The sequence below is a fragment of the Faecalispora jeddahensis genome, from assembly GCF_000577335.1.
Taxonomy (GTDB): domain Bacteria; phylum Bacillota; class Clostridia; order Oscillospirales; family Acutalibacteraceae; genus Faecalispora; species Faecalispora jeddahensis.
Genome location: NZ_CBYL010000031.1, coordinates 1 through 44,409, shown reverse-complemented (window position 1 = coordinate 44,409; position 44,409 = coordinate 1). Strand labels below are relative to the sequence as shown.

Here is a 44,409-nt window from a genome sequence, read left to right as displayed (position 1 = left end):
AAATAAAAAGGGTATGCGACAGCGCCGCATACCCTAAAAATCACGCTTATTTAAATAGAAAAGAACGTTATCGCTGCACCGCCGGCTCGGCCACACAGCGGCCATGATAAAACACGTACAGCACCAGCTCAATGCAGGATCGAATCGCAAAGAACAGTTCGGTTTCAAAGTCCTGCCCAAGCTCGTATTTTTGATGAACGCGATCGTGCATATGTTTATAAATTTCCTGTACTGTCAAGGGAACCTCTATTTCAGGCACATAATCAAGGCCTTTGAAATATTCCATATGATTGCCCATGTAGAACAACAGATCCTGCTCGTATTGAATATGCTCTGAAAGAGTGCCGTCAAATTCAGAGCTGTGCGCCAGGCAGAGGAAATCGGAATAGTAGTGGCACAAAACTCCCAGTTTTTTGGACAGCTGCCGATTCTTATCCTGCCATTCCAGGCGGCAGGTGCGGCCGATCTTTCTCTTGACCATATCCTTGCAATAGCGCATGCGATGCGGCCTGAGGAAAGAAAGAGAATGATCCGGGCTGGTATTTCCCTTTAGGAAGCTGGCTCTGTCCAGCCGAACACCATATTTTTCAGCTACATACTCATATACAACCAGTCCGATTAGCACATGATTCGGACTATTCATCCCGGGACTTCCACTCCTTTTTCAATAAATCAGGAACACTGTCATTCACTATACCACACTTTTTTCAAAAGTAAAATATTTTTTTCCGTATTCCAAAACTTACTTTATAAAATTTTGAATAAAAAGTTATTTTTTAGTTACGCAGTTCTTCGCTTGACTTCTTTTTCCCGCTCGATATAATGAAAATAGATATAGAATCAGGGGGATCGTCCATGCAAAAATCGCACATACTGCATAAAGAACACCTGCAAATGCTGCCAAGCTACCTTTTCTCTGTTTTAGGGGGGATCATCTGCGCCGCGAACCTGAATACCGTCATTGTTCCGCTCAAGCTGTACAACGGCGGGTTCATCGGCATCGCGCAGGTTCTCTCCGATCTTGCAATCAATGTTTTGCACCTGAATATTCCTCAAACCTTCAATCTGGCCGGCGTGATGATGCTGGTTCTGAACATTCCCCTTCTGCTGCTCGCCTACCGTGAAATCAGCCGTACATTTTTCCTGAAAACCGTACTGACCGTCGCAAGCCAGTCGATGGCGATGACGATCATTCCGGTTCCGAGTGCTCCGATCATTGACGATTACCTGACAGCCTGCGTCATCGGCGGACTGATCGCGGGTTCCGGCATCGGTCTGACCCTGCGCTCCGGCGGCTCCGGCGGCGGAACTGACATCATCGGCGTGTACTGCACCAAAAAATTCCCTGACATGAGCGTCGGCAAGCTTGGCATTTCTGTCAGCAGCATTGTATTTTTGTACTGCCTCTTCCGTTTTGACGTGGAAGTGGTGGTGTACTCTGTTATTTTCTCTGCCGCAACCTCTCTGGTGGTGGACAGAACCCATTATCAGAACATAAAATCGAGTGCTATGATCTTTACGAGGCATCCCGAGGTAGCCGATACCATCGTTCAGCTTCTGCACCGCGGCGTTACCTGCTGGCAGGGCTATGGCGCTTACACACACGAGCAGTCGTATATCTTTATGACGGTGGTTTCTAAATTTGAGATCAACCGCATGAAGCGGATTGTCCGGGATATCGACCCCCAGGCCTTTATCATCATCAACGACCGGTTGGATATCAGCGGCAATTTTGTCAAGCGATTGTAAAAAACCGAAAATGTTACGTTTGGTTGACAGATTTCCAGCTTTTGTTGGTAGAAAGCCTTTCCCGCATCCCTTATCATAAGTAAGTACAAGACTACTTAATAAACCAAAGGGGGCGGTAAAAGAATGTCTTTGGGAAAAAAACTTCTGGAATTGCGCAAAAAAGCGGGTCTGTCGCAGGAAGAGGCGGCAGATCAGCTGAATGTTTCCAGACAAACCGTGAGCAAATGGGAAACCGACCAGACAGTTCCCGATCTGACCAAGGCAAAGCTCCTCTGTGAGCTGTACCGTGTCAGCTATGATCAGCTGATCAGCGGAAACACAGTGGGCGGGGATTTGACCAGCATGGACAGCGCGGCGGACGAAATCGACTGGACCGCAGCCTGGAGCCAGAAATACCCCATTTTGGCCTCCTATCAGGGATTCAATGGGATCAGGGCTTACCGGGAACAGATTGCGGCTCTGTGCGGCCGCTGCCAAGAGCAGTTCGGCCTGAGCGAAATGGACACATTCCTGATTCTGAAGGATATTCTGTATCAGGAGTACAAAAGCCGGAACGGGAAAAAACCGGCCACATAAAAAAAGAGATTCTTCCTAAAGCCGGTGGAAATCACCGCTCCTTAGGGAGAATCTCTTTTTGTCTTTTACGCACAATCTGCCGCGGAGCACCGGCCCGAACGGGGGGCCGGGCACGGCAGCCCGGCGCTTTGTGTTACAGGGTGCCGAAAATCCGGTCGCCCGCGTCGCCAAGGCCGGGAACGATATATCCGGATTCATTCAGATGATCGTCAATATGTGCACAGTAAATCGGCACATCAGGGTGAGCCTTGCTCAGAGCCTCAACGCCCTCGGGCGCTGCGATGACGCACATGAATTTAATGCTCTTTGGATGGCTGCGCTTGATGATATTGATCGCATCCACAGCGGAACCGCCGGTAGCCAGCATCGGGTCGAGCACAATCACGTCGCGCTCATTGGTATCCTGCGGAAGCTTGCTGTAATATTCCACCGGCTGCAGGGTCTCGTGGTCGCGGTACAGACCGATATGACCTACCTTCGCGGCGGGTACCAGCTCAAGCACGGCGTCCACCATGCCAAGGCCCGCGCGCAGAATCGGCACGAATGCCAGCTTGCGGCCGGACAGCACCTTTGTGGTAGCCATTGCGACCGGCGTTTCCACCTGTGTTTCTTCCAGAGGAAGGTCTCGTGTGGCCTCGTAGCACATCAGCATGGCAATTTCGCCTACCAAGCTGCGGAACTCCTTAGAGCCTGTGTTCTTATCCCTCAAAAAAGTCAGCTTGTGCTGAATGAGGGGGTGTGTCATTTCAAAAACCTGATGTTCCATCCGTTTACTCCTTTACAGCTTTTCTCCGTCTTCAATTTCTTTGATCTGCGCAATTCTTCTTGCATGCCGTCCGCCGTCAAATGGGGTTTCGAGAAAAATCTTGGTCAGCTTGACCGCCATTTCCTCATCGATCACGCGGCCGCCCATGCACAGAATGTTGGCGTCATTATGCCGGCGGGTGGCCTCTGCACAGAACTCGTTTGTGCATACCGCCGCACGGATTCCCTTTACCTTATTGGCTGCGATCGAAATTCCAATTCCAGTGCCGCAGCACAGAATTCCCTTCTCTGCTCTTCCTTCGGCCACATCGTAAGCCACCTTAGAAGCAAACAGCGCATAATCTACCGATTCTTCACTGTAGCAGCCATAATCGTGATACGGAATGGAGTTTTTCTCCAAATAGGCTTTTACCGCTTCTTTCAGACAAAATCCGCCGTGATCCGCTCCCAGTACTACCATGCTTAGCCCTCCTTTTGATTTTCCTGCCGTTTTTTGAGTTCCCGCTCTGCCTGAGGCAGGCGCAGGTATACGGGCAGCAGCTCAGAAGCAGGTACTGCTTCGCCTCGCTGCCAGGCGCCAAAGGCTGCTTTTCCCACCCCGAACGCCCGCTGATACAGCGACGGTTCCGGCGGCAGAACAGCAGAAAGCTCCTGAAACCCGTTCGTATTATAGCACAGTTTTGCCCCATCTCCAACAAGAAATAAAGGCCGGCTATAATTTTTACATTCTTCGCTGAGCGCCTCCACCGAAATCGCGCGATCCGGCATCAGGCGCTCGAAACCATCCTGCCCCAAACGGAACACGGCGTTGTAAACCTGCCCGCGCCGTGCATCCATCACCGCGCAGACCGTGGCCCCCGGCAGGGCAAGATTATAGGCCATTGCCTCCAGAGTGGAAACGCCGACGCACGGCTTTCCCCCGGCCATCGCCATTCCCTTGATGCTGGCCACGCCGATGCGCACACCGGTGAACGAACCGGGCCCGGCCGCCGCCGCGAATAAATCAATGTCTTCGACAGAAATGCCCACACACTCCAGCACCTGCTGCACCATCGGCATCAGCGTCTGGCTGTGGGTAAGGCTGGTATGAATAAAAAATTCCCCCAGCAGGCGGTCATCCTCCAGCACCGCGGCGGAAGCCGCAACGGCGGTGGAATCTATGGCAAGTATTTTCATAGCTCTAATCCCTCGATTCGGAAAATGCGCTCCTGCTCCGTTTTCCCGGCGGACAGCTCGATGATGATCGCGTCGGGCGGGAGAGCGCCGATAATATTTTCACTCCACTCAATGACCAGAACCGCATCCGTATCCAGATAATCGAAAAAACCCGTGGATTCCAGATCCTCCCAGCTTTCTACCCGAAACATATCAAAGTGGTAGACAGTCAGACGGCCATGATATTCATTTACAATAGAAAAGGTGGGGCTGCTGATTCCGGAAGAAATTCCCAGGCCAGCCGCAAGGCCCCGCGTAAACGCTGTTTTTCCCATTCCCATACCGCCAAACAGCGCCAGTACCTCCCCGCCCCTGAGCTGCTGAGCGATGCGGCGGCCCAGCTCTTCCGTCTGCGCGGGTGAGTCTGTGACAATCTGCAAAATAGAATCCTCCTTAACGATTCCAAAGGGCCGGCTCCCAAAACAGCATGTCCTCATTACAATCATTTCGATTGAGAACGAGCCATTCTTTTATTTCCCCACCTGCAGCGAGGGAGAAAAGGCAACTTTTATATTATGCCTTCTTGAAAACGAATGAACAATAGTAAACCGCTGATTCGATTCCGGCGCTCTTTGCAAAGAACAATTGAAAGAATTATACCACATTCACGGGCCGGATAAAAGTATTTGCTTGAACTTTCGCCCGGTTCCGCCTATAATAGGACTCGAGGTGAAATTATGTCCAGAGCTCTTGACTCGTTCAAATTATATTTTCGACGAACAAACAAGCCCCTGTGGCTGTTTATGATAGCGATTTCCGTTTACGGACTTCTTCTGGTGGCCAGCGTGACCCGCGCGTTCAGCGTCAACTACTTTAAAACGCAGCTGATTGCCGTGATACTGGGGTATATTGCCGCCATTGTCCTGACCCGTCTGAACTACCGGGAAATTACGAATTACTGGTACCTTGTGGCGGGCTTTTGTATTTTTCTGATTATCTATACGCTGCTGTTCGGACAATCTGCCTCGGGCTCCTCCGGCGTTGACGCCAAGGCGTGGATCAAGCTGCCGGGCGGCACGACCTTTCAGCCGTCTGAGCTGGCGAAGATCGGTTTTATGATCACCTTCCCGAAGCATCTTTCCGTTTTGGAGGAACGCGGATTGCTGAGGAATCCTTTGTATGTGATCACTCTTGGTGTACATGCCCTGATCCCCATGCTGCTGACCCATATGCAGGGCGACGACGGAGCGGCGGTGATCTTCTTCTGCATGTTCCTTGCCATGTCTTTTGCGGCAGGCGTACAGCTACGCTACTTTGCGCTGGTGTTCGGCGCCATGCTGATCGGCGCTCCCCTTGCGTGGAAATACGTTCTGGCGGATTACCAGAAAACCCGTCTGATCAATATGATGAACCCCGAGGCTGACCCGCTGGGTGCGGGCCTGCAGCAGATTCAGGGCAGAATCTCCATCGGCTCTGGCCAGATGTTTGGCCGCGGGCTGTTTGAGGGCCCGCGCGTGGCACGCAACAGCGTCCCGATTCAGCAGAGCGACTTTATTTTCTCCGTCGCGGGCGAAGAGCTTGGATTCATCGGCACCTCGCTTGTGCTGATTTTGATTCTTGCGCTGCTGATTACCGTGCTGTACTGCGCCAGAAAGGCCAGCGATCCGATGGGGACCTATATGTGCTTCGGCTTTTTCGGCATGATCGCGTCACAGGCGATTTTCAATGTAGGCATGTGCCTGAGCCTGCTGCCCGTTATGGGCGTTACGCTTCCGTTCTTCAGCGCGGGCGGCTCTTCTACAGCGTGCTTTTACCTTGGCTTCGGTCTGGTGCAGAGCGTGTATATGTTCAAGCACGATACCGACAAGGTAAGATTAAGACTATGATAAATTATTAATAATTCATACAACAAGACCCGCATGATTTAACAATCATGCGGGTCTTGTTGTAAAATGAAAAGAATTTTCTTTAAATGTGCAGTCAACTCATTGCACCGATCCATCCGCCGATAAAATACAAAATATAGATATGAATGGGATAGAAGAGATAGAAAAAGTATTTATAACCTTTTCCCTTTTTACCATTATAGGCTAATAAAAACGGCAGGGCTCCTACCATCATCCATTGATATTCTGTAAAAAATGGATTCAGTTCAGAGGAATACCCGGTTGCAAGCCCGGAATGTCGCATACAAAAATCATACAGAGTGAGTTCGAAATCAGAAAGAGTAGTCGATAATGCAGTTTGTCCATTATTCCCCAGTATATATGCAAAATACTGTAATTTGATCAATACACGCGGGAGAAATTGCGTAACAGTCACTGCAAAATAGACTGCGCAAAAGGATAAATATCCCGTTGCCAGAGTTTTTTTATTGTCTTTCACAAGGTAAAGCAAGACCCCCAGCAGCAGAAAAACCCAACCTCCCTCCAAATAATAGACCGAACCAAGCAAGTTGGGGAGAAAACGCACAATCTCTTCTGATAAAGGACTGGGAGAAAGAAACTTTCCCAAAAGCTCCAGGAACAGATAAACGCTGGCCTGCCATACGCAATAAGCCGCGAGGTACTTCCTGCGATTCGAATTTTTCTTTTGGAAGGAATCGATTAGAAAGCAAAGTACACTGATACAAAACAATGTGCGAAAGATATTATTATCTATTCCTAATTTTACTGGGGAAAAATCAGAAAGAGTATATCCAATGCCAGAAACCCAGCGATTGAGCAGATCCATGAAAATACCCGCAAGGTACAGCCGGAGCATGTACTGCTTTTTGCTGTGGGTATGGGAAAAACCCTCTGTGGTACAGAAAATAAAAAGAGGCAGGGCAAGCCTCCCTGCCCAGCGCAGCACAATGGGCATGCCGGGAATAAACACACCGATATGGTCCAGAGCCATAAAAACGAGCGCAACTAGTTTGAGTGCCGTAGTTGACATATTTTATCTTCTCTCCTCTTCATATAAATTAAAAAAGAAAAAGGCACCCCTTAATTTATATTAAAGGATGCCTAGTATCCATGTTTTTAAAAATTTTCAAACTATCTTTGCAACATTAATAGATATACCCTTCAAAATCTTGACTTGAACCAGTAAATTCCAAATATATCTGACTACCTGTTGGCGACGTTCCCGTAACGGGGTAAGTAACATAAGCTCCAGGAGCAACCGTAAAATCTCGATAAACCGTAGAGGACGTTAAGCTAAGAACCCGCACTCTAAGATTATTATACGAATTATTTGTAACGCCCACATAATAACTGTATTTTCCGGTAAAGTAATAATTGGTATATAGTGTTTGATAATTGGATCGTCCGGCGAAATTATATTGCCCTTTTAATGCAACATTCCATTCCGCTGTTGGTTTCACAACTTCTTGCGGTGTAATCACAGAACCAGAACTTTGGGAACTTTCGCTTCCGATGTAAGGATGCACGCCGGAATAGTTTTCTGCTGTAGATGCAAAAACAGAACCGCTAACGCAACAGGCCATTACTCCCGCTAAGCATAGAGACAGAATTCTTTTTACGTTTTTTATTTGTTACACTCTATACTTAAAATATTTTGGTTAACATAATAATATATCCTTACAATAAATTTGTCAATATTTGGCGATAAAAAATTGCGTTATTTTACATTAAAACACACCAATATTATTCAGCATGCTGAATAATATTGGTGTGTAATTTAACAGAAATTATTATTTTGATGCGGAAAGGAACTCCAGCCCTTCCAGATCAAAGGAAGGGATATACGTTTTTTTCGCCGAGGAGCGCTCCTGCACAAAACCGTCCAGCCCGGATTCCATCAGATATTCCTCTACCTTATGGAATTCCCGCGCGGTGATGGGACGGTTGATTTCGGGGTACTGCTCCGCCTTTCCGCAGGGGATATACTGCGCCATCAGGCTGACCGGCACCCCCTCGGGCAAATGCTCCCTCAGCCAGTCGAGCACGGCGATGGATTCGCGCGTATGGCCCGGCAGAATCAAATGGCGCACCACAGTGCCGCGGACAAGCATTCCCTGTTCGTCGAACCGGGCCTCGCCGGTCTGACGCACCATTTCCAGAATCGCCTGCTTGGCGTATTCGGGGTAATCCGCCGCGCCGGAATATCGGGCAGCCGGTTCAGAGCCTACATATTTCAGATCGGGCAGATACACATCTACCAGGCCCTCCAGCAGCCTGAGCGTTTCAACGGTTTCATAGCCGCTGCTGTTGTATACCACCGGCACTGGAAGCTTTTTCAGCCTTAAAGCCTCGGCAATCGGCAGAGCAAACTGCGTGGGGCTGACCAGGTTGATATTGTGCGCCCCTTGCTCTACCAGGCTTTGGAACACCTCGGCAAGCTGGGCGACGGTCAGTTCTTTTCCCACCTGCCGCCGGGTGCTGATGTCGTAGTTCTGGCAAAAAACACAGCCCAGGGTACAGCCGGTAAAAAACACCGTACCTGAGCCGCGCGTTCCGCTGATGCAGGGTTCCTCCCAAAAGTGAAGCGCCGCGCGCGCCACCACGGGATGGCTCCCCATATGACAAAAGCCGCTGCCCTTTGACGGCTCCCTGCGAACCCCGCAGCCGCGGGGACACAGCATACAATGCTCAAGAGTCAAGGGACTGCGCCTCCTTCAGGCACATCATCGCCACCATACCGCCGCGTCTTTCGCCCATCAGACGATGAGAGAAAAACAGCTCCGGGTGGCATTTCGTGCAGACCTCGCCCACTGAGATATTTTCGTCCGGAATGCCGGCCAGCACCAGAATCCGCCGGTTGCACTCCCACAAATCCAGCAGATATTTCCCGTTCCCCTGCTCGGCAAACAGTTCTTCCGGCAGCAGGTCTGTGTGCTGCATCACCTGCTCCCGTACCGTTTCATCCACCTCATAGCAGCAGGGGCCGATGGACGGCCCGACCGCCGCCAGAATATCCTGCGTGCTGCAGCCGAACTGCCGGCACAGGGTTTCGGTCATTTTTTCACCAATGCGCTGTACGGTGCCGCGCCAGCCGGCATGGGCCAGAGCGATCACATTTTTCGTGGGATCGAAAAAATACAGCGGCACGCAGTCGGCATAGCTTGTGACGAGCGTGATGCCGGGAACATCGGTGTACAGGCCGTCCACACTTTCCATGTCGCGCGGCCTTGTGATGCCGATGCCCTTCTCCTGCTCCGTCACATAGCGCAGAACGGTATGATGATCCTGCGCGGAAGCAACCAGACCATCAAAGTCATACCCCACCGCGCGACAGATGCGCCGGTAGTTCTCGAGAATGTTTTCCCGCGAATCCCCTCTGCGGAAATTCAGGCTCTCAAACTCTCCCTCGCTGACTCCGCCGATCCGGGTGGAGAAGGAATGCAGCAGCTGCGGGTATTGCTCCAGCGCCGGAAAGGTCAGGTATTTCACTCCGTCTGTTTCGTGCAGTTCCATTTGATTCAGCATGCCGTGCTCCTCCTGTTGTATAGCACCGCCACCGTAAAAGTGGCTGATTTTCCCCCGCCTGCGGTGGGGGGAAATCATTGCATATGGCGTTTTCCAATGAATTGACTATACTCTTCAGGGTTCCTCCTGTATGTCCTGCAAATCCAGCGCCAAATCCGCCATGTCCTCTCCGCCTTCCGCAGTTTCTTCCTGCGACTCCTCCTGAAACGGAAGATTCTTTTTCTTGACGATCAGACCGTCGTACTTCAGCTTAAACTGTATGCGGCCGGTAAATCGGTAATCACAGTGCGGGCAGTAAAAATCCGCGCGGAAGCTCTTGTTGCGGACGATCCAATCGCTCAGCTGCTCTGCCTCAAGGCCGCAGCGGTCGCAGAGGATGGTCATATCAGCCCCGCGTACCATAGGGTGCTCCCAATCGGAGAGGATGACTGTTTTAAAGGTGAGCCGAGGGTAAAAATCCGGATCATCCGCATCCTGAATCATCGACTCGAACGCATCCTTTTGGTACAGTACCCGAAAGCATTCGAGCGAAAGGATACTGTCGTTCAGGGCGCGGTGATGCTCCGACTCTTCCTCATGGATTCCCAGCAGCTGCGCGCAGGTGGAAAGGCCCATCTGCATCGTGCCGATGCCCGGCAGCCGGGATTCGCAGTAGCGCTGCAGATCCACATATTTTGTTAAAAAAGGAATGTGACCGTCACCGCAGAAATAACGGCAGTTCTCAATCAAAGCCAATAGATCGGAGGTTCCCCACGTCATCAGCAGCGAGTCGCCCGCCCATTTTTTGAACCGGCTGACCGCCTGCATAAACAGCATGCCGTCCACCAGATCTTCATTGCTCAGGCGGGTCAGGGTGCGGATCTTCCCACTAATTTTCTTGCCCACCTGAGGGCGGACAAATGCATGAAAGGTATCCACAACCGTCAGGGTCTCATCCACCTTGACGGCTCCAAATTCGATGATTTCGTTGATATAGCCCTTCAGCCGGCGGCTATAAGTACCGTTCCATTCCAAATCCAGTATAATCAGCTTCATTGCTTCTCTGCGGGCGGATGTATCCATCAGTTCCCTGGCGCTTTCTTTATTTTTTTCTGTTGGACTGCTTCATGCGCTGCTCTTTGTTCAGAATCATCTTGCGCATACGGATCGATTTCGGCGTAACCTCCACCAGCTCGTCTTCCGCAATAAATTCCAAAGACTGCTCCAGACTGAGCACCGTGTGGGGCGTCAGCTTGAGCGCGTCGTCCGAACCGGAGGCACGGGTATTGGTCGCGTGCTTTTTCTTGCAGATGTTGACCGTGATATCCTCCTGCTTGGGGCTCGCGCCGACGATCATGCCCTCGTAAACCTCCACGCCGGGGCCGATGAACAGCTTGCCGCGGTCCTGCGCGTAAAACAGTCCGTAAGCGGTGGAGGGGCCGGTTTCGTGCGCAACCAGCGAGCCCTGGGCGCGCTGTACAATATCGCCGCGGTACGGCTCGTAGGAATCAAACACATGGTTCATGATGCCGTTGCCGTTTGTATCCGTTAAAAATTCCGAACGATAGCCCATCAGGCCGCGGGCGGGAATTTTAAATTCCATGTGGGTCACGCCGCTCTCACGGGTGCCCATGTTGACGATCTCCGCCTTGCGGGAGCCGAGCTTTTCCATGACGGCGCCCACGTACTGATCCGGCACCTCGATCATCAAAAGCTCGATGGGCTCACAGCGCTTGCCGCCGATCGTCTTGTAGATCACGCTCGGGCGGGAAACCTGAAACTCGTAGTTCTGGCGGCGCATGGTTTCGATCAGAATGGACAAATGCAGCTCGCCGCGCCCGGACACCTTGAACGTATCCGCGGAATCGGTTTCCTCCACGCGCAGCGCCACATTCGTTTCCACCTCTTTAAAAAGGCGGTCGCGCAGGTTGCGGGAGGTGACAAATTTGCCCTCCTTGCCCGCAAAGGGGCTGTTGTTGACCATGAACATCATCGAAACCGTCGGCTCGTCGATCTTGACGAACGGCAGCGGCTCCACGCAATCCGGCGCACAGGCCGTTTCGCCGATATTCAGGTCGGTAATGCCGGAAACGGCCACAATATCGCCCAGCGCCGCTTCGGTTACCTCCACTCTCCTGAGGCCCTCGAACTGGTAGAGCTTGACGATGCGGGCGTTGCGGTTGCCGTCCTCATGGCCGCACAGCACCACGCTCTGGCCGTCGCGGATTCTGCCGCGCTCCACGCGGCCGATGCCGATGCGCCCGACGTAATCATCGTAGTCGATGTTCGAGAACAGCACCTGCGCCGGTCCTTCCAGATCGCCCTGCGGGGCCGGTACAAACTTTAAAATGGATTCAAACAGGGGTATCATGTTCTCCCCCGGCTTGTCCGGGTCCAGAGTGGCGTAGCCGTCGCGGCCGGAGGCGTATACCACCGGGAATTCCAGCTGGCTTTCGTCTGCGCCGAGCTCAATGAACAGGTCGAGCACCTCGTCCACAACCTCCAGCGGGCGCGCGCCGGGGCGGTCAATTTTGTTGACGACGACCACCGGCTTTTTGCCAAGGCCGAGCGCCTTTTTCAGAACAAAACGGGTTTGGGGCATACAGCCCTCAAAGGCATCCACCAAAAGCAGAACGCCGTCCACCATCATCAGAATGCGCTCCACCTCGCCGCCGAAATCGGCATGGCCGGGGGTGTCTACAATATTGATCTTTGTTCCGTCATACATGACCGCAGTATTCTTAGAAAGAATCGTAATGCCGCGCTCACGCTCCAGGTCGTTCGAGTCCATCACTCGCTCGGCGACGGCCTCATTGACGCGGAAAATGCCGCTCTGACGCAGAAGCTGGTCGACCAGAGTGGTCTTGCCGTGGTCGACGTGCGCGATGATCGCGATGTTTCTTAAATCGTTTCTAATGTCCATCCAATTACCTCTTTTGAAAAATTCACAAACATTTCATAGTATAACATACTTTCCTGCTTTTTCATAGAAACTGCCGCATGTAAATCCTACAAAATTTGAGTAAAAAATCCCCCTTGAAACCCGACGCTTTGTATAGTGTATTTCCAAAACCGGCCCAATGGTAGCCAAAGAGAAAAATCGTGCTCAAAATCTCAAAAAACGAAGGGCTTTCTTCGGCAAGAATCCCTTTTCTTCCGCGAACCGACCCAAACATTCCCACCCTGTATAAAATATCGGAATATTTACTGAATTCACGGTTTTCTCTTTGAAAATAAATTTAAAATATAAACGGAAGCATTGTGTCGCCTTTTGGGCGGCGAGGGAATCAAAACTGGGAATGCCGTACCATTATTGCTTTTTACAGTCTCTTTTCCCCCGGAAAAAGCCCGGCGGTTCCAACGTTTTTTCGACGGGACGCGAGAAATTCGCTTGTTTTACATAATGAATAATGATACAATGAGTTGGAAGTTTCATGATAAAGGACTGAATCCCAATGCATCGACTGAAGCAATACCGGGGGGAGCTGATGCTCTCCCTTTGTGCCGTAATCTGGGGAACCGCCCTTGTGCCACAAAAGCTGGGCACGCTGTACCTTGGGCCCTTTTCCTTTGGCGCCGCCCGGTTTTTGACGGGAGCCGTCATCTTTTTCCCGCTGAGCCTGATTCTGAAGCGCGTCGGCCACGAGGGTCGAAACCCGTTTCTGCGAAAGGATCTCGTGATCGGCGGAGGACTTTGCGGAATCGCCATGTTTTTGGGCGCTTATTTTCAGCAGTTGGGGCTTGCCGATACCACTGTGGGGAAAACCGGGTTTATCACCGCGATGTACATTGTTATCATTCCTCTGATCGGCCTGTTCTTCCACCGCAAAACAGAACTGATGACCTGGGTGAGCATCGCGCTGGCCGCGGTGGGATTATACTTTTTGTGTATGTCTGAACATTTCAGCGTATCCAAGGGCGATTTTTATGTTTTCATCGGCTCTCTGTTCTGGGCCATACAAATCACCCTGGTGGATACCTACTCCAAGAAAACCAACAGTCTGGAGCTGGTTCCGGTGGAGTTTTTGGTTGCGGGCGTTTTGTCCCTTTTCTGCGCCTTCCAGATGGAATCGCCGAATCTTCAGTCGGTAACAGCAAGCATCGGCCCGATTTTGTACACGGGAATCATGGTTGTCGGCGTTGCATACACATTTCAGGCCCTTGGCCAAAAAACCGTTTCACCGACGATCGCAGGGCTGATTCTCAGCACGGAATCCCTTTTCGGCGTCATTTCCGGCGCTTTGATGTTCCAGGAGGTCATGAGCCTGCGGGAAATCTGCGGCTGTGTTCTGATGTTCAGCGCGCTGATGCTGACTCAGATCAAGCTGCCCGTTCCCCAAAAGCTTCTTCCAAAAGCTGCTCCGGCAGCTTCTGAATCTTCTTCCACACCCGGCAAGCAATTACAAACACCGGCTACGCAAAGCGTAAAATCCGAATGACGAAAAACGTTCGGGAATCGAATAGAGCAACAGCAGAGAAGGCCAATCGCATCGATTGGCCTTCTCTGCTATAAGGAATGCGAAATCATCAGCAATTATGATTCAGATGAAGAACAACGGCAAATTCAAAAGGATGTGTCTTATCTTAATATTGCTTTGCATCAGACCGTCAGATATAACGCCTTACCTTATTACAATACGCATCGTATTCCTTGCCATAAATCTCCCTGAGTGAGTTTTCCTCCCGGCAAACCTGACGATCGATCAGCCATACGCCTGCAACCAGATATGCGAAAAATATCCACGTAGGGAAAATCAAAAACACTCCGATCAAAATCATCATAAAAGCAACATAAAGTGGATTTCGGCTGATAGAAAAAGCTCCATTGGAAACAAGCGCGCCGGGTTTATCGAGATCGATACCAACACGGAAGCTTTTCCCGAACGAAATCACTCCCCAAAGAAACAGGACCGGCGCCAAAACACAAAGCGCTGCGCCAAGCCATGCGGCAATCTCATTGTGATCCAACACAGCACCCATTCGGGGCAAATCGAAACTGTTTGCAGCAATGAGATAAAAATACAGAAGAACAAAGGGAGGAATGAAGAAATCTTTTCGATCGATTTTACCGAAATGCACTGCCTTGATTCCTAACTTTTTCAATTGCCGGGAGCGAAACAAAACGCAAAAGATCAGTGCGATCAATGCAAAAATGATAAAATAGCCCTGCATACAATCACCCTCCGCCCTACTAAATGTATTCTAAATAGATAAGAGAAGAATACCATGTTCCAGTCATACAGTAAAGACGATTCTTATGGGTAGTTTGATAAAATTTGCAGAAAATGAAACAACCACGAAGCAATCCTGCTTCGTGGTTGTTTTGGAGCGGATGACGAGGCTCGAACTCGCTACCTCCACCTTGGCAAGGTGGCGCTCTACCAGATGAGCTACATCCGCAAACAAACTGCGAGAGTTATTATATGACAGAATTCGCCTTAAGTCAATACCTTTTTCCAAATTTTTTATTTTTATTTTCCGGCCCTTCCATTTGGCCTTTCTATTCCTTCCCTTGCCGAAATGTGGTATAATAATTTAATGCTAAACGGCCAAGTAAAGCTTTGGGCTGCCAGGAGAATATTCAGGCACCCATTTCGTGCTTTCGAGAATTTCGATCATATTTTCGTAAGCCTGCTTATTTTATGATATAATAACCTCACGATATAAACGAAAGCAAAGTTTTCGACGCCTGAGAGAGCATGGAATCACTAGCCTGACAATTCCGATCTTATGGCGTTCTTTGCAGACCGGCTTTTGATTCATGATATCACAAAAATATATTTTGCCGACATGATTCCTTTTTGAAACAGCTGAAAAGTATGTCATGTCTTTTTTTATTGATCCTGCCGGTAGGGCCGCGCAGTTCTGATTTGCCCGCCCATCCCGCGTGGGATCAATCGTACAAAGGAGTATACCATGGTTTTTTCTATTCATCCCGGTGCATGGAAATCGGTTTTTGCCGTTCCCAGCACATTAGTCGATTCCCATATTAAAATGGCCAGCCCGAATCAGCTGAAGGTTCTTCTGTGGGCACTTCGCCACGCGGAAGAATCCTTTACGCATGAGGCGATCGCTGCCGCACTGGGCATCACGGCCTCCGACGTGCAGGACGCAATGCAGTACTGGGTGCAGGTCGGCCTTGTAGCGGAGGAGGTTCCGGAACAGGCGGTACAGCCGGCTGACGCGGAACGCCCCCTGCAGCCGGAGTTTCCGCTGGCTGCTGCTCCCATCGCCGAAAGCCTTCCCCCTGTCCCGCCGCGCCGCATCCCCAAGCCGGACGGCCTGTTTATTGCGGAACGGATCAATCAGTCGGCAGAAATCCGCTTTTTGATGCAGGAGGCCCAGCAGCTTTTGGGGCGTCCCCTCTCCCCGGGGCTTTCTTCTACTCTGCTGGCGATTCACGATGACTACGGCCTGCCCGTGGACGTTACCCTGATGCTTCTGCAGTTTGTCAAGAGCAAGGGCAAGGACAACACCAGCTACATAGAGGCGGTGGCCCGCGACTGGGCGGAAGAGGGCATCTCCACACATCTGCAGGCGGAAGAAAAACTGCGCCGGCTGGACGAAATCAATAAGGCATGGAGAAAAATCGAACAGGCTCTGCGCCTCTCTCCCCGTGCCCCGAGCGCGCGGGAGGAACGGTATTCGGACCGCTGGCTGCTGGAATGGAAATTTTCACCCCAGATGGTGCGCGAGGCCTACGACCGCAGCGTAGACGCCATTGGAAAGCTGAGCCTGAGCTATATGAACAAGATTCTGGAGCGCTGGCAGCGAGAGGGCATCACAACACCCCAGCAGGCCGCGATGGAACAAAAAGAAAAAACTACCGTGCAAAAACAGTCAAAACTGCAGCAAACTACTTATGATATTGAGGAATACGAGCGCATGAGCGCTCAGGTTCCTGATTTATTGGGAAAGGAATGATGCGTCGATGGCCTATGGAAAGGATATTTACCAAGTCGCTCTTGGTATTCTGAACGACCGTCGTATGCGTGAAAACGAATCCGCGGACGAGCGCCGCAGGGCTTTTTACGCCATGTATCCCCGTGCGCACGAAATAGAGCGCCAGCTGGCCGCAACGGCCATCGGCGCGGCCAAGGCCGTGCTGAACGGCAGCGATACCGTAACGGAGCTGACCCGCCTGAAAGAGAAAAACCTCTCTTTACAGCAGGAGCTGAACCAGATGCTGCGCCAGGCAGGTTTGGAGCAGGACTACCTGAACCCCCACTATCAGTGCAAAAAATGCGGTGACACCGGGTATGTGGACGGCAGAATGTGCAGCTGCCTGCGCGATCTTCTGCGCAAAACCGCCTATCAGCGTCTGAATGAAATGACGCCGCTCTCCCTTTGCTCTTTTGAGGAATTTTCTTTGGAGCATTACCCTGAAGTGCCCCAGAACGAAGGGGAAATCGCGCCCAAAAAGCAGATGGAGAACATTTTTCATTTCTGCCGCACCTACGCGCGGGACTTTTCCCTGAAATCCCCCAGCCTGATCCTGCAGGGCGGAACCGGCCTTGGCAAAACCCATTTGTCCCTGGCCATCGCGCGCGAAGCTGTGGGAAAAGGCTTTGGAGTGATTTATCTCTCCGCGCAGAATATGGCTACCAGCCTGGAGAGGGAACGCTTTGGGCGCGCGGAAGAGGACGAGGATACCAACGCGCTGCTGCTCGGCTGCGATCTTTTGCTTCTCGATGACCTTGGGACCGAATTTTCCACCTCGTTCATCGACGCCGCCATATACAATATTGTCAATACGCGCCTGATGGCCGGGCGGCCCACGATCATCAGCACCAATCTTTCTTTGTACGAGCTGCAAAAGCGCTATTCCGAACGTTTTGTTTCCCGGATCATCGGGAGCTACGTGCGCCTGACGTTTCTGGGCAAGGATGTGCGCCAGCAAAAACGGATGAAGCGCGGCTGAAGAACGGAGCGGTAACGCTTTTTGGCTTACAAACATACAAACTTCATGGTATTCTAAAATCAGACTTACCAGTTTCAGATAGATGCAACGAACAGGAGATCGATACATGAATCAAAAACAAGAGGGCATATTAAAAGATTTATCCTGGAACAGCACAGCAGATCAAACAAAATCCGGATTTATCGCGGCATTGCAAGAAACGGATCATCAGTACCTACTGCAGCCAACCGATCATTTTGACAGCTGGGAAAACGCCTCGATTCTCTTTTTAATACTGAGTGATGAAGAAATCAAACCGTATCTGGCGGATTTGCTCAACTGGCTGCAGGATTTAAACTGGCCTGGGGCCGAACGAATTCTGGACCGTCTTCAGCGCATTTCCTCCGAATTGCTTGTAAAGCCGTTGGAGCTTGCCGCAAAATTGGCTGCTGAATCAAAGGATGAAACCTGGCTGAGCAATATTTCTATTCTGATTGCCAATCCCGGCATGAACAAATTATTGGATTCCGAAACGTTTACATTGCTCAAGCCATTTGCGGCGGATCAGTGGCAATGGGATTATGATAAGATTGCAGAACATTTTGATTTTGATTGACTTGCGCCGATAAACATAAGAAAACAACAAGGTTATGGAATACCTGTTTCCCAGTAGTCATTTTCACGGCAGGCCGGCACCTTGGGCAGTTTCTCTATAAAAATAAAAAATATAATGCAACACAGGAGAAGCTTATGAAATCAAACCGTAAGAAAACACTTCTGCTTTCCGTCATTGTTACGATACTCTTTATTTTCAGCGCAGTTCCGGCTTTTGCGGCGGAAGATGCGATTCCATCCATTCGTATCGACGCCGCTTTGCGGAGCGACGGTTCCGCAGCCATCACAGAGGTCTGGAACGTTCGCGGTGTGTACAGCGGCACGGAATATTACAAGGCCCTGAATCACATGGATGGCATGAGCGTTCATTCTCTTACTGTAAAGGACGAGTCTGGCACGCAATACGAAACACTGAGCACCTGGGATGCGGACCGTTCCAGAGAAGAAAAGGCCGGTACCTGCGGTATTCTGGAAACATCCGACGGCTATGAGCTTTGCTGGGGAATCGGCACATATGGCGATCATCAATACACCATCCAGTATGTTCTGGACGGGCTGGTAAAGGATTACGGTGACTATGCAGGATTCTATCATCAGTTTGTGTCGGATCTTTCCAGCGCTCCGGAATCGGTCTCAGTCAAAATCCGAATGGCAAACACTTCCCTGACGGAAAATAACGCCCGGATCTGGGGATACGGCTTCCCCGGTGAAGTGCAGATCGCCGACAGCGGAATTCTGACCGCTGATTCCTCCGAGTCTTTGGGCGGCGGAGATTATGTGAATCTGCTGTGCCGCTTTGAAAGGGAGTTGTTCCCGCAGGCCGCCAAAGCAGATATGTCTTTTGAAGACCTGCAGAAAAACGCGGAAAACGAGGAATCACCAATCGCGCTCTATATTCTGGGCGCTATTTTTGCTGTGCTAATCATCGGGGGCGCCGCGGCGTTCGCCCTCTTCTTTTCACGCTACAAGCTTGCGGACGGCACGGCGGTAAGGCTGGCTGCGAGAGATCAAATCGAACCCACGTGGTCGGTTCCCTTTGGCGGCAGTATCCCTGCCGTATATGCCGCAATGAAATTGCTGCGCAAGGGAATTTCCTGTGATAAGCTGATGGGCGCTTATCTCATCCGCTGGCAAAAGGCAGGATATATCAGCATCGAAGAGCGTGAAAACCCACAAGGTAAAAAGAAATCAAAACCGGAAGAAGTCATCGTCTTTCAGCCGGAGAAAATACCCTCTGCCGCAGTGGAGCAATCGCTGTATGCCATTCTGACCGCAGGCGCCGATCTGGATGGAATTCTTTGGAGCTCTGCGATAGAAAAGCGGGCGGAAAAACTTTATGAAAAGCTTACGGAGTGGGCCAAAGAGGTCGAAAGCGAAGGAGAAAAAGAATTGATTCTCCTGAGTGTGGCGGCTAAAGATAAAAACGATGTTGTCCGATTCACTGCCTCCGGTTTCGATCAGGCGGTCCGAATGATAGGCTTCCAGAAATACCTGATTGGAATGAAAGTGCATCAGAAAGACGGCCCGGCTCCGCGAGAGCTTTGGGGCGATTATCTTGTATTTGCCGCTCTATTCGATATTGGCGAGCAGGTGCTGAAAAGCATGGAAGCTCTTGATCCCATTTATTATGAATCCTTTTCAGGCATGTATGGCTACAACTCTTACCGTATGATTTACTTTATGACCATGACAAATCATATTTCTCATGCTGCTGCCCCCAATTTAAACGGAACCGGCGGTGCTGCAGGCTCTGTTGGCGGCGGTGGTTTCTCCGGCGGCGGTGGCGGCGGAAGCCGGTAAAAGCAGGCGGACTGATGGGGATTAAAGTTGATCTTGATCAGAGGAAGCCAGGCGTACATTGGCATTTCAAAACAGATGCCAATATTGTATGCTTAACGGAAAAATGCCTGACCATATACAAGCTCCTAAAATAAGGCCGGCCTGTTCAAACGGCTCGTCTTTCTGCTAAGAAAATTCATTTGCGCGGCGAACACTTTGACAAATGAAAGCAAGTGTTTTCGAGCGCCGAAATATTTGAACTGCTGGCTTTCATCTGCTTTCTCTCTTCCCCTCAAGGGGATGGAGCAATATTCGGATGAGAGCCAGCGGTTTTCTTACCCAATAAGGAGAGAGAACCATGAATTATCATTATCTTGATATGGAGCACTACCCGCGCCGGGGGCAATTCGATTATTTCCGCAACATGGCTTACCCTTATGCCGGAATGACGGTTCCTCTTGATATTACGGAGCTCGTGGATTGTATCAAAGAAAACGGCTGGCCCTTTTTCCTGACACTGCTGTACCTTGTAACCGGTACGGCAAACGCAATCCCTGAATTTCGTCAGCGGATCCGGCAAGACAAAATCATTGAATTTGACCACTGCATTCCCTCCTATACGCTTGCGGCGGAAAACGGAAGCTATTGCTACTGTACTGCGGATGAGCGCCTGCCTTTTCAGGAATATCTTCTTGATGCAAAGCACAGGCAGAAAAAGGCGCAGGAAGCGGCGGGAATTGAGGATTGCGGGGACGAAGAACATCTGTTTTTCATCTCTACTCTCCCCTGGGCAAGCTACACCGCACTCGTTCAGCCAGTACCGGCCCCTGCCGACAGCAACCCGCGCATTACCTGGGGAAAACATTTTCAGACCGAGGGAAGAATCAAAATTCCGGTAACCGTGCTGGTCAACCACGCGCTGATGGATGGATTCCATATTTCAAGATTCTTTCAGGAGCTTCAGAGCCGGTTCTGCGACATGGACTGTTTATCCACTACGAACTTTACATCAGAGGTTTCATCCGATGATACTTAATATCAGGAGGATATGGTATGGAAACGCTCAAAATCAAAAGCAGTGCATTTGCGGAAGGAGCCTGGATTCCCGAACGGTATACAGCCCGGGGAGACGATCTGTCTCCGGATTTTGAAATAGAAGGCATCGACCCCAATGCAAAATCCATTGCAATTACCCTCGACGATGCGTCGCACCCTATTTTTCCGAACTATAACCACTGGGTGATTTGGAATCTGCCGGTACAGACCGTTATTCCAGAAGGAATACCGCGTGGCGAGACTGTTGCTTCCTTCGGCGGCGCCATACAGGGTATCGCTTACGGCAGAAACCGATACAAGGGGCCGAAACCGCCGCTGCGATCCATTCACACCTATGTATTTACCGTTTTCGTTCTGGACTGCCAAATCGATTTGGCCTCAGACAGCAGAAAGCAAGACCTCCTCCACAAAATGGAAGGACATATTTTGCAGCAGGCTAAGCTTTCGGGGAAATTCCAAAGCCACAGAGAATAAAATAAAAAAGCGCTTTGCCAAAAGGCAAAGCGCTTTTTTAAACTGCCGAAAAAATTGCGCAGCCATAAAATTGTAAAACAACTTTGCGGCTACGCAATTTCAATGGTTTGTATGTTTTTCAGAGGCCCATTTACAGCCCCTTTTTATGTTCTGCAATCGCGGCTTCGTAAACCTGCTCCATCTGCTCCACATTCTTTTTAAAGTCAAACAGACGAAGTACCCGCTCACGGCCCGACTCGCCCATCTGGCTGCGCAACGCGGTATCCTGACAGAGTCTCAGCAGATGCTCCGCCAGTGCTTCCACATCCCCGCAGGGAGCCAGAAAGCCGGTGACGCCATCCTCCACAGTCTCCAAAAAGCCGTCTACATTGCTGGCCACCACGGGAACGCCGCAGGCCATTGCCTCTACAGCCGAAACACCGAAGCTCTCGGAACGGCTCGGCAGACAGACCGCGTCCATACTGCTCAACACCTTCGGCACCTGCGGATTGGGGATCACGCCGCACAGACTCGCGCACTTAGAAAGACCAAGCGAATCGATCAGCTGCTGTAGCGACTCCTGCCGGCTGCCTTTCCCGTAAATCTTCAGGGAATACGAGCCCGGCGGTGCTTTCTGCACAAACAGCGCGAACGCGCGGATCAGGTCATCCATGCCGTAGACATCCTCCAGCGCTTTCACCGCACCGACGCAAAAGCCGTCATGCTCCTGCGGCTGCGGAGAAAACTGTGAACAGTCCACGCCGAAAGGGGTAATCCAGATTTTGCGCTGTTCCCCAAAGACACGACGTACCTGATTCGCCATCACCTCGCTGGTAGAAGCCACAACATCCGCGGCCTTCAGGTTACCGGCTACCAGAAACTTATGCACCGGGCTTTTCAGCGGAAACTCATACACGTCGCTGCCCCATACAGACAGCACCAGCGGGTGCGAGCGTGCCATACGAACCAGCGTACCGTAGCCGCTAGCATAATGGGCATTGATGACATCGGGCGCAAAGTCCGCCAGATCACGGCGCAGCTCGCCGCCGTTCAAAAAATACCCGGCAAACCCGCTCTTGCCCAGATATACTACTTCTACCTCGGGATTCAGGTTTTTCTGGCGGTTTTCATGCTCCGGCAGCGAATACAGCCGTACCTTATGCCCTCTTTTACATAGGGCGTTCACCCACTTGACCGTATGGCTGGAGCTGGCCGCCGACACAAACGCTATTTTCATGCCTGCTTCTCCCCCTGACTGCCGCCCAAATCTGCAAGGACGGTTTTTGCCCGGTCTGTCCAGAGGTTTCCCTGCACCGCCTGTGCGGCATTTTTCGCACAGTGGGCATACAGCTCGGTATCTCTGAGCAGCTCGGATACTTTCTCTGCAAAATCCGTGGGATCGTTTTCGCACACGAGCCCCAGCGAATATTTCTGGATAAACTTTTCGGTTTCCGTACAGTTTACCGCCACCATCGGCAGGCCGTATTCTAGGTATTCCATCAGCTTGACGGAGAACGCAAAATCATTATACGCATTCTTTTCGATGGGATAAAGGGCCAAATCCGCCTGCTCATACAGCGGAGCCAGCTCTTTTGCGCCGGAAGCATGTACCAGCTTCAGCCAGGGCTTGTTCCGAACCTTCTCTTCAATATAGGCGACTCCCTGCGGACGGCAGACCAGCGTGAGCGGGAACTCGTCCCCGTCCCCATTGAGCAGATCAAAGGCTTTCAGCAAGGTGTCCGTACCGTAGCGCTTCGAGACTCCGCCTACATAAATGCTGCGCTTGCCGGGAAGTTTCCCCAGCTTATTGCCGCGGCTGCCCATACAGGCCGGCGGCAGAAATGCCACATGCGGGAAATCAAAATACTGCTCCATGCTCTCGGTAGGCAGGTAAACAAGGTCCGTATTCTTTTTGAGAAACCGCACGTCGCGCTCCGACATCCACGCAATCACGTGCTGCTTGAGGCTCTTTCTGCCGGGGATGAACACCTCGTCAAAACGGAAAGCGGCGTCCCGGTAAAAATACCCGACCGGAATTCCCATTTTGTGTACCCGACGGATGAGCTTTCGGTCAAAGCCATGGAAAATCGGGCCGGAGGGGCTCTCTACATAACAAAAGTCGGGCCGGTTTGTATCGAGCCAGCGGTTGATCTCCTCCACCGCATGGCGGCGCTGCTCGCGGCGGTTCTGCTGCGCCTGTAAGAGCTTGACCTCGCAGCCAAGAGACAGAAACGCCTCATACATCATCTGCGGACGAACGGACGAGCCGGACTGGAAATCCCCAAAATCAATATAAGTCAGGTATAAAATCGTCATGATTTTCCCGCCGCCTTCTTTTCTTTTCCCTCGAGACGATCCAACAGCTTGATCAGGCCCGCCGGCGCACGGGGCGACAGGCGTTCCCAAATCCAGGGGGCGAAATGCCCGGCCACCAGGAAGAACAACAGAAGATAGGTTTGAAAATTGTAAATAAAGTCTACGAACCCGCCCTGTGTCGCCAGCGCCAGGCGGCTGGTGAGCATCGCGGTCAGTGCCAGCTGATAAGGGGTTTTACGCAGACGGGTAAACGCATAAAACAGAACGCCCATCACAAGCCCCATATACACGATGGAGAGAACCATCCCCCAGAAGCCGAAATTCGCGTAGGCCTCGCCGATATAAAAGGCGTTCATCACGCCGCCGGTACCGTCGTACACTTTCTCGGAACCGTAAAAATCCATGACCAGCTTGGCGGAACGGACATAGCTCCCGTCGATGCCCAACAGGTGCATCGCCGTCGGCGACAGGCTGCGGCCATGCAGAAACGGGAAGATCGTCGGGAACAAGTCAAAGTGCATCGTCAGCGTGCCCACCTGGGTAAACAGCGTGCGGCCGATCGGGCCGTTATAAAAGTTGCTGTCGCCGGAGGTAAAACTGTACCCCATCCGCCCATAAATAAATACGATGAACAGAGCCATGGCAGCGCCAAAACCGAACACCACCCTGCGGGAGATGCCGCCGCGCTCATACATGAGGATCAGGAGCAGCACAAACAGGTAGAACAGCACTGGGGATTTCTCAAAATTGATGGTCGCGGAAACGATGGCCGAGCCTACTAACACAGCGGTAAGAGCCCACCACCAGAATTTTTTGAGTACCACTGCGTAGGCAAACGCGACATAAGACAGCAGCGGCAGAAACAGCCCCAGCAAAAGGTTTTTGACGTAGCTGTTGACGATCACGATCTGCGAAATCCGCTGGCGCTCCACGCCGAACTCAAAGCCGGCCGGAGTGCGCACCAGGCGCAGCAAGGGGAAATAGCCGATCTTGATGATATAGATCAGAAGCATCACACAGCAGATAAACCCGATGCCCGAAATCGCGTAAAAGGCCAGTCTCTCATGCTTCACCTCAACCGACTTTTTCAAATAGCTTTTGTAGCGCTGTTTGATGTCGATATGAAAGCACTGGTAAAGCACGATGATGGTCAGCGGGAACAGAATCGCGGAAAGCAGAACGCTGTAGAACATCAGGTCAAAGCTGCTGTCGACCGTAATGTACTTCATCGTGTAATGATTGTGATCCCCCAGATACACCATGGCGGCACCGATATACGTCTGCAGCAAAAACAGGTACATCGTATAAGAAAGCAGATTGATTTTTCCAATATTCAGTGTTGCCGATGCCTTTTTAAACAAGATCAGCGAAATCAAAAGGCCAAGGACAACGATAAGCTCTTTCCAGATCATTCGTCGGTCTCCTCAAAGCCATATTTTTCGTTCAGCAGATATTGTTTTGTCAGCAGGTCGCCATTGCGGAAACGGCCCTGCAAGAAGCGGATTTTCGAACGGTCGAATTCGGGATCCAGGAAAATGGAGTTGAATTGCGGCAGCTTTTCCAGAATGGAAACATCCTTAATGTCGGTGTACTGCATTTTCAGCACCTGAAGCTCGGTGTTGTTTTTCAGCGGCTCCAGAGAGGAAATGTTGTTCAGGCTGATCGTCAGCTCCAACAGCCAGGGATATTTTGAGGCAAAGTTGATGTCCGTCAAACAGTTGGACGCTACACTGAGCTTTTCCAGCACAGGAAGATCGCCCAAATCACCGATTGTGGTCAAAGAGTTGCTCTCCAGAGAATACTCGTACAACTGATCCATACCGGTCAGGGGCTTGGCCACCATGATGCGGTTGGAGGTAAGATTCAGAATATTCAGCTGCGGCATCCCCGAAAAAACGCTGTTATCGGTAATGCGGTTGCGAGACAGATTCAGGCTTTTCAGATTTGTCAGCTTTGTGATATCCGAGGTGACGCCGATGATCGAGTTGCCGGACAGATTCAGTTCCGTCAGGTTTTTCAGCGAGTACAGCGGAGACATATCGCGAATATAGTTGCCCGCCAGTGTCAGACGCTGCAGGGTATTGATCTGCCCCAGCGGAGTGACGTCAGCAATCTGATTGCTGGAGAGATCAAGTTCTTTGAGATACGGAATATCCTTCAGCGCGCTGACATCAGTGATCTTTGCGGAAGAAATCGTCAGCTTGGAAAGGCCCTTGAAGTATTTCAAATCCTGAATATCCTTCACCGGCACATTCTGAATCGTCAGAATACTGATCTTCTCCACATCCACATCGTAAATGTCATCCTTGGGGCGCTCGAGCAGATTACGCACCTCGCGTTCCAGGTTTTTATCGTGGAATTCAATCTTAACGGCGTCCTCGTTGATCACGTCGTCATTCATCAGAACGTTGTAAACATTCTGATACGTGTTGACTCCCAGAAAAAACAGGGAAACCAGCAGCAAGGCCAGCGTATAGGAGAAAGGCTTGTTGCTTTTCATGTAGCCTGTCATCTGTCTGAAGCGCTCTTTCAGGCGCAGCTTACTCTGTTTTTGTTGCATTTCAGTTACCTCTCCACATTTTACTTATTTTGCATTTCTGACAATCGTCTGGCAGAAGCGGTAAAAAATCAGATAAGCACCGGCCATCGGCAAGGATGCGGCCAGCAGATACTGTTCAAACGTCATGGGGATCACAAAGGTCAGCAGCGACGGAACCGATACGGTAATCAGCAGGAAGAATTGCCAGACCATCGTAGCCTTCTGCCGCCCGAGTGCAATTGCACTGTTGGTCAAAGGCGTTACAACAAACCGCACCATGAACAGCGGGATCAGGTATTTCAGGTATTCCGGAATCGGCTTCCACTCCGGACCGAGGAACAAGGGAATAATCGGATCGCCCCACAGCAAAAGGAAGCCGAAGGGGAAAATAGACAAAATGGTCAGCCATTTTGTCACCGTGGAAAAGGTCTTGCTCAGCTTTTCCCCGTTGTGCTTGTCCGCCGAGGCGCCCCGCAGGAACACCTGGGACACCGCGCTGGAAACCAGTGTAAGCGGATTACCCAGCAGACGGTTAATCTGGCTGTAATAGCCATTCATTATTCCGCCGAACTGCATTTGAACAAACAGGCCCGTCATATTCATCGAAAGGCTGTTCGCGATGGCACTGGGCAACATATATTTGGGGTACGCCACATTTTTACGCGCAATCTTCTTTAAAAAAGGCAGGCGGAACATATAACGGTGAATCCGCCCTTTGAGGGTCATCACCATACGGAAGTTGCCAAAGAAATAGGAAAGGAACTGCCCAATAATCATGCCCCAATATCCCGCGCCAAGATAGCCCAAAACAAGCTGGGTCGCAATCATCACGGAAACACGAATAATATTGGAAGCCGAAATTACTTTATACTTTTCATGCCTTACATTAAAATAGTTCAGCGCAGTGGTCAGGCCGCAGATTAATGTTGTCAGCGGAACCATCCATAAAGTGTTTTCTGCACCGCCCGTCAGGTGAAAGCGCGTGCCGATCTGCGGAATAAACGGCCACATGATCAGCCCTAACAGTGCCGAAAACAAAACTGCCAGCAAAGCGCTGAGTACAAAGGCACCGCCTGCCTCCTCATCACTATCCGCCACGACAATGGCGTAATCATAACGGAAGCAGGCGATTTGCTGCGTAATACTGGTGATGTACACATAGATACCATAAATACCCTGAAGCTCCGGCCCGTAAAGCCGCCCCAAAATCGGCATAAATGCAAAAGGCAGCAATACCTGCGCCACGGCTGTGCCGCCGGTGAGAACCGCTACGTTTTTTAAAAACTGGTTCTTCTTCAGGGAATTCATCTTAGATTTCACAAAAGACAAGACACGGCCCCCTGTTTACTCGATGTTTTCTCCCAATGTGCCAAGATTCTGCGCCTTGAGATATGCGTTGATAAAGCCATCCAGATCGCCGTCCATCACGGCGGAGATATTGCCCATTTCAAAGCCGGTGCGGTGATCCTTCGCCAGCGTGTAGGGCATGAAAACATAAGAGCGGATCTGGCTGCCCCAGGCAATTTCCTTCTGATCGCCCTTAATATCCTCAATCTTTTCCAAATGCTCACGTTCTTTGATCTCAACGAGCTTTGAAATCAGCATTTTCATCGCGACATCGCGGTTCTGGTACTGGCTGCGCTCCACCTGGCAGGAAACAACGATGCCGGTGGGCTTATGCGTCAGACGCACGGCCGAAGAGGTCTTATTGACCTTCTGTCCTCCCGCGCCGCTCGCGCGGTATACCTGCATTTCAATATCATCCGGGCTGATCTCCACAGAGGTATCGCTGTCGATTTCCGGCATGACCTCAAGCGAAGCGAAAGAAGTATGGCGGCGGCCCGACGCGTCAAAGGGAGACACGCGCACCAAACGGTGAACACCCGCCTCACTCTTTAGAAAGCCGTATGCGTTTATGCCTTCAATTAAAATGGAAGCACTCTTCAGGCCGGCTTCTTCCCCATCCAGATAATCCAGCGTTTTGACCTGAAAGCCGTGGCGCTCCGCCCAGCGGCAGTACATGCGGTACAGCATCGAGGCCCAGTCCTGCGCCTCTGTTCCGCCCGCGCCCGCGTGAAAGGTTAAGATCGCGTTCTTGGCGTCGTATTCCCCCTTGAGCAGGGTTGTCAGGCGAATCGCTTCCAGCTCCGTCTGTATTTTCTGGTATTCCTGCTGTGCCTCCGGCAGCAAAGAGAGATCCTCGGCTTCATCCGCCAGCTCTACCAGAGCCAGCGCATCCTCCAGAGAAGAACACAGTTTTTCATAATTGGCGATTTTATTCTTCAGCATGCTGGAACGCTGAAGGATTTTCTGGGAACGCTCCATGTCGTCCCAAAAACCGGGCATCGCGGCCCGCTCGTCCAGCTGCGAAATCTCTTCCTTCATGCCCTGCAGCCCAAGCGCATCCGCCAGGTCGTTAATGTCCGGCCTGAGCTTTTCCAGCGCCAGCCTTAATTCCTCAAATTGCAGCATCCGTACCATCCTTCTATCACAAATCAAAGTTTTGTTTCTGCACAATAATAAAATATTATAAGTTATTTTTGGTCAAATGTAAAGAAAAACCATCTTTCTGCCCCTGGTCAGTCTGTGAACGTACTGAAAACTTATGCAAGAAATGATTGCAGTTTCCGGCAGAATTAGGTACAATAATTGTATTAAGGATATAAAGATCCTCTCGCCGGGGATGGATCACCGGCGATCTATTACAGGAGGCTTTCAAGCATGAAGTATACTGGCATCAAATGCCCGGTCTGCGGCATTCCCTTTCAGGCTGACGATGACATTGTTGTCTGCCCGGATTGCGGGGCGCCTTACCATCGGCACTGTTATGAAAAAGAGGGCAAATGCCTGTTTTCAGATACGCACAATACCGGAACATACTGGACTCCCCCCGCGGAGGATTCTGCCGCACCTAAAAAGGATTCAGAGATTGTATGCCCGGTTTGCGGCAGAAATAATCCGTCGGACGCGCTGTTCTGCAGCCGGTGCGGTTCTTCTCTGAACCGGTCGGACGCGGCTTCGCCGTCTCACCAGGGTCAGGTGCCTTTCCGGAATGATCCGCCTGGCTACCAGAATCCATACCAGAATTCGGGGTATCAGAATCCGGGCAGCCCCATCCCGCCCAATGCGCCTTTCGACCCTGCGCAGGGCGATTCGCCGTACCAGAGTGCGCCGAACCCCTTTTCGCCCATCACCATTCGGGCCGACGAACCCATCGAGGACGATATCACTGCCGGGGAAATCGCGAAATTTGTTCAGAACAATTCCTCTTATTTTCTTTCGGTTTTCTTCCATAAAAAGAGGACAAACCGTGGGCATTTCAGTTTTTCGGCCTTTTTGTTCTCGGGTGGATGGATGCTGTACCGCAAAATGTATCGGATCGGCACGATCATTACCGCGTGGATGGCGGCTCTGTTTGTCATCAGCACATTTGTGTCCCTGAATTATTCCTCTCCCCTGCTGATGAAACTGTATGAGCAGGCGGGAGTGAGCACCAGCGTATACCCTTCTTATGAAGAGCTGATGAAAGTCACTGAGCTTGTATACCTGCTTGACCCGGGCAGCATTATCCTGCTGTTCACCCCTCTGCTTACGCTTTTGATTCAGGCTGGTATTATGATGTACTGCGGTTTTGCAGGCAACCGTTTGTATTACCGGCACTGTGTGGAAGGTATCCGCAAGCTGAAAACAGAATACCCTATAGCAGCCGAGTACGACAAAGCGTTGCAGGAAAACGGCGGCGTGAATGTTTCGCTGGCTTTATGCCTGCTCATCTGCTATTCTATTATTATTTATCTTCCGAATTTCTTTGTATAAGAACCTCGAGCGGGGACATGTTGTTATTTTGAGGGTAAAATGATTAGCCATTTCATTCTCGTTATAACAACCTCACGCCGTGAATGGCAACAAGTTGCCGACGGCTGAGAGAACCTTGAAACTCGAAGAGGGAAATACCCGCTACCTATTTTAGATGCGGGTTATCTAATTCTAAAATTATTCTATTCATTATAACCGGTAGGAGGGAATTCTGTGAAAATAACGAAGGCTGTCATCCCCGCCGCGGGGCTTGGCACACGTGTTCTTCCTGTCTCAAAGTCCATGCCGAAAGAAATGCTGCCCATTGTGGATAAGCCGGCAATCCAGTATATTGTGGAGGAAGCCGTTCATTCCGGCATTACCGATATTTTGATCATTACCAATCGCGGCAAAGGGCTGATTGAAGACCATTTTGACCGCGCTCCGGAGCTGGAAGCCCATCTGGCGAAGGGCGGCGCTGATAAAGAAGCTGCCCTCAACAGTATTGTGGAGATTTCCCGTTTGGCCAATATTTATTTTGTGCGCCAGAAGGAAACCCGCGGCCTTGGGCACGCGGTAAACTGTGCGCGCTCCTTTATTGGGAACGAACCGTTTGCCGTACTTTACGGTGACGACGTGATCATCGGAAAAGACCCGGCCTGCGGCCAGCTGATCCGCGCCTATGAGGAATTCGGCAAGGGCGTGCTGGGAGTGAACGAGGTATCGCCCGAGGTGATCGGCCGATACAGCTCGCTGAAGGTGGAACCGGTTCGCGACCGCCTGTTCCGCTGCACCGACATGATTGAAAAGCCCTCGCCCGATAAGGTGTTTTCGTACTACTCCATTCTGGGGCGCTGCGTGCTGCCGCCGGAGATTTTCGATATTCTTGATCGTACCCCGCCCGGAAGCGGCGGAGAAATCCAGCTGACCGACGCCATGCGCGTGCTGGCCCAAACCGTGGGGATGACCGCGGTGGAGTTCACCGGCAAACGCTATGATATGGGCAATAAGCTCGGCATTCTGCAGGCTACGGTGGAAGTGGCGCTGGAGCATCCGGAGGTTGGAGAAGGCTTCCGCAAGTATATCAAGGAAATTGCAGATACTTTATAAAAAGCGGGATATGCCCACCGCTTGAGAATAAGTGCTTGATTTTCTCTGATTCACGTTATTTGAAAGAATCACTTTTCCAGTAAATTCTTGCGGAGCGAAAAAATAGCTTGACTCCCCTTAACCTCGCTGATATAATTAATCTGTTAGGCCTGCCCCACAGGGCAGCGCTTTTCATAATCCTTGCTCCAGCGTCCTGCTGGGGCCAAAGTCCAGAAGGAGGTGCAATTAAAATGCTAGATGTAAAAAATTCTTACGAAACCGTATTCATTCTGTCTACAACACAGGGTGAAGAGGCAGTCCAGACAAATGTTCAGAAGTTTAAGACTCTGATCGAAAAGAATGCTGTGATCGACTCTGTGGACGAGTGGGGCAAACGCCGTTTTGCGTACCCCATTGAGAAGCAGACCGAGGGTTACTACACCCTGATCAGCTTCACCAGCGCTCCCGACTTCATCGCGGAACTGGATCGTATCTACAAGATCACCGACGGAGTTCTTCGTTCTCTCATTGTCAAAAAAGAAGTAAAGAAAGAAAAGCCGAAAAAGGCTGTTGAAGTCCAGAAAACTGAAACTGCTGAAAGAGAGTGATCGATATGCTCAACGTGGCTGTATTAATGGGCAGGCTGGTTGCTGACCCTGAGCTTCGTCACACTACCAGTGACATTGCCGTCACCAGCTTCACGATTGCGGTGGATCGGTCTTATGTTAAGTCCGGCGCGGAGCGTCAGGCGGATTTTATCGATATCGTCGCATGGCGTTCTACCGCGGAGTTTGTATGCAAGTACTTCCGCAAGGGACAGTTAATTGCAGTTCAGGGCTCGATTCAAACCCGCAGCTATCAGGACAAGGACGGAAACAAGCGCAAGGCTTTTGAAATCGTGGCGGATAACGTGCATTTTGCGGAGTCCAAACGCGAAGGTGGAGCTCCGAGCCCCGGATATGGCTCTTACAGCCGTTCCGATGCGCCGATGCCCTCTGCCCCCGCCTACACCAGCGGAAACACAGGTGATTTTGAGGAAATCCCGACAGACGACGATCTGCCGTTCTGATTTTCTCACGTATTTACTTTATTTTTTGAATTGAGAAAAGGAGGCTTTTGGCATGGCTGATAGAAACGATCGGCCCGAGCGCGACAATCGTCGCGGCGGACGTAAGGGACGCAAAAAGGTTTGTAGTTTTTGCGTAGAAAAGATCGACACCATCGATTATAAGGATGTAGCGAAGCTGCGCCGCTTTATTTCAGAGCGTGCAAAGATTCTGCCCCGCAGAGTCACCGGCACCTGCGCACATCATCAGCGTGAACTGACTGTTGCGATCAAACGCTCCCGTCATATCGCTTTGCTGCCCTTCAGCAGCGACTGATCTGAAAAGATACAGACTGAGGAAACGGATCTTCCGTTTCCTCTTTTTTGTTGCCCGCATGAGAAGTCATACAATCATTTGAAATGAAATTTGATTAGGAAAAAAGCTTTCTTTAAAATCCACGTTACAGGATTTTATAGAAAGCTTTTTTCGCCGGGATCAATAGACCTTTACGCCATTCGCAAAGGATTTGATTGTCATCACGCCGTCATCCGTTGTAAAATATAAGGTTCTGCCGTAGTTCAGACCGGTGTCCTGCGCTTTGATGGGAATCTTCTCATAGGCCAGCATGGCACGAACAGCCATTACATTCCTCTGGCCGATATTGCCGAAGGCCGAGTCCCCCGAAACTTCGAACATCTTGGCGCCCCCGGCGATTTTGGCCGTGAGCTGGGCGCGAGAAGCGCCCAGCCGTTCCATTTCCCGAAGCATTTCAGTGATACAGGTATCAGCAAACCGATATTTGTTTTCTTTCGGGTTTCCCGCAGGGTATTTGGGAAGCATAATGTGACCCAGACCGCCAACCTTGCGCAGAGGATCGTACAGGCAAATACCCACACAGGAACCTAACGCATATGTGACAAGCTGCTCACCACCCTTCACTACTTTCATATCGGAAATGCCGATGGTTATCATATTGCTCATAATTGGATCCCTAATTTCTGCATTAATCTATCCAGCGATTCCATGCTCGGAATCAGCATCATATTGGAGGTAATATCATCCGCAGAGCTGAGAAAATCCTCTTGAATGAAGATGATTTTATCCGAAACGGTGCGCATTTCAATGGCAGGCACACTCAGCAGAGCGCCGACCATATCTACCGCGATGGCCGGAACAGAGGATTTGATGGACATTTGAGACAAGGTACTGATGGACCCGAGATAGGCCGAAATCATAATATTGCCGATCTCGGAAATAGCAGAAAGCTGCATCTCTGTCAGAGCGGCATAGCTGACCTGCTTTTCGCCGAGCAGGCTTTCCAGCACAGCCCCCGCAAAGGACTGTCCGACGATAAACATCATCAGCCCGTCAATTTCCCCCGAAATCTTTGTCAGAATCCCGACGACCGGGTTTTCCGGGCCGCCAAGAGCGGTGGCCGCGTCGCTGATATCCAGAATCCGCACCTTGGGCACAGACATGTTGACTTCTGCGTTCAGCATTTGAGAGAGCGATGTAGCTGCATTTCCAGCGCCGATATTTCCGATTTCTCTTAGTACGTCCAGGTGTATTTCATTTAATTCGTCAATGCTCAACATAAAATTCCAACTCCTTTCGCCGCCTCAGGAACGCTGTGCTGCCCTGGAAGCGGAATCTGTTTTTCATGGGTTTAATGCTTAATGGTATCCGGCGTATCAGTTGGCGTCGCAGGCCGCCACTCAATCTTGCCATATGTAAGATAAAATTTTGCGCAGCTTGTTTCTTTGATCACATTATAGGTATAACCGGCAATTTCCATCTTCACCCCCGGGTATACCATGCCTTTGGCAATGATGGAATAGCTCAGGAAGGAATTTAAAGAAGTTTCTGACTGCTGATGCTGTTCTTCCAGTTCTTCAATCTTTTTGGAGAACTGGATCCGCTTCTTTTCAGCCGCTTTGTTCACCTGCTCAAATTTTGTGCCGTCATCTTCCGGGTGCTGCTGGATAAACTGCTGATGCAGCCGCTCGAACTGATCTTCAAATTCGCGCATCTCCCGGCGGGCATTGTCCAGCTCATGGAGCAGAACCTCGGGGTTCTTCAGCTTTTTTGAGCTTTCCGTTAAAAGGGCATTCAGTTCCCGGGATTCAATTCGCACCTTGGTGACACTGCCGGACGGATTCCCAACGTTTTTTGCATAAACACCGCAGCCCACCGTACATTCACCGCCGGCTAACGTTGCGATATCCTTATTCAGAATCAGCGATCCGCCGGCACGAACAACGCTGTTCATGATAATGCTGGCATAGATTTCGTGCTGTGCATCCAGAATCGCATTCTCAAAGAATTTACCGGAGATATTGCCGCCGGCCTTCAGGCTGCCTCTTCCCCCGCCGTTCATTCCCTGGGAAATCACGATGTTCCCGCCGGCCTCGAGGTGTGCGTGCTCCACAATTCCGCGAACCGTGATATCGCCTCCAGCGCTGACAGAAAATCCGCTCTTTACGTCGCCCTGGATCAGAACCGAGCACTTGGCGGAAACGTTACCGGAATCCCTGCCAACATCGCCCTTGACAATAAATATTTCATTGACGTTGATCGCATTCGGAAGCATTTCAATCGTGCCGTCCACCATAGAAATCAATGTTTGACCATCCTCAGAAGCCTGCGTATTTACACCAATGGGCAAAACAGGTACCGCCCCTTTGTGATATGGCACAACCTTGCCGAAAACATCCATACCGTCGCTTCCCGGGTTTGGCAGTATCAACGCGCAAAGAGAATCTCCCTTTGAAATGTTTTTGACCAGCCCAAGCTCCCGGTAATCCAAGGAACCGTCTTTCCGCTGAATGGGGCGAAGCACTTTATCGGTTTCAAAATAATATTCGATGCGGCCGTCGCTCTCGTCCAGCACCTGCTTTCCGACCGCACACACCAGAGACTGCATAAAATTAGCCTGTTTGCAATACTCGCGAATCTCTTCCTCCAGAATCCCGTAAGAAATCTTTTTCCTTTCTAAGAACGCCAGAATTTCTTCGGGGGTTACCTTCTGGTTCAGGGAATGAAGTGTGACCTCTAAAACAGCGCGCATGCCGTTTGAAGAAACCTTCAAATCGAGGATCGGAGGTTCGGAGGATTCCTCCGCGGACGGGTCACTCTTTGTTGGCACCTCTCCCTGTGCTTTTTGTTCCGGAACCTGTTTTTCCTGTTTTTCCGGTTCCATGCCGAGAAGCTGCTCCAGCTCCCTGATGTGATCCAGCGCGGTCATCTCTTTCGGTTCAGAGGGCTGCTCCGATTCTGCCGCCTGTTCCGACTCCGCGGCCTGCTCCGGTTCTGCCGTCTGTTCCGGTTCGGAAGCCGGTATGGCTTCGTCAGGGTCCTCGGGCTGTTCTGTCATGCCCTCCGTGGATCGAACCGCATCCTGATCTGTCTTCTCTTTCTTGTTCCAAAACTTTGCCAAACTCTTGGGAAACACAATCATCACCCTTTTCTGACAGTATATAGTAATGCCACTTTAAAAAGCGGTTGATTTCTTCCCCCGTTTTCGATGAGGGAAGAAATTGCCGTTCTTATGGAAAACTGCTTTCAAAGTGAATTGACTATAAAATCACCTCAGACTGTTGACAGTCTGCATAATTTCGTCCGAAATCTGCACCATTTTGGAGTTGAGCTGGAAAGCACGCTGCGTTTCCAGTATTGTCGCCATTTCATCCGGCAGGCTCACGGAGGAGTTTTCCAGGTATCCCTGCCGCACCTCTGCGTCCCTTACCGCCTGAGCCTGGCCGGAGGCTTCTGTCTCTACAAAATAAGTTCCGGCCTCTCTCTGCAGGCCGTCACAATTGGAGAAGGTGAACACCCCCACCGGGGCCGCCGCACTCTCGTCCGTCACCTGAATCGGCTGCCCGTTCGCTCCCAGTACATAGCCGCCGTCGGAAGACACCAGGTAATTGGCGTTCCCCTGCATGGAAAGATGGAAATTACCGTTGCGCGTGTACTTTACCGTATCCCCGGAGCGAATGGCGAAAAACTGATACGCCTCCGGCAGAGCATAGTCGAGGGAACGCGAGGTGTTTTCCAGCGCACTGGCGGCAAAGAGGGTATCTGTCTTTGCAAGCTTCGTCCCGTGACCGGAAACGAGGTCAGAGTCCGTTCCTTCAGCCGCATGGATATTGGTATACACCAGATCGGCAAAGGCGCCCTTCTGCGCCTGAAAGCCGGTGGTGGAAACGTTCGCAATATTGTTGGCCGTTACATCCATTCCCTTCTGCATCTGGATGGTGCCGGTGGCCGCCGTATAAAATGAATTGATCATGGGTACCTCTCCCCTTTTCTGAATAAACCCGTTTCTCATTTGACATCGAAAGCGCTGCTTTCGATGAAACCGATCTTATATCTTACCGATCTCCGTCACGGTGCGGGATAAAATCTGATCGTACATTTTCAGCGCCTGCGTGCAGGTCTGAAGCCCTCTTTGAATCGCAATGGCGTCAGTCATTTCCTGAGCAGCGTCTACATTCGAGCCCTCTACATATTTCCATTTGAGCTGAGGGAACTGCATCTGCTGAGCGCCTCCCGCTGCGGTAAAGGATTCCTGCCCGGCAGATTTCAGGTCATTGTAATCCGCAAACTGATAGACAGCCAAAGACCCAACCTGATTGCCGCCGACACTGATATTCCCCTGCGCGTCCGCATCAAACTGGTCTGTTCCCACGCGGATCGGGCCGTTTGCTCCCATGACGCGGCCGCCAAGGTCTTGGCTGACAAGGTATCCCTCTTCATCCACATTAAAGCTGCCGTTGCGGGTATATACCAATCCGTTGTCCTTCTGAACCGCGAAGAAGCCTTCGCCCGTAATCGCGAAATCCAGCGTGCGGCCGGTTTCCTTCAGGCTCCCTTCGGAATGAATCACATTCGTCTGATCCGCCGCAGTCATCATGCTCATTTCACCGATCGGCACATCGCCCTGATTGTTCAGACGGTGAATCATCAGGTTGCCGAAGGTAGAAGAGGTCACAATGTTCCTTTTATATCCGGCCGTCTCTACGTTGGCAATGTTATTACTGACCGCCGTCAGCTTTCTGGACTGGGTCAGCATGCCGGAACTCAGTGTGTAAAACCCTCTCTCCATAGGAATCGTCTCCTTTACGAATTGTATTCCGTCAAAAATCGCTTGAGCTTTTTTAATCCGTTTGAGTGAATCTGCGATACGCGGGAGTCGCTGATTCCCATGACCGCCGAGATTTCTTTGATCTTCATCTGTTCCTTATAATAAAGCGAAATGACCATTTTCTCTTTTTCATTGAGCTTTTCAATGTATTCCGCCAGAACAACCTGCAGCTCTTTTTCGGCCACAACCTGCTCCGGTCCCTGAATGGAATCGTTGGATACGCTGAACCGCACATCTTCCACGCCTTTTTCATAGATCATCTCTTCAAAAGAAAGCATGGAGAGCGCACAGGTTTCGGCCTGCATTTTCTGGTACTCCTCAACGGAAACGTTCAGATGCTCCGCCATTTCGCTTTCTGTGGGATAACGGCCCAGCTCATAGCTGAGCGTGTTTTCCGCATCGCTGATGTTCTTGGCGATCCGTTTCAGGCGCCGAGGAAAGCAATCCTGCTTGCGTATGTAATCGATCATCGCGCCGCGCACCTTAATGGAGGCATAGGTTTCGAATTTGACCTTTTTTTCCGGGTCGAATTTTTCCACCGCGTCCAGCAGGGCGATCAGTCCCTCATTGACCAGATCATCCATATAAGTGAAATGCTGGTAGGCTCCCACTGTTTTCAGGGCAATGCATTTGACGATATACCCATAGCGGATGACAAGCGTATTGCGGACATCTTCCTCTTTATTCTGAAGGTATTCTTCCCACAGGTCTTCCGTCGTTTTCTGCTTCGTGATTACTCGTTCCATCCAGCTGTTTCACCTCCTTGATCGGGTTCGATCGTCTGATAAACACCGGTTTACGGCTCCAGAGTAATATTCGCCACGGCCTGTATCTGCACGTCGGAATTCAGTTCACTGAAAGAGAGCACCACCGCGCCGGGATAAAACTGCTCGAGCAGCTTGCTGAAATAAATGCGCACCACCGGCGAGGTCAGGATGATCGGCACATTGATAACGGCCTTGACCTTCTTGATGCTGTCAAGCAGCTTCGTAATAATCGTCTGCGTTGTCTGTGGGTCCATCGACAGATACGAGCCCTGATCGTTGCGGTTGATGGAATTCGCGATGACGCGCTCCACCTCGCTGTCCAGCGTAATGACGCGGATCTGACCGCCGTCGGACCATTTGCGGGTGATGGTTCTCTTCAGGGCCTGACGCACATATTCGGTCAGAACCTCTGTTTCGCGCACGGTAGCGGCATAATCGGAAAGCGTGCTGAGGATCGTTTCCATGTCGCGGATCGGCACACCCTCTTTGAGCAGGGCGCACAGCACCTTCTGCAGGCGGCTGTAAGACACCAGATTCGGCACCACATCGTCCACCAGAGCAGAATCGGCCTTCTTCGCGGATTCCAGAAGCTGAATGGCATCCTGACGAGTGAGAACCTCGTAGGCATGCTTGCGGATCGTTTCCGACAGATGGGTAACGACAACGGAAAGGGGATCGATTACCGTGTAGCCGTAAATCTCCGCCAGTTCCTTTTTGTCGGTAGTGATCCACTTGCTCGGGATTCCGTAAGCGGGCTCGATGGTCTCTATGCCATCGATCGTGCCGGTCAGGTTGCCGGGGTCCAGCGCCAGGTAGTAGTCGATAAGAACCTCACCCTCGCTGACGACCTCCCCTTTGACCTTGATCACATACTGATTGGGATTGAGCATCCCGTTATCCCGCAGGCGCACCGCCGGGATCACCATGCCCATCTCAACGGCAAACTGCTTGCGGAACGTGACCAGACGGTCGATAAAGCTGCTGCCGCTGTTTTCATCGACCAGCGGGATAATACTGTACCCGAACTCCATCTCGATCAGGTCGATCTGCAGCAGACCGTATATGTTATCAATATTCTTGTAATAAGCAGTTTCATCTTCCACTTCAGCGCCAACTGCCGCACCGGGCCCTGCGCCTGCCACAGCCAGCGCCTGCTCCTGTTCCGTCTGTCGGGCGTGTCTGAGAAGCACGATCCCCAGAGTGATCATGGTGCCGGCAATCAGCAGAATCTGGAGCTTCGGCATTCCGGGAATCAGGCAGAGAAAGGAGATCGCGACACCGGAAATCAGCAGAACCAAAGGCTGCGATGAGAACTGGCGGGCCACGTCCACGCTCAGGCTGGAATCGGACGCCGCGCGGGTGACGATCATACCGGTTGCGGTAGAGATCAGAAGTGCGGGAAGCTGAGAGACCAGGCCCTCACCGACGGTGGCGATCGTGTAGGTCGTCAGCACCGTGCCGAAATCCTGCCCGCCCTGCACCATACCGATAATGGTGCCGCCCAGAAAGTTGATGAGCGTAATGACGATGGACGCAATCGCATCGCCCTTGACGAACTTGGTGGCACCATCCATGGCGCCGTAGAATTCTGCCTCTCGCTGAATGTCGTTGCGGCGGGTCAGGGCAACTTCCTCCGAAATCAGGCCGGAGCTTAAATCCGCGTCGATCGCCATCTGCTTGCCGGGCATTGCATCCAATTTAAAACGGGCCGAAACTTCGGAAACGCGTTCCGCGCCCTTCGTGATGACGAGGAAATTGACCAGAACGATGATCAGAAAGATAATAAAGCCAATGACGATATTGCCGCCCAGAACAAACGTGCCGAACGTGGAAATCACCTGTCCGGCATGGCCGGATTCCCTCAGGATCAGACGCGTGGAGGAAATGTTCAGCGAAAGCCGGAACAGTGTCGTAATGAGAAGCATGGACGGAAAAACCGAAAACTGCAGCGAGTTTTTCACGTACATGGTCATCAGCAAAATCAGAATCGACAAGGTAATGTTCAGAATGAACATCATGTCCAAAAAGAATGTGGGAAGAGGTATGATGATAAAAGCGATAATAATGATAACAAAAACTGTTATAACGTTATTTAGAACCTTCAATATCTGCTGAACCTCTTTTCATGGAATACACCCAAGCCATAATTTCTGCCAGAACCACATAATATTCCGCCGGGATGGGCCGGTCTACCTCTACCTCTCGGTACAGTGCCTGAGCCAGGGGCTTATTTTCCGTCATGGGGATATGGTGTTTTTCGGCGATCTCGATAATGCGCAGCGCCGAATAGTCCTGCCCCTTTGCCACCACCACCGGGGCGGCGTCTTTCTCTATGTCATAGCGAAGGGCAACGGCAAAATGCGTTGGGTTTCTGACAATCACATCCGCCGTGGGAACCTGCTGCATCATGCGCTGCATCGACATTTTTCTGCGGCGCTCGCGCTGCTGGCTCTTGACGAACGGGTCGCCCTCCATCTGCTTGTATTCTTCTTTCAAATCCTGTTTTGACATGCGGATATTCCGCTCGTATTCCCACCACTGGTACAGGTAATCCAGCGCGGAGATCGCGATAAACGCGACGCACAGCTTTAAAACAATGCTTATGATGTTGCGCAGAATAAACAGAACTCCCTGGTAGACATCCGCAAACATCAGCTTTGTAAAATCATTCGAAATGCTCAGAAGCGAGGTGTACAGCAAATAGAGCATAATCGCGATTTTGATGATGGATTTAAACAGCTCCACCACAGAGCGAAGGGAAAAAATACGTTTGAGCCCCTGCAGTGGGCTGATATTCGAGAATTTGAACTTGATCTTTTCTTTCGAGAATTTCAGCTTCGTCTGTATGCCGGTACCGATAATCGCCGCCGCTATAGAAGCGAGCATGATCGGCCCCGCCAGAGAAAATATAGCCACAGTGCAGTCCTTGGCAATATCGATGACCGTGGCCTGCGTCATCCTGTCCATCGAAGAGGTGTAAGAAAAATAGCGGGTCAGAAACTGCTGCATGAATTCGTAGGAATGCGGCAGGGTCGCGCGCAGAATCATAAAAATGACCAGCAGGCTCAGAGCGCTGACAATGTCTGTGCTTTGAAAAATATTACCCTTTTTTCGTTCGTCTTCCCGTTTTTTCGGGGTAGCCTTTTCGGTTTTACTGCTGTCCGGCATTGTCATCCCCCCCTTTTGCACCGCTTTCAGAATCAGCGGGAATGGCGCCGCGCTACATCAGCATCCGGTAAACCCCGCCGATCTGATCAAACATCAGGTCGATCATCCTTTCAAGGAAGGACGCCAAAGGCCCGGCCATCAGAAAGAGAATCCCAAAACCCAGAAGTACCTTGATCTGTATATTGATCATGAAAATGTTCAGCCGGGGCACGGCCTTCATGACCAGACCAACCGCAAATTCCGTAATCAGCTGCGACGCCATGATCGGCAGCGACATTTTCACCGCGTAGATCAGGATCAGGCGGAACAGCTCCACCAGATGGGAAAAAATCTGCCGATCGATGGCGAGCTCCCCATATGGAACCATGACACAGAGCTGCACAAACACCTGAATGAGCGTTCGATGCGCACCGGTGGCAAAAAAGAGGAGAAAGAACATCGCGTTGATGAAGGAGCCGGAGATCGGCATGGAAACGTTGCTCTGCGGATCGTAAATCTTCGACATGGAGATACCGATCTGCATGTCCATATTTTCACCGCTGATCAGAATCACCGATAAAAACATCTGAATGATAAAGCCGATCAGAAAGCCCAGCAGCAGCTCGCGCAGCATGGTGACAAAAAAGATGAGAAAGCTTGGAAGCACCACTGTCCGCACCGGAACAAGCTGATAGGAAAACAGCGACAGCATGAGCGTCAGGCCCACCCGGATCACCACCGGGATACTGGTTCGCCCAAAAATCGGGCTGAATACCACACAGCCCGTCATACGCATAAAAATCAGGAGCAAAAGAGTTACGTTGTAATTGAGAGTGACAAGATCTAACATTCCGAACCCTTTCTGCTCCTTTTTTGGACTTGTTGATCAAACAGCCCCTAATTCAGGCTTGCGATCAAGCTGAAAATGTAAGTAACAAAATCGCTCATGACCTCCATCATCCACGGCCCCAGCAGAATCAGCACCACGGCGATGATCAAGAGCTTCGGAACAAACGAGAGTGTCTGCTCGTGAATCTGTGTCGCCGCCTGAAGCACCGCTATCACAAGGCCGATCAGCACGCTGGAAACCAGAATCGGCAGCGCAAGCTTCATGGTGGCGAGAATCGCCGCCTGAAATACCCCGATAATCTCAGATGTCGTCATGAAATAAAAATCCTTCCGAATAGTGTGGCGCCAACGCTACATGTTAAAGCTGGCAACCAGAGTCTTGAACAGCAGGCCCCAGCCATCTACCAGAACGAACAGCAGCAGCTTGAACGGCAGAGAAATGATAGCAGGCGGCAGCATGATCATACCCATGGACATCAGCGTGCTGGAAACCACCATGTCGATGATCAAAAACGGGATAAAGATCAGAAAACCGATCAGGAAAGCCCGGCGCAGCTCGCTGGTCATAAACGCGGGAATCACCACCGTTAGGGGCGCTTCCTCCGCGGATTTGATTTCCGTTTTGGAAAGGTTCAAAAACAGATTCAAATCATCCTTCTTGGTCTGCTTGAGCATAAATTCCTTCATCGGTACAGCCGCCCTCTGAACAAACTGCTCCTGCGTGATCTGCTCTTCTTTATACGGCTGGTAAGCGTCCTCATTGATCTGCGTGAGCACCGGCGACATGATGAACAGCGACAGGAACAGGGCCATCCCGATCAGCACCTGATTCGGGGGCGTTTGCTGCAAGCCCAGCGCATTGCGCAAAAACGACAGCACAATGATGATCCGCGTAAAACACGTCGTCATGATCAGAATGGACGGTGCGAGAGCCAGAATCAAAAACATCTGGATCATCTCGAGCGTATCTACCCCGTTGCCGTTGATCTGGATTCCGGTGGAGGCGGCGGACGCCTGAACCGGGAGAAAAGCCATCAGCACCAGCGAAAGCAGCGCCGTTACCAGAATTTTTTTACGGCTCTTCGTCTTCACTGTTTTGGCCTCTACCTTTTCTTTTTCCGGCTTCGGCTCCCCTGAACTCATCAAACGATTTCACGCTCCATCCGTTTTTCCTGGCCTGCTGAAACAGATTCACAAAGCTGGCCGCCGGCCTGCTTTCTTCCTCCGGCTTCAGCTCATCGGCCGAAAGCTCCTGCAAAATTTCAATACTCTGGCTGGAAAAGCCGATTAAGTAATACTTACCGCAGATCTGCGCCAGGGCCAGTCCTTTGTCCTGCGACAAAGGAACCTTTTCCAGAATTTTAATATTCTGGGAATTGGAAAATGTATTGATCTTCTTTGCGGCATACTTGCTGAACGCATAGCAGCCAAACAGAATGATCGCTATGCCAAACAGAGAGAACAGCAAAGAGAAAAAGTCGTCACCCATGCGCTCTCCCCCTTTGAATATGCATCAGCCTAAAATGCTGTTAACTGTCTTCATGATACGGTCCGGCTTAAAGGGCTTCACAATGAAATCCTTTGCGCCAAGCTTGAGTGCGTCCACAACCATGGTTTCCTGGCCCATCGCCGAACACATAACCACCCTGGCGCTGCTGTCCATCTCGCGGAGGCGGCGGAGCGCCTCCAGACCGTCCATCACCGGCATGGTGATGTCCATCAGAACCAAATCCGGCTTTTCAGCCGCGTAAGTTGCGAGAGCCTGCTCGCCGTTGCCGGCCTCCACAATTTCGGTGTAGCCGTTCTTCTGCAAGGTGTCTTTAATCATCATCCGCATAAATGCAGCATCATCCACCAGCATAATTTTCTTTCCCATGATCGTTCCTCCTATAAGATGAAATCCTTATTCTTTATTTTAAAGCATTGATAATATCAACATTACTTGATATTTCAGTAATACGGACTCCGTAGTAATCATCCACAACAACAACGTCGCCCTTGGCAATCCGCTGACCATTCACAAAAATATCCACCTGAGAACCGGCCTGTTTGTCCAGCTCCAGGATCGTACCGGCGGTAAAATCGAGGATTTCTTTGATTTTACGCTTGGTACTGCCGATTTCTACCGTTACCTCAAGCGGTACCGACAGAATCATGTTCAGGTTATTGGACTGATCGGTGGTCAATACTGTTTCCTGCTCGTCGAAGTTCTGATATGACGCGCTCTGGATCTCGTATGACGGGCTCTCGGGCTGGCGC

47 protein-coding genes and 1 tRNA gene are annotated in these 44,409 nt (G+C 51.0%); 15 read left to right on the top strand and 33 right to left on the bottom strand.

All coding sequences use genetic code 11. From position 1 onward, the window contains the following. Positions 1-67 precede the first annotated feature (67 nt). Positions 68-643, bottom strand: coding sequence for a zinc dependent phospholipase C family protein (locus TY09_RS12185; RefSeq protein WP_042434807.1), 576 nt, complete (start codon positions 641-643; stop codon positions 68-70). A 212-nt stretch (positions 644-855) separates the two neighbouring features. On the opposite strand from TY09_RS12185, the gene TY09_RS12180 reads away from it, so the two are divergent. Next, a complete protein-coding gene (locus TY09_RS12180; protein WP_009063870.1) occupies positions 856-1,749 on the top strand; it encodes a YitT family protein in 894 nt (297 codons plus the stop codon). Between the two features lie 123 nt (positions 1,750-1,872). Next, positions 1,873-2,325 (top strand): helix-turn-helix transcriptional regulator, encoded by a 453-nt coding sequence (locus tag TY09_RS12175; RefSeq protein ID WP_042434804.1) that lies wholly within the window; start codon positions 1,873-1,875, stop codon positions 2,323-2,325. A gap of 133 nt (positions 2,326-2,458) precedes the next feature. Here the strand turns inward: TY09_RS12175 and upp are convergent, their stop codons facing one another. Genes upp through tsaE form a run of 4 tightly spaced genes read right to left on the bottom strand, consistent with a single transcriptional unit; the run spans position 2,459 to position 4,685 of the window. Continuing rightward, a complete protein-coding gene (upp, locus tag TY09_RS12170) occupies positions 2,459-3,091 on the bottom strand; it encodes a uracil phosphoribosyltransferase (RefSeq protein WP_009063446.1) in 633 nt (210 codons plus the stop codon). A 12-nt stretch (positions 3,092-3,103) separates the two neighbouring features. Further along, on the bottom strand, positions 3,104-3,550 hold the full coding sequence (gene rpiB / locus TY09_RS12165) for a ribose 5-phosphate isomerase B (RefSeq protein ID WP_042434801.1): 447 nt from the start codon (positions 3,548-3,550) through the stop codon (positions 3,104-3,106). A gap of 2 nt (positions 3,551-3,552) precedes the next feature. Next, complete coding sequence (gene tsaB / locus TY09_RS12160) at positions 3,553-4,266, bottom strand: tRNA (adenosine(37)-N6)-threonylcarbamoyltransferase complex dimerization subunit type 1 TsaB (protein WP_042434800.1); 714 nt, start codon at positions 4,264-4,266, stop codon at positions 3,553-3,555. After that, positions 4,263-4,685: a tRNA (adenosine(37)-N6)-threonylcarbamoyltransferase complex ATPase subunit type 1 TsaE gene (tsaE, locus tag TY09_RS12155; RefSeq protein ID WP_009064041.1), complete on the bottom strand. Its 423-nt coding sequence runs from the start codon at positions 4,683-4,685 to the stop codon at positions 4,263-4,265. Before tsaE ends, tsaB begins: the two co-directional genes overlap by 4 nt. Positions 4,686-5,048: 363 nt before the next feature. Here tsaE and TY09_RS12150 point away from each other — a divergent pair, with 363 nt between their 5' ends. Then, entirely contained in the window at positions 5,049-6,131 is a 1,083-nt protein-coding gene (locus tag TY09_RS12150) for an FtsW/RodA/SpoVE family cell cycle protein (protein ID WP_242824585.1), read from the top strand. 94 nt (positions 6,132-6,225) lie between these two features. Here the strand turns inward: TY09_RS12150 and TY09_RS12145 are convergent, their stop codons facing one another. From TY09_RS12145 to typA, 6 genes are all read right to left on the bottom strand, one after another. Continuing rightward, positions 6,226-7,182, bottom strand: coding sequence for a TraX family protein (locus TY09_RS12145; RefSeq protein ID WP_042434796.1), 957 nt, complete (start codon positions 7,180-7,182; stop codon positions 6,226-6,228). A gap of 115 nt (positions 7,183-7,297) precedes the next feature. After that, positions 7,298-7,735: a hypothetical protein gene (locus TY09_RS18360; RefSeq protein WP_147584673.1), complete on the bottom strand. Its 438-nt coding sequence runs from the start codon at positions 7,733-7,735 to the stop codon at positions 7,298-7,300. A 207-nt stretch (positions 7,736-7,942) separates the two neighbouring features. Further along, entirely contained in the window at positions 7,943-8,851 is a 909-nt protein-coding gene (locus tag TY09_RS12140) for a radical SAM protein (RefSeq protein ID WP_198133657.1), read from the bottom strand. Beyond that, positions 8,841-9,677, bottom strand: a complete 837-nt coding sequence (pgeF, locus tag TY09_RS12135; protein ID WP_042434790.1) for a peptidoglycan editing factor PgeF — start codon at positions 9,675-9,677, stop codon at positions 8,841-8,843. The genes TY09_RS12140 and pgeF overlap by 11 nt, the downstream gene beginning before the upstream one ends. 114 nt (positions 9,678-9,791) lie before the next feature. Next, positions 9,792-10,712 (bottom strand): 3'-5' exonuclease, encoded by a 921-nt coding sequence (locus TY09_RS12130; protein WP_242841492.1) that lies wholly within the window; start codon positions 10,710-10,712, stop codon positions 9,792-9,794. Positions 10,713-10,758: 46 nt separating this feature from the next. Further along, entirely contained in the window at positions 10,759-12,579 is a 1,821-nt protein-coding gene (gene typA, locus TY09_RS12125) for a translational GTPase TypA (protein ID WP_042434785.1), read from the bottom strand. Between the two features lie 532 nt (positions 12,580-13,111). On the opposite strand from typA, the gene TY09_RS12120 reads away from it, so the two are divergent. Next, positions 13,112-14,095 carry a DMT family transporter gene (locus TY09_RS12120; RefSeq protein WP_042434783.1) on the top strand — a complete coding sequence of 328 codons (984 nt, stop codon included), beginning with the start codon at positions 13,112-13,114 and terminating at the stop codon, positions 14,093-14,095. 169 nt (positions 14,096-14,264) lie between these two features. Here the strand turns inward: TY09_RS12120 and TY09_RS12115 are convergent, their stop codons facing one another. Beyond that, positions 14,265-14,828 (bottom strand): methyltransferase family protein, encoded by a 564-nt coding sequence (locus tag TY09_RS12115; protein ID WP_042434779.1) that lies wholly within the window; start codon positions 14,826-14,828, stop codon positions 14,265-14,267. Between the two features lie 152 nt (positions 14,829-14,980). Next, a tRNA-Gly gene (locus tag TY09_RS12110) sits at positions 14,981-15,056 on the bottom strand. A gap of 516 nt (positions 15,057-15,572) precedes the next feature. Here TY09_RS12110 and TY09_RS12105 point away from each other — a divergent pair. From TY09_RS12105 to TY09_RS12080, 6 genes are all read left to right on the top strand, one after another. Beyond that, positions 15,573-16,580: a DnaD domain protein gene (locus TY09_RS12105; protein ID WP_042434776.1), complete on the top strand. Its 1,008-nt coding sequence runs from the start codon at positions 15,573-15,575 to the stop codon at positions 16,578-16,580. A gap of 7 nt (positions 16,581-16,587) precedes the next feature. Beyond that, the gene (locus tag TY09_RS12100) at positions 16,588-17,577 is read left to right on the top strand and encodes an ATP-binding protein (RefSeq protein ID WP_042434774.1); all 990 of its coding nucleotides are present in this window, start codon (positions 16,588-16,590) and stop codon (positions 17,575-17,577) included. 106 nt (positions 17,578-17,683) lie between these two features. Beyond that, entirely contained in the window at positions 17,684-18,172 is a 489-nt protein-coding gene (locus TY09_RS12095; protein WP_009063589.1) for a DUF5071 domain-containing protein, read from the top strand. 134 nt (positions 18,173-18,306) lie between these two features. Then, positions 18,307-19,971 (top strand): DUF2207 domain-containing protein, encoded by a 1,665-nt coding sequence (locus tag TY09_RS12090; protein ID WP_042434771.1) that lies wholly within the window; start codon positions 18,307-18,309, stop codon positions 19,969-19,971. Between the two features lie 337 nt (positions 19,972-20,308). Further along, entirely contained in the window at positions 20,309-20,986 is a 678-nt protein-coding gene (locus TY09_RS12085; protein WP_042434768.1) for a CatA-like O-acetyltransferase, read from the top strand. 17 nt (positions 20,987-21,003) lie between these two features. Further along, complete coding sequence (locus TY09_RS12080; RefSeq protein WP_042434765.1) at positions 21,004-21,480, top strand: YbhB/YbcL family Raf kinase inhibitor-like protein; 477 nt, start codon at positions 21,004-21,006, stop codon at positions 21,478-21,480. Positions 21,481-21,610: 130 nt separating this feature from the next. On the opposite strand, the gene TY09_RS12075 is transcribed toward TY09_RS12080, so the two are convergent. From TY09_RS12075 to prfB, 6 genes are read right to left on the bottom strand one after another with little or no spacing between them, the layout of a single operon-like run. Further along, positions 21,611-22,696, bottom strand: a complete 1,086-nt coding sequence (locus TY09_RS12075) for a glycosyltransferase (protein WP_042434762.1) — start codon at positions 22,694-22,696, stop codon at positions 21,611-21,613. Then, a complete protein-coding gene (locus TY09_RS12070; protein WP_042434759.1) occupies positions 22,693-23,775 on the bottom strand; it encodes a glycosyltransferase in 1,083 nt (360 codons plus the stop codon). The genes TY09_RS12075 and TY09_RS12070 overlap by 4 nt, the downstream gene beginning before the upstream one ends. After that, the gene (locus TY09_RS12065; protein WP_042434756.1) at positions 23,772-25,187 is read right to left on the bottom strand and encodes an oligosaccharide repeat unit polymerase; all 1,416 of its coding nucleotides are present in this window, start codon (positions 25,185-25,187) and stop codon (positions 23,772-23,774) included. Before TY09_RS12065 ends, TY09_RS12070 begins: the two co-directional genes overlap by 4 nt. Beyond that, on the bottom strand, positions 25,184-26,335 hold the full coding sequence (locus TY09_RS12060; protein WP_009063997.1) for a leucine-rich repeat domain-containing protein: 1,152 nt from the start codon (positions 26,333-26,335) through the stop codon (positions 25,184-25,186). Before TY09_RS12060 ends, TY09_RS12065 begins: the two co-directional genes overlap by 4 nt. Positions 26,336-26,359: 24 nt before the next feature. Further along, entirely contained in the window at positions 26,360-27,634 is a 1,275-nt protein-coding gene (locus TY09_RS12055) for a lipopolysaccharide biosynthesis protein (RefSeq protein ID WP_242841493.1), read from the bottom strand. Between the two features lie 24 nt (positions 27,635-27,658). Continuing rightward, positions 27,659-28,786, bottom strand: a complete 1,128-nt coding sequence (gene prfB / locus TY09_RS12050; RefSeq protein WP_009063670.1) for a peptide chain release factor 2 — start codon at positions 28,784-28,786, stop codon at positions 27,659-27,661. A 249-nt stretch (positions 28,787-29,035) separates the two neighbouring features. Here prfB and TY09_RS12045 point away from each other — a divergent pair, with 249 nt between their 5' ends. The 5 genes from TY09_RS12045 to rpsR all read left to right on the top strand — a co-directional run bounded on the left by TY09_RS12045 (position 29,036) and on the right by rpsR (position 32,580). Next, positions 29,036-30,130 (top strand): RING finger protein, encoded by a 1,095-nt coding sequence (locus tag TY09_RS12045; protein WP_042434750.1) that lies wholly within the window; start codon positions 29,036-29,038, stop codon positions 30,128-30,130. A 213-nt stretch (positions 30,131-30,343) separates the two neighbouring features. Next, complete coding sequence (locus TY09_RS12040; protein ID WP_042434746.1) at positions 30,344-31,219, top strand: UTP--glucose-1-phosphate uridylyltransferase; 876 nt, start codon at positions 30,344-30,346, stop codon at positions 31,217-31,219. A 230-nt stretch (positions 31,220-31,449) separates the two neighbouring features. After that, positions 31,450-31,806, top strand: coding sequence for a 30S ribosomal protein S6 (rpsF, locus tag TY09_RS12035; protein WP_042434743.1), 357 nt, complete (start codon positions 31,450-31,452; stop codon positions 31,804-31,806). 5 nt (positions 31,807-31,811) lie between these two features. Continuing rightward, positions 31,812-32,267: a single-stranded DNA-binding protein gene (locus TY09_RS12030; RefSeq protein WP_009063460.1), complete on the top strand. Its 456-nt coding sequence runs from the start codon at positions 31,812-31,814 to the stop codon at positions 32,265-32,267. Positions 32,268-32,319: 52 nt separating this feature from the next. Continuing rightward, the gene (gene rpsR / locus TY09_RS12025; RefSeq protein WP_009064239.1) at positions 32,320-32,580 is read left to right on the top strand and encodes a 30S ribosomal protein S18; all 261 of its coding nucleotides are present in this window, start codon (positions 32,320-32,322) and stop codon (positions 32,578-32,580) included. Positions 32,581-32,739: 159 nt separating this feature from the next. Here the strand turns inward: rpsR and TY09_RS12020 are convergent, their stop codons facing one another. The 14 genes from TY09_RS12020 to fliN all read right to left on the bottom strand — a co-directional run. Then, a complete protein-coding gene (locus tag TY09_RS12020) occupies positions 32,740-33,225 on the bottom strand; it encodes a chemotaxis protein CheD (RefSeq protein ID WP_035316888.1) in 486 nt (161 codons plus the stop codon). Next, positions 33,222-33,839: a chemotaxis protein CheC gene (locus tag TY09_RS12015; RefSeq protein WP_009064325.1), complete on the bottom strand. Its 618-nt coding sequence runs from the start codon at positions 33,837-33,839 to the stop codon at positions 33,222-33,224. Before TY09_RS12015 ends, TY09_RS12020 begins: the two co-directional genes overlap by 4 nt. A gap of 71 nt (positions 33,840-33,910) precedes the next feature. Then, entirely contained in the window at positions 33,911-35,701 is a 1,791-nt protein-coding gene (locus TY09_RS12010; protein ID WP_042434740.1) for a FapA family protein, read from the bottom strand. A gap of 126 nt (positions 35,702-35,827) precedes the next feature. Then, the gene (locus TY09_RS12005; protein ID WP_009063930.1) at positions 35,828-36,532 is read right to left on the bottom strand and encodes a flagellar hook-basal body protein; all 705 of its coding nucleotides are present in this window, start codon (positions 36,530-36,532) and stop codon (positions 35,828-35,830) included. Positions 36,533-36,607: 75 nt separating this feature from the next. Beyond that, positions 36,608-37,348 (bottom strand): flagellar basal-body rod protein FlgF, encoded by a 741-nt coding sequence (gene flgF, locus TY09_RS12000; protein WP_042434737.1) that lies wholly within the window; start codon positions 37,346-37,348, stop codon positions 36,608-36,610. A gap of 14 nt (positions 37,349-37,362) precedes the next feature. Next, complete coding sequence (locus TY09_RS11995; RefSeq protein WP_009064210.1) at positions 37,363-38,133, bottom strand: sigma-70 family RNA polymerase sigma factor; 771 nt, start codon at positions 38,131-38,133, stop codon at positions 37,363-37,365. Positions 38,134-38,183: 50 nt separating this feature from the next. Continuing rightward, a complete protein-coding gene (gene flhA, locus TY09_RS11990) occupies positions 38,184-40,259 on the bottom strand; it encodes a flagellar biosynthesis protein FlhA (protein WP_042434734.1) in 2,076 nt (691 codons plus the stop codon). Continuing rightward, a complete protein-coding gene (gene flhB / locus TY09_RS11985) occupies positions 40,243-41,322 on the bottom strand; it encodes a flagellar biosynthesis protein FlhB (RefSeq protein WP_042434730.1) in 1,080 nt (359 codons plus the stop codon). Before flhB ends, flhA begins: the two co-directional genes overlap by 17 nt. A gap of 52 nt (positions 41,323-41,374) precedes the next feature. Next, positions 41,375-42,151 (bottom strand): flagellar biosynthetic protein FliR, encoded by a 777-nt coding sequence (locus tag TY09_RS11980; RefSeq protein ID WP_009063970.1) that lies wholly within the window; start codon positions 42,149-42,151, stop codon positions 41,375-41,377. A 47-nt stretch (positions 42,152-42,198) separates the two neighbouring features. Further along, complete coding sequence (fliQ, locus tag TY09_RS11975) at positions 42,199-42,465, bottom strand: flagellar biosynthesis protein FliQ (RefSeq protein ID WP_009063977.1); 267 nt, start codon at positions 42,463-42,465, stop codon at positions 42,199-42,201. 36 nt (positions 42,466-42,501) lie between these two features. Continuing rightward, on the bottom strand, positions 42,502-43,293 hold the full coding sequence (fliP, locus tag TY09_RS11970; protein ID WP_407650446.1) for a flagellar type III secretion system pore protein FliP: 792 nt from the start codon (positions 43,291-43,293) through the stop codon (positions 42,502-42,504). Next, the gene (locus TY09_RS11965; protein ID WP_009063996.1) at positions 43,223-43,639 is read right to left on the bottom strand and encodes a FliO/MopB family protein; all 417 of its coding nucleotides are present in this window, start codon (positions 43,637-43,639) and stop codon (positions 43,223-43,225) included. The genes fliP and TY09_RS11965 overlap by 71 nt, the downstream gene beginning before the upstream one ends. Positions 43,640-43,663: 24 nt before the next feature. Continuing rightward, positions 43,664-44,026 (bottom strand): response regulator, encoded by a 363-nt coding sequence (locus tag TY09_RS11960; protein WP_009063593.1) that lies wholly within the window; start codon positions 44,024-44,026, stop codon positions 43,664-43,666. 34 nt (positions 44,027-44,060) lie between these two features. Further along, a partial coding sequence (gene fliN / locus TY09_RS11955; RefSeq protein ID WP_042434726.1) for a flagellar motor switch protein FliN occupies positions 44,061-44,409 on the bottom strand: 349 nt, incomplete at its 5' end.

What these genes read in the sequence shown, in the direction of transcription:
- TY09_RS12185 (WP_042434807.1), bottom strand. Translation starts at nt 643, where the DNA reads ATGAATAGTCCGAATCATGTGCTAATCGGACTGGTTGTATATGAGTAT.
- TY09_RS12180 (WP_009063870.1), top strand. Translation starts at nt 856, where the DNA reads ATGCAAAAATCGCACATACTGCATAAAGAACACCTGCAAATGCTGCCA.
- TY09_RS12175 (WP_042434804.1), top strand. Translation starts at nt 1,873, where the DNA reads ATGTCTTTGGGAAAAAAACTTCTGGAATTGCGCAAAAAAGCGGGTCTG.
- upp (WP_009063446.1), bottom strand. Translation starts at nt 3,091, where the DNA reads ATGGAACATCAGGTTTTTGAAATGACACACCCCCTCATTCAGCACAAG.
- rpiB (WP_042434801.1), bottom strand. Translation starts at nt 3,550, where the DNA reads ATGGTAGTACTGGGAGCGGATCACGGCGGATTTTGTCTGAAAGAAGCG.
- tsaB (WP_042434800.1), bottom strand. Translation starts at nt 4,266, where the DNA reads ATGAAAATACTTGCCATAGATTCCACCGCCGTTGCGGCTTCCGCCGCG.
- TY09_RS12150 (WP_242824585.1), top strand. Translation starts at nt 5,049, where the DNA reads ATGATAGCGATTTCCGTTTACGGACTTCTTCTGGTGGCCAGCGTGACC.
- TY09_RS12145 (WP_042434796.1), bottom strand. Translation starts at nt 7,182, where the DNA reads ATGTCAACTACGGCACTCAAACTAGTTGCGCTCGTTTTTATGGCTCTG.
- TY09_RS18360 (WP_147584673.1), bottom strand. Translation starts at nt 7,735, where the DNA reads ATGGCCTGTTGCGTTAGCGGTTCTGTTTTTGCATCTACAGCAGAAAAC.
- pgeF (WP_042434790.1), bottom strand. Translation starts at nt 9,677, where the DNA reads ATGCTGAATCAAATGGAACTGCACGAAACAGACGGAGTGAAATACCTG.
- TY09_RS12130 (WP_242841492.1), bottom strand. Translation starts at nt 10,712, where the DNA reads ATGAAGCTGATTATACTGGATTTGGAATGGAACGGTACTTATAGCCGC.
- typA (WP_042434785.1), bottom strand. Translation starts at nt 12,579, where the DNA reads ATGGACATTAGAAACGATTTAAGAAACATCGCGATCATCGCGCACGTC.
- TY09_RS12120 (WP_042434783.1), top strand. Translation starts at nt 13,112, where the DNA reads ATGCATCGACTGAAGCAATACCGGGGGGAGCTGATGCTCTCCCTTTGT.
- TY09_RS12115 (WP_042434779.1), bottom strand. Translation starts at nt 14,828, where the DNA reads ATGCAGGGCTATTTTATCATTTTTGCATTGATCGCACTGATCTTTTGC.
- TY09_RS12105 (WP_042434776.1), top strand. Translation starts at nt 15,573, where the DNA reads ATGGTTTTTTCTATTCATCCCGGTGCATGGAAATCGGTTTTTGCCGTT.
- TY09_RS12100 (WP_042434774.1), top strand. Translation starts at nt 16,588, where the DNA reads ATGGCCTATGGAAAGGATATTTACCAAGTCGCTCTTGGTATTCTGAAC.
- TY09_RS12095 (WP_009063589.1), top strand. Translation starts at nt 17,684, where the DNA reads ATGAATCAAAAACAAGAGGGCATATTAAAAGATTTATCCTGGAACAGC.
- TY09_RS12090 (WP_042434771.1), top strand. Translation starts at nt 18,307, where the DNA reads ATGAAATCAAACCGTAAGAAAACACTTCTGCTTTCCGTCATTGTTACG.
- TY09_RS12085 (WP_042434768.1), top strand. Translation starts at nt 20,309, where the DNA reads ATGAATTATCATTATCTTGATATGGAGCACTACCCGCGCCGGGGGCAA.
- TY09_RS12080 (WP_042434765.1), top strand. Translation starts at nt 21,004, where the DNA reads ATGGAAACGCTCAAAATCAAAAGCAGTGCATTTGCGGAAGGAGCCTGG.
- TY09_RS12075 (WP_042434762.1), bottom strand. Translation starts at nt 22,696, where the DNA reads ATGAAAATAGCGTTTGTGTCGGCGGCCAGCTCCAGCCATACGGTCAAG.
- TY09_RS12070 (WP_042434759.1), bottom strand. Translation starts at nt 23,775, where the DNA reads ATGACGATTTTATACCTGACTTATATTGATTTTGGGGATTTCCAGTCC.
- TY09_RS12065 (WP_042434756.1), bottom strand. Translation starts at nt 25,187, where the DNA reads ATGATCTGGAAAGAGCTTATCGTTGTCCTTGGCCTTTTGATTTCGCTG.
- TY09_RS12060 (WP_009063997.1), bottom strand. Translation starts at nt 26,335, where the DNA reads ATGCAACAAAAACAGAGTAAGCTGCGCCTGAAAGAGCGCTTCAGACAG.
- prfB (WP_009063670.1), bottom strand. Translation starts at nt 28,786, where the DNA reads ATGCTGCAATTTGAGGAATTAAGGCTGGCGCTGGAAAAGCTCAGGCCG.
- TY09_RS12045 (WP_042434750.1), top strand. Translation starts at nt 29,036, where the DNA reads ATGAAGTATACTGGCATCAAATGCCCGGTCTGCGGCATTCCCTTTCAG.
- rpsF (WP_042434743.1), top strand. Translation starts at nt 31,450, where the DNA reads ATGCTAGATGTAAAAAATTCTTACGAAACCGTATTCATTCTGTCTACA.
- TY09_RS12030 (WP_009063460.1), top strand. Translation starts at nt 31,812, where the DNA reads ATGCTCAACGTGGCTGTATTAATGGGCAGGCTGGTTGCTGACCCTGAG.
- rpsR (WP_009064239.1), top strand. Translation starts at nt 32,320, where the DNA reads ATGGCTGATAGAAACGATCGGCCCGAGCGCGACAATCGTCGCGGCGGA.
- TY09_RS12020 (WP_035316888.1), bottom strand. Translation starts at nt 33,225, where the DNA reads ATGAGCAATATGATAACCATCGGCATTTCCGATATGAAAGTAGTGAAG.
- TY09_RS12015 (WP_009064325.1), bottom strand. Translation starts at nt 33,839, where the DNA reads ATGTTGAGCATTGACGAATTAAATGAAATACACCTGGACGTACTAAGA.
- TY09_RS12010 (WP_042434740.1), bottom strand. Translation starts at nt 35,701, where the DNA reads ATGATTGTGTTTCCCAAGAGTTTGGCAAAGTTTTGGAACAAGAAAGAG.
- TY09_RS12005 (WP_009063930.1), bottom strand. Translation starts at nt 36,532, where the DNA reads ATGATCAATTCATTTTATACGGCGGCCACCGGCACCATCCAGATGCAG.
- flgF (WP_042434737.1), bottom strand. Translation starts at nt 37,348, where the DNA reads ATGGAGAGAGGGTTTTACACACTGAGTTCCGGCATGCTGACCCAGTCC.
- TY09_RS11995 (WP_009064210.1), bottom strand. Translation starts at nt 38,133, where the DNA reads ATGGAACGAGTAATCACGAAGCAGAAAACGACGGAAGACCTGTGGGAA.
- flhB (WP_042434730.1), bottom strand. Translation starts at nt 41,322, where the DNA reads ATGCCGGACAGCAGTAAAACCGAAAAGGCTACCCCGAAAAAACGGGAA.
- TY09_RS11980 (WP_009063970.1), bottom strand. Translation starts at nt 42,151, where the DNA reads ATGTTAGATCTTGTCACTCTCAATTACAACGTAACTCTTTTGCTCCTG.
- fliQ (WP_009063977.1), bottom strand. Translation starts at nt 42,465, where the DNA reads ATGACGACATCTGAGATTATCGGGGTATTTCAGGCGGCGATTCTCGCC.
- fliP (WP_407650446.1), bottom strand. Translation starts at nt 43,293, where the DNA reads ATGAGTTCAGGGGAGCCGAAGCCGGAAAAAGAAAAGGTAGAGGCCAAA.
- TY09_RS11965 (WP_009063996.1), bottom strand. Translation starts at nt 43,639, where the DNA reads ATGGGTGACGACTTTTTCTCTTTGCTGTTCTCTCTGTTTGGCATAGCG.
- TY09_RS11960 (WP_009063593.1), bottom strand. Translation starts at nt 44,026, where the DNA reads ATGGGAAAGAAAATTATGCTGGTGGATGATGCTGCATTTATGCGGATG.